The organism is Bifidobacterium sp. LH_417 (assembly GCF_056357035.1).
Genome location: NZ_JBKEVI010000016.1, coordinates 1 through 57671 on the forward strand (window position 1 = coordinate 1; position 57671 = coordinate 57671).

General features: G+C 62.8%; 34 protein-coding genes and 1 rRNA gene. 3 read left to right on the forward strand and 32 right to left on the reverse strand.

Features of this window, described 5'->3' with window-relative positions:
* The 21 genes from AC1AYR_RS09030 to pssD form a co-directional block, all read right to left on the reverse strand.
* A 16S ribosomal RNA gene (locus tag AC1AYR_RS09030) occupies nucleotides 1–356 on the reverse strand; the annotation flags it as partial.
* A 732-nt stretch (nucleotides 357–1088) separates the two neighbouring features.
* Nucleotides 1089–2915 carry a ComEC/Rec2 family competence protein gene (locus AC1AYR_RS09035; RefSeq protein ID WP_034525915.1) on the reverse strand — a complete coding sequence of 609 codons (1827 nt, stop codon included), beginning with the start codon at nucleotides 2913–2915 and terminating at the stop codon, nucleotides 1089–1091.
* Nucleotides 2915–3784, reverse strand: a complete 870-nt coding sequence (locus AC1AYR_RS09040) for a ComEA family DNA-binding protein (protein ID WP_476512379.1) — start codon at nucleotides 3782–3784, stop codon at nucleotides 2915–2917. The genes AC1AYR_RS09035 and AC1AYR_RS09040 overlap by 1 nt, the downstream gene beginning before the upstream one ends.
* Before the next feature lie 161 nt (nucleotides 3785–3945).
* The gene (gene leuS, locus AC1AYR_RS09045) at nucleotides 3946–6888 is read right to left on the reverse strand and encodes a leucine--tRNA ligase (RefSeq protein ID WP_034525913.1); all 2943 of its coding nucleotides are present in this window, start codon (nucleotides 6886–6888) and stop codon (nucleotides 3946–3948) included.
* Nucleotides 6889–6959: 71 nt separating this feature from the next.
* Entirely contained in the window at nucleotides 6960–9215 is a 2256-nt protein-coding gene (gene brxL, locus AC1AYR_RS09050) for a BREX system Lon protease-like protein BrxL (RefSeq protein WP_476512378.1), read from the reverse strand.
* A gap of 61 nt (nucleotides 9216–9276) precedes the next feature.
* Nucleotides 9277–11913 (reverse strand): BREX-1 system phosphatase PglZ type A, encoded by a 2637-nt coding sequence (gene pglZ / locus AC1AYR_RS09055; protein ID WP_476512377.1) that lies wholly within the window; start codon nucleotides 11911–11913, stop codon nucleotides 9277–9279.
* A 96-nt stretch (nucleotides 11914–12009) separates the two neighbouring features.
* Complete coding sequence (locus tag AC1AYR_RS09060) at nucleotides 12010–13578, reverse strand: ATP-binding protein (protein WP_476512376.1); 1569 nt, start codon at nucleotides 13576–13578, stop codon at nucleotides 12010–12012.
* 15 nt (nucleotides 13579–13593) lie between these two features.
* Entirely contained in the window at nucleotides 13594–14409 is an 816-nt protein-coding gene (locus AC1AYR_RS09065) for an SMODS domain-containing nucleotidyltransferase (protein ID WP_476512375.1), read from the reverse strand.
* 3 nt (nucleotides 14410–14412) lie between these two features.
* Entirely contained in the window at nucleotides 14413–14979 is a 567-nt protein-coding gene (locus AC1AYR_RS09070) for an SLATT domain-containing protein (protein WP_476512374.1), read from the reverse strand.
* 5 nt (nucleotides 14980–14984) lie between these two features.
* The gene (gene pglX / locus AC1AYR_RS09075; RefSeq protein WP_476512373.1) at nucleotides 14985–18662 is read right to left on the reverse strand and encodes a BREX-1 system adenine-specific DNA-methyltransferase PglX; all 3678 of its coding nucleotides are present in this window, start codon (nucleotides 18660–18662) and stop codon (nucleotides 14985–14987) included.
* Nucleotides 18663–18782: 120 nt separating this feature from the next.
* On the reverse strand, nucleotides 18783–22475 hold the full coding sequence (brxC, locus tag AC1AYR_RS09080) for a BREX system P-loop protein BrxC (RefSeq protein WP_476512372.1): 3693 nt from the start codon (nucleotides 22473–22475) through the stop codon (nucleotides 18783–18785).
* Entirely contained in the window at nucleotides 22472–23212 is a 741-nt protein-coding gene (locus AC1AYR_RS09085; RefSeq protein WP_476512371.1) for a DUF1788 domain-containing protein, read from the reverse strand. The genes brxC and AC1AYR_RS09085 overlap by 4 nt, the downstream gene beginning before the upstream one ends.
* Before the next feature lie 46 nt (nucleotides 23213–23258).
* Nucleotides 23259–23930, reverse strand: a complete 672-nt coding sequence (locus AC1AYR_RS09090; protein WP_476512370.1) for a DUF1819 family protein — start codon at nucleotides 23928–23930, stop codon at nucleotides 23259–23261.
* Nucleotides 23931–24051: 121 nt separating this feature from the next.
* Nucleotides 24052–24912 (reverse strand): ABC transporter ATP-binding protein, encoded by an 861-nt coding sequence (locus AC1AYR_RS09095; RefSeq protein ID WP_476512369.1) that lies wholly within the window; start codon nucleotides 24910–24912, stop codon nucleotides 24052–24054.
* A 143-nt stretch (nucleotides 24913–25055) separates the two neighbouring features.
* Nucleotides 25056–26306, reverse strand: coding sequence for a glycogen synthase (gene glgA, locus AC1AYR_RS09100; RefSeq protein WP_476512368.1), 1251 nt, complete (start codon nucleotides 26304–26306; stop codon nucleotides 25056–25058).
* A 178-nt stretch (nucleotides 26307–26484) separates the two neighbouring features.
* Nucleotides 26485–26955, reverse strand: a complete 471-nt coding sequence (locus tag AC1AYR_RS09105) for a tripartite tricarboxylate transporter TctB family protein (protein WP_214315352.1) — start codon at nucleotides 26953–26955, stop codon at nucleotides 26485–26487.
* Nucleotides 26956–27104: 149 nt separating this feature from the next.
* Nucleotides 27105–28634 carry an MATE family efflux transporter gene (locus AC1AYR_RS09110; RefSeq protein WP_476512367.1) on the reverse strand — a complete coding sequence of 510 codons (1530 nt, stop codon included), beginning with the start codon at nucleotides 28632–28634 and terminating at the stop codon, nucleotides 27105–27107.
* 69 nt (nucleotides 28635–28703) lie between these two features.
* A complete protein-coding gene (locus tag AC1AYR_RS09115; protein WP_476555164.1) occupies nucleotides 28704–29867 on the reverse strand; it encodes a glycosyltransferase in 1164 nt (387 codons plus the stop codon).
* Nucleotides 29867–31084: a glycosyltransferase gene (locus tag AC1AYR_RS09120; protein WP_214315356.1), complete on the reverse strand. Its 1218-nt coding sequence runs from the start codon at nucleotides 31082–31084 to the stop codon at nucleotides 29867–29869. The genes AC1AYR_RS09115 and AC1AYR_RS09120 overlap by 1 nt, the downstream gene beginning before the upstream one ends.
* Nucleotides 31085–31142: 58 nt before the next feature.
* Entirely contained in the window at nucleotides 31143–31637 is a 495-nt protein-coding gene (locus AC1AYR_RS09125) for a glycosyltransferase (RefSeq protein WP_476512366.1), read from the reverse strand.
* A 10-nt stretch (nucleotides 31638–31647) separates the two neighbouring features.
* A complete protein-coding gene (pssD, locus tag AC1AYR_RS09130; RefSeq protein ID WP_476512365.1) occupies nucleotides 31648–32139 on the reverse strand; it encodes a PssD/Cps14F family polysaccharide biosynthesis glycosyltransferase in 492 nt (163 codons plus the stop codon).
* A 318-nt stretch (nucleotides 32140–32457) separates the two neighbouring features.
* Here pssD and AC1AYR_RS09135 point away from each other — a divergent pair, with 318 nt between their 5' ends.
* Nucleotides 32458–33915: a sugar transferase gene (locus AC1AYR_RS09135; RefSeq protein WP_476512364.1), complete on the forward strand. Its 1458-nt coding sequence runs from the start codon at nucleotides 32458–32460 to the stop codon at nucleotides 33913–33915.
* Nucleotides 33916–33927: 12 nt separating this feature from the next.
* Complete coding sequence (locus AC1AYR_RS09140) at nucleotides 33928–35043, forward strand: LCP family protein (protein ID WP_476512363.1); 1116 nt, start codon at nucleotides 33928–33930, stop codon at nucleotides 35041–35043.
* 15 nt (nucleotides 35044–35058) lie between these two features.
* On the opposite strand, the gene AC1AYR_RS09145 is transcribed toward AC1AYR_RS09140, so the two are convergent.
* The 9 genes from AC1AYR_RS09145 to AC1AYR_RS09185 form a co-directional block, all read right to left on the reverse strand.
* Nucleotides 35059–36216: a glycosyltransferase family 2 protein gene (locus AC1AYR_RS09145; protein WP_476512362.1), complete on the reverse strand. Its 1158-nt coding sequence runs from the start codon at nucleotides 36214–36216 to the stop codon at nucleotides 35059–35061.
* Between the two features lie 68 nt (nucleotides 36217–36284).
* On the reverse strand, nucleotides 36285–37109 hold the full coding sequence (locus AC1AYR_RS09150; protein WP_476512361.1) for a glycosyltransferase family 32 protein: 825 nt from the start codon (nucleotides 37107–37109) through the stop codon (nucleotides 36285–36287).
* 3 nt (nucleotides 37110–37112) lie between these two features.
* Nucleotides 37113–38534, reverse strand: a complete 1422-nt coding sequence (locus tag AC1AYR_RS09155; RefSeq protein WP_476512360.1) for a tyrosine-protein kinase domain-containing protein — start codon at nucleotides 38532–38534, stop codon at nucleotides 37113–37115.
* The gene (locus tag AC1AYR_RS09160) at nucleotides 38531–39718 is read right to left on the reverse strand and encodes a hypothetical protein (protein WP_476512359.1); all 1188 of its coding nucleotides are present in this window, start codon (nucleotides 39716–39718) and stop codon (nucleotides 38531–38533) included. The genes AC1AYR_RS09155 and AC1AYR_RS09160 overlap by 4 nt, the downstream gene beginning before the upstream one ends.
* Nucleotides 39719–40078: 360 nt before the next feature.
* Nucleotides 40079–41617, reverse strand: a complete 1539-nt coding sequence (locus AC1AYR_RS09165) for a glutamate synthase subunit beta (protein ID WP_476512358.1) — start codon at nucleotides 41615–41617, stop codon at nucleotides 40079–40081.
* Between the two features lies 1 nt (nucleotide 41618).
* Nucleotides 41619–46190, reverse strand: a complete 4572-nt coding sequence (gene gltB, locus AC1AYR_RS09170; protein WP_476512357.1) for a glutamate synthase large subunit — start codon at nucleotides 46188–46190, stop codon at nucleotides 41619–41621.
* 280 nt (nucleotides 46191–46470) lie between these two features.
* A complete protein-coding gene (locus AC1AYR_RS09175; protein ID WP_476512356.1) occupies nucleotides 46471–47508 on the reverse strand; it encodes a LacI family DNA-binding transcriptional regulator in 1038 nt (345 codons plus the stop codon).
* 146 nt (nucleotides 47509–47654) lie between these two features.
* Complete coding sequence (locus AC1AYR_RS09180; RefSeq protein WP_476512380.1) at nucleotides 47655–50978, reverse strand: FtsX-like permease family protein; 3324 nt, start codon at nucleotides 50976–50978, stop codon at nucleotides 47655–47657.
* Nucleotides 50979–50980: 2 nt separating this feature from the next.
* On the reverse strand, nucleotides 50981–51682 hold the full coding sequence (locus tag AC1AYR_RS09185) for an ABC transporter ATP-binding protein (protein WP_476512355.1): 702 nt from the start codon (nucleotides 51680–51682) through the stop codon (nucleotides 50981–50983).
* 246 nt (nucleotides 51683–51928) lie between these two features.
* Here AC1AYR_RS09185 and AC1AYR_RS09190 point away from each other — a divergent pair, with 246 nt between their 5' ends.
* Nucleotides 51929–52540, forward strand: coding sequence for a TetR/AcrR family transcriptional regulator (locus tag AC1AYR_RS09190; protein WP_476512354.1), 612 nt, complete (start codon nucleotides 51929–51931; stop codon nucleotides 52538–52540).
* 149 nt (nucleotides 52541–52689) lie between these two features.
* On the opposite strand, the gene AC1AYR_RS09195 is transcribed toward AC1AYR_RS09190, so the two are convergent.
* Entirely contained in the window at nucleotides 52690–54927 is a 2238-nt protein-coding gene (locus AC1AYR_RS09195; RefSeq protein ID WP_476512353.1) for a YhgE/Pip domain-containing protein, read from the reverse strand.
* Complete coding sequence (locus AC1AYR_RS09200) at nucleotides 54927–57518, reverse strand: YhgE/Pip domain-containing protein (protein ID WP_476512352.1); 2592 nt, start codon at nucleotides 57516–57518, stop codon at nucleotides 54927–54929. The genes AC1AYR_RS09195 and AC1AYR_RS09200 overlap by 1 nt, the downstream gene beginning before the upstream one ends.
* Between the last annotated feature and the right edge of the window lie 153 nt (nucleotides 57519–57671).

A 57671-nucleotide genomic window follows, 5' to 3' on the forward strand; every position in this document is an offset into this window, starting at 1 on the left:
CTGCTGCCTCCCGTAGGAGTCTGGGCCGTATCTCAGTCCCAATGTGGCCGGTCGCCCTCTCAGGCCGGCTACCCGTCGAAGCCACGGTGCGCCATCACCACACCGTCAAGCTGATAGGACGCGACCCCATCCCATACCAGTAAAACCCTTTCCCAGAAGACCATGCGATCAACTGGAGCATCCGGCATTACCACCCGTTTCCAGGAGCTATTCCGAAGTACGGGGCAGGTCGGTCACGCATTACTCACCCGTTCGCCACTCTCACCCACCAGCAAGCTGGCAGGATCCCGTTCGACTTGCATGTGTTAAGCACGCCGCCAGCGTTCATCCTGAGCCAGAATCGAACCCTCCACAAAAAACTTGCAAAGAGAACCATAAATGACCCTCATTAAAAACAATTGACGGAACCTCTAATAAGGAAAGAGGTTCGCACAAAAACCCCGACACCCATCAAACCCCCTCGGGTACTCCGGAAAACCGAAGCGGGCATCGGACTGGCAATCATTGACTATAAAGAAGTAAGTAGTACAACACACTCTTGAGTTCTCAAACCACCACACACAGCCAACCCCGGAAACCAACCACAAGAGCGGGAACCAGAAGCCGACCGGCAGCAAGAGATAAACATACACCACCCGGCACCACCACGCAAACCCGCATACGAAAACCACCCCGGAAACGTTGCAAACACAACAATCCACCGGCGTGTCGAAAACAGGCCCAACAAGCCCCACAACCACATCATAACCCCCACCGACACACCACCACACCACCAAAAACCACCAACACACGGCGTGTCACAACAATTCAACCAAACCAACCACCCCATTCACCAACACGACACCCACACGACACCACGCCACACATCCACCCAACCCGACAACCACCCACCGACGCGCTCCGCGCGCCACCTCCCGCCAGCGGGAGGACACAACACACCACACACACGAAACACGCACCACACGAAACCACACACACGAAACACGCCCCCGCCGGCGGGGGCTCCCGGCGAAGCCGGGTGGGGGTGGACCACCACCCACCAGCGACGACCCACCCACCACCGGTGGCAAACACCACAGTCACCATCCTCAGCTCCAAGTGAGCTTGCTAATCATACGATGCGTGTCCTGCCACCAGAGGCGGAGGCGGTTGCGGGGGTTGCTGGTGAACGGGTCGCCGAGCAGCATATGGGCTCCGGACGGAGGCGAAATCCATCGGCACACGAGCCTGATGCCGACGATCGTCGCCGCTTCCAATACGACAATCGCACAAGCACCCGCCACGCCTTCCATCCATGGAATCGTCGCCTGATTCCCGTCCCCCAGACGCATCGCGACCTGTTCCATGATCCGCGTGCCCCATGAGGAAAGCCATGCGCATAGACGCGCCGCATCCATGTTCGCCCATGCGACTGCAAGCCCTGCGAGACCGGTCATCGTGGAGAATGCGACCACGGGTGCGACGAGGATGTTCGCGGGAACCGACCATATCGGCAACTGTGGTTCCATCAGCACTTGAATCGGTAGTGTCGCCACCTGCGCGGCGACGGTCATGGCTATCGCGTCGGCGAGCGCATCGGGCAGCAGCAATGCCATGACGGCGGCCATGGGTCGTGCCATGAGGATGATGCCGAGCACGGCGGCACAGGATAGGGCGAAGCCGAAACTCCATGCCAAGGCGGGGGCCGTCAGCAGCATCACGATCACGGTGACGCATAACGCGCTCAACGCCTGCGAGCGTCGGCCGACGAACAGCGCAGCGGCCGACAACCATCCCATGACCAGTGCGCGGGTGACGCTGTCGCCGGGCGCCATCATCGCCGCCATCAGCGTCGTGGATATGGCGGTCAGGCACGCGACCGCCTGCCGGGGCATAAGCAAGTATGCGCCCACTCTGCGGATCAGCGCGGCGACGATGACGAAATGTCCGCCGGACACGGCCATGAGATGCATGATTCCGGCGCGGCGGAAGCAATCCTCCAGTCGGCTCGCATAGGTTTCATCAATCGGATCGTCTCCCGTCGTCGAATCCTCTGTCGAATCCTCTGCAGAATCCTCTGCCGAATCCGATTCCGGGATTCCCACGTGATCTTGTCCGAGGAATCCCATGGTGAGTCCGGGCACGAGGATCCGTCCGGAATCGTCGAGGCCGTCGGTCGCATGGAAGAAGGCTTCCTGCACGCGTTCACGCCACCGATCGAACAATGGCTGCCGTTCGGTCATGCGTATGCCCGACATGTCCGGCATCGAACCGGAAGCCCCGGCATCGGTCGCCGTGTCGTCATCGTCTCCGGAGACGGTCAGCCAGAGCGGCGTCGCACCGAGTTCCGCTTCCCGCAGTTCCCCGCTCACCCGATAGCCGGCGCCGCGATGCAGTCGTCCGCAATCGGCACCCGACACGAGCAGCCGCACCTGCGCATGTGATCGCGTCGCGACGGCACCATCATCCAGATTGACGAGACGGGTCTCCGCCTGACAGTCGGCGTCTCGCATGGACGATGTTTCGACCGGTTCGATGACGCGCAGTCGTGCGGTGACGCGGACGGGACCGTCGCGCGCGCGGATCGTCGCCGGATCGAACCATACGGCCGATTCCGAGGCCCATGTCGTGACGACGCCCAGCAGAAACGCTCCCACGCACACGACGATCAGCATGCGGCCGACGCCCCGGCGCGCGCATCGTTCCGCCACGATCCATACGAGAAGGACGGCAATCGTCACGACGCATACGGCGATGATCGGAGTCACCGAGCTGCCCTCTCCGCCGAAACCGCCTTCTCCGGAATCGTTTCTTCCGGCGAACAACGCCATGCATCGGGAGAACGCTTCGCGCGCGATCAGACAGGACGCCCACAGGGCGATGGCGACGGGGAGCAGTCGCCGGTCATCGCCGCCACGTTCCAACCGCTCGCTCATCAGACCTTCACCTCCGGCCTGATCTTCTCCAGCGTCTTCGCGCCGATGCCGGGCACGTCGAGCAACTGGTCGACGCTGCTGAACCGTCCGATTGTCGCACGGTGATCGATGATCTTCTGCGCTGTGACCGGACCGATGCCGGGTATGGCGTCGAGCTGCTCCAGCGTGGCCGTGTTCAGGTCGACGCGGGTATCCGTCGGCTGCGACGGCGATTGCCCCGGCGCCGTGCCGGAACCGGTTGCCGCCCCGCCGCCGGACTCCCCCACTGCGCCATCCTCCGTTGAACCGTTCGACGTCGGCCCATCCGTCGTACCGGGACCCGCCGTCGTACCGTTCGATGGCGTACCCCCGCCGTCGTCTTTCTCCGTCGCACCACCGCCGGAAGCGGCCGACGACGTACCGGACGCCGCTTCGATTGCCGCATAGTTCACGGCCTGTCGTATGAGCAGGGTGAGACTCGCGCAGGTGGCCATCACCATGATGAGGATCATCGCCAGCGCCTGCGTGGCACCGAATCTTAACCTCGGTCGGCCATGGCGGGCACGGTCGGCGAAATGCTCGTCCCTGTCAGTTCCGCGCACGCCGGACAGTTCGGAGAGCGCGACTTTCGGCCGCACGTCGTCCGCGACGGGAGGCAGCGGAACCGGCGGCACGGCGAAGTCCGCATGCCCGCCATACGACGGGAACGCATCGTACGCGGTCGACACGTCCGCCGAACCGTATCCGACCACACCTTCGTATCCGACCGCATCACGGTATCCGACGGCATCATCGAAACCGACGGCACCGGCGCCTCCGATGCCGTCGGCATTGCCGTATCCGTCGTATCGGATGCGACCGTTTTCGTTTCCACTATGACGAACGCCCATGCCTCCACTGTGGATGAGGCATGGGCGTCGAGTCCAACGCTCCGGCGAATGTGGATAGAGCCCTCAGAATCCTTCACATTCGCCGCGGCGATTGTCTAATTATTGTGTGCTATCCGTGTCACATGTCACGCGGGACACGCGACGCGGATAACGCGGGCGAATCATTCGGCCGGGACGATCGAGACGATCTTCGGGGCCTTGACGATCACCTTGCGCGGCTCCTTGCCGCCGAGACGGGAGGCGACGGCTTCGAGCGCGAGCTTCTCCAGCTCGGCCGGGTCGATGTCCGGGGAGACCTCGAGCTTGGCGCGCACCTTGCCCTTGATCTGCACGACCGCGGTGACCGTATCCTGACCGACGTACCTGTCGTCGGCGACCGGCCACGGCGCGGCGGACAGGGACTCGGCGTGGCCGAGACGCTGCCACATCTCCTCGCAGATGTGCGGGGCGATCGGCGCGAGCATGAGGATCAGCGGCTCGACGGCGGCGCGCGGCACGGCCTTGAGGGAGGTCAGGTGGTTGTTGAGCACGATGAGCTTGGCGATGGCCGTGTTCGGACGCATGTTCTCCATCTCCACGGTCACCTCGGCGATCGTGTTGTTGAGGAGCTTCAGGGTCTTCATATCCGGCGCGTCCTCGCTCACGTGCGCCTCGCCGGTGGTCTCGTCGACCACGTTGCGCCACAGGCGCTGCAGGAAGCGCATGCCGCCGACCACGTTGCGCGTGTTCCACGGACGGGACTCGTCGAGCGGACCCATGCTCATCTCGTACAGGCGGAACGTGTCCGCGCCGTAGTTCTCGTACATGTAGTCCGGCGTGATGATGTTCTTGAGGCTCTTGCCCATCTTGCCGAACTCGCGGTTCGCGTGCTCGCCGTTCCAGGTGAACGTGGGTTCGCCGTTCTCGTCGGCAGGGCCCTCCACGACCTCGTCGGCCGGCACGTACTGGCCGCGGTCGTCGGTGTAGGCGTACGCCTGGATCATGCCCTGGTTGAACAGCTTGTGGAACGGTTCGGCGGAATCCACGTAGCCGAGGTCGAAGAGGATCTTGTGCCAGAAGCGCGAATACAGCAGGTGGAGCACCGCGTGCTCGACGCCGCCGATGTACAGGTCCACGCCGCCCTCATCACCCGAATACTTGTTGTGGTTCGGACCCATCCAGTAGTCGAACTCGTCCTTCTCGACCATGTGGGCCGTGTCGGTCGGGTCGATGTAGCGCATGTAGTACCAGCAGGAGCCGGCCCAGTTCGGCATCGTGTTCGTGTCACGGTAGTAGGTCTTCACACCGTCGCCCAGATCGAGCTCGACCTTCACCCAGTCCTCGTTGCGGCTCAGCGGCGCCTCGGGGTTGGATTCGGCGTCCATCGGGTCGAAGGTGCGCGGCTGGTAGTCGGGCACGTCCGGCAGGTTGATGGGCAGCGCGGAGTCGGGCAGCAGGTGCGGGGTGCCGTCCTCGCCGTAGACGATCGGGAACGGTTCGCCCCAGTAGCGCTGGCGGGAGAACAGCCAGTCGCGCAGACGGTAGGAGACGGTGCCCTTGCCGACGCCGGCGGATTCCAGCCACGCGTTCACCTTGGCGATGGCGTCGTCGACGCGCAGGCCGTCGAGGGAGAGCGCGTCGCCCTTCGCCTTGGTCGCTTCGACGGAGGAGTTGATGACGATGCCGTCGTGGGAGACGAACGGCGCCTTGCCCTCGTAGTTCGCAAGGTCGTCGCCGGATTCCGGCAGCGGCTTGACGGTGTAGATGACCGGCAGTCCGAACTTGACGGCGAAATCGTAGTCTCGCTGGTCGCCGCCCGGCACGGCCATGATGGCGCCGGTGCCGTAGTCCATGAGCACGTAGTCGGCGGTGAACAGCGGCAGCTTCGCGCCGGTGATCGGGTTGATGGCGTACAGGCCGGTGAACAGGCCGGTCTTCTCGCCGGCCTCGTCGACGCGGTCCTTCGCGGTCTTCGATTCGGCGGCGAGACGGTACGCCTTCACGGCCTCGACCGGAGTGGCGTAGCCGCCCTTCCAATCCTCGGGGGTTTCGGCCGGCCACTCGGCGGGCACGTCCTCAAGCAGGTGATGCTCCGGGGAGACGACGGCGAACGTGGTGCCGAACAGGGTGTCCGGACGCGTGGTGTAGATCTCCATGTCGCGCGTGCCGTTCGGGGTCTCGACCTGGAAGTGCACGGAGGCGCCGTGGCTCTCGCCGATCCAGTTGCGCTGCATGAGCTTGACCTTCTCCGGCCAGTCGATGCCGTCGAGATCCTCGATGAGACGGTGGCCGTACTTGGTGATGCGCATAGACCACTGGCGCAGCTCACGCTGGAAGACCGGGAAGTTGCCGCGCTCGGACTTGCCTTCGGCGGTGACCTCCTCGTTGGCGAGCACGGTGCCCAGACCCGGGCACCAGTTCACCGGGGACTTGGAGATATAGGCGAGGCGGAAGTCGTTGAGGATGTCCTGCTGCTCGGCCTCGGTCAAATCGCCCCACGTCTTGCCGTCCGTCTCGTGGCCCGGAATGGCCTTCTCGCCGTTCTCGAACTTGGCGACGAGCTCGGAGATCGGACGGGCGGAGCCCTTCGTGCCGGACGGGTTCGTGGCGTCCTCGTCGTACCAGGAATCGTAGATGCGCGAGAAAATCCACTGGGTCCAACGCACGTAGCCGGGATCGATGGTCGCGAAGGTGCGGCGGTCGTCGAAGCTCAGACCCATGCGGTGCAGCTGACGCGACATGTTCGCGATGTTCTGCTCGGTGGTAATGCGCGGGTGCTGGCCGGTCTGGACGGCGTACTGCTCGGCGGGCAGGCCGAAGGCGTCGTAGCCCATGGCGTGCAGCACGTTCTCGCCCTTCATGCGGTGGTAGCGGGACACCACGTCGGAGGCGAGGTAGCCGAGCGGGTGGCCCACGTGCAGGCCCTTGCCGGACGGGTAGGGGAACATGTCCATCGCGAAGTAGGAGGGGCGCCCCTCGGCGTTGCGGCCCTTGCCGTCCTTCAGGTCGCCGGAGACGTTGGCGGCCCAGAAGGTGCCCTCCTCATCCCACTTCTTCTGCCATTTGTTTTCGATGTCCTGCGCCAGTGCGGCGTTGTAGCGGAACTTCGGTTCGGTCTCACTCATAACGCACGATAATACACGCGGCTACGCCAATCATGCCGTCCGGTCGCGCATGATGGCACGGCCGGCCGCCGTCAGTCGCCCGTGCGCCTGTAGTCGATGCCGAACTCCTTGACATGGCGCAGCCTCTGCTGCCTGAGTTGGGGATTGAACCAGTTCGCGGCGTCATACCATTGGTAGATGTCCAATCCCCTGCCGAGGGAGACTCGCCATCCGGTGTCGGTGATGACGAAACGGTCGTGGGCGGTCGTGCTGAACTCGTAGGTGAGGATGATGCCCAATTGGCCGTATGCGGTCTGTAACTGGGTGAGATTGTCGTTCTGCTGATCGGCGTACTGACCGTCCTGCTTGGTGATCAGATGCACGTGCACCTCATCACCCCTGTCCGTGTAGTCGTACACGGTTTCGAGGAATTCAGCGAGATTGCGTATCTGATGCGAGGTCCGGATGTACGGATCCTGAAGCGTGATCCGTTGCGCACCGGCCACGTATGCTCCGAACAATCTGTTGTAGCTGACTCCGGTGCGGCCCTCGGCGAAGTCGAGATGCCCCTCCTGCGCCGCCGCGGCGGCACGTTCGATGCGCGACATGGCCGGTTTCGCGGGTTCGTCGGTTCGCCCGGTTCGCCCGGTTCCAGCGGTTCCAGCGGTCCCAGCGGACTTGTCAGAGCCGATGGCGCCGGCGGAACCGACGGCGCCGGAGGAGACCACGGCCGCCGCACGCGCCGCGGTCTCCGTCGTCTCCGGCACGACCGCACGCGCCTCGTCGGCGGGTTCCCCGTCGTCTTCGACGGCGGCTCTCCCCCGCCAGTACAGTTCCGGGTAATCGTCCTCCTCGACCGTGTGCACGGCGATCGGTTCCGCTGCGCCGGCGCGCGTGTACGAGAAGTCGACTTCGGCCATCGTGGAGTCGATGCGGCACAGCTGGTCCTTGACGCGTTTGCGCCCCTCGATGGCGCAACGCAGCAGCGGCTCCATCTCCTCCATCGTCGCCTCGCCGGACGGGTAGATGAGTTTCATCAATCCGGAGAAGGTCTTGCGCACGCCGTCCTTGTCTCGTGTGGAGAGCGTGGGCGAGAGTGTGAAGTACCGTTCGAATCTCAGGCCGTAGTCCACGTCGCGCAGGTTGTGCAGGATTTCGGCGAGATAGTCGACCACGAAGCCGTAGCCGGAGGTGAACATCTCGGATCGGATCTGCTCGAACTCCCAGCCTGGCACGTAGTAGTGGATGCGGTCGAGGAAGGCGGGGTCATGGTATTGGACGGGCAGTTCCTCGAACAGGTCGGTGTTCTTGAGCATGTACGGCACGTTGTGCAACGTGTTGCCGACGAACACCATGCTCGCCTCCGCCTGCATGGTGTTGCGCCCGCGCGAGAACGACTTGTTCGCCATGTAGTTCTTCATGATGTCCACGAGCGCCCGGTCGGCGCGTTTCGTCCTGCCGGCGAACTCGTCGAATGCGACCGTGTCCCAGTAGCCGACGAGACCGATCTGCCCGCTCGAATTGTTGACGAACAGTTTCGCCGCGGTCACCTCGCCACCGGAGATGAGCATGCCGTGCGGCGAGAATTCGGAGTAGATGTGCGATTTGCCGGTGCCCTTGGGGCCGAGTTCGATGAGGTTGTAGTTGCGTTCCACGAACGGGACCATGCGCACCAGATGCAGCAGTTTGGCGCGGGTCGAGAACAACGCCGGATTGAATCCGACCGATTGCATGAGCAGGTCGACCCATTCGTCCGCCGTGAACCGCGAGCGCATCGCGAGGTAGTTCTCCCGGTCGTCGTGGGACATCTGCACGGGCATGAGGCGGTGCAGCCGCCACGGCACCTCCTTGGGATCGCCGGAGTAGGCGTAGACGAGCGTGCACATGCACCAGATGCCGGTAACCATGAGTTTGGGATTGTCCTTGGCGGTCTGCGGGTCGACGACCACCCGGCCGATGCCGAGGTTCTCGAACGTGGCCTCGTATTGGTCGAGTTTCTCGTTGAGCGCCACCTGCACTTTGTCGATGACCTGGTAGCGGCCTTTCTCCCTGATCTTCGACTGGATGAGATTGGCTTCCTCGCGGTGCACGTAGTTGTCCGTGAGGATGGCGCGCACGCGTTCCACGCCGGATCGCACGCTTTCCGCGTCGGTGGTGGTCGCGTATTTGCCGAGCAGGTATTCGAGCACGTATGAGGGGACGAGCGCGTTGCCTTTGACCTGGCCGACCAGGTCCTTGCGTACCGTGTAGCCGGGGAATTCCGCCGTCACCTTGCGGTCGAGGTCGTTCATCTCGGGGGTGCCCACCGTCTTGTCGACCGTTGCGGCCGTCTGCCCGTTGTCCGTCATGCTTTCACCTTACGCCCGTTTCGTTCGTCACCGGACCGTCCGTCGACGGACCGGTCATCCTTCAGAAGTCGAAGCCGTCGTCGATCACGAATCCGCGTTGGAGGCGGTATTCCGCTTTGGCGTCGAGCGGGCGCATCTGCGAGGAGCCTTCGATGCGTTCGCTCAGCCGCAGTTCGATGACGGTGTTGTTGAACCGCTCCGCGTCCGTGGTCAGCAGGAACGTGGCCGGCACGTGGCGTTCGCTCGCTTCCTTGGATGTGGAGGCGAAGGCGAGCGGCACTTCGTTGGAGATGAGCGTGGCACGTCCGTCGCTTTCCACGCCCCATAGTCCGGCGAGCACGGTGCGTGCGGAGATCTTCCCGCCTACGGGTTCGGTCTGCAGGAAGTCGACGGTGATCTGCCCGGTGGTGATGCGGTCGGCGTTCTGCAGGATCCTGAATTCCACTCGTCGGGCGTCACCGGCGGCGGAGCGTCCCTTGTTGATGTGCAGGACTGGTACGACGATCTCCGGCAGCGCCGCGCCGCCATGCACGTACCGCACGCCGTCGCCTTGGCGACGCAGCCGGTGGATGCCGTTGGGCACCTGGATGGTCACATGTTCGTTCTGCGGGTCGTCGAGGCCGGCTTGGGCGGCGGTGAACGTCGTGAACGCGGGTTTGGGCGTGAGGGCGGCTCCGATGACGAAGCGTCGGCTGGTGACCCAGATCGTGTCGCCGGAGGGTTGTTCGCTGAGCCATTCGCCGTCCGTCACGTCGTGGTCCTGGTAGAGGAATCCGTGGTCGGCGGTGACGATCATGTTGGTCACGTTCGCGCTGGCGAGGCGTTTGACGATGGCGTCGAGTTCGTCGATCGCCCGGTCGCATGCGGCGAACACGTTCGATTCGTTCGTCGCCTTGTCGCCCGTCGCGTCGATGACGTTGTGGTAGACGTAGAGCACGTTGCAGGATTTGACCAGTTCGCGGTATTCGTCCCGTTTCATGTCGAGCAGGGTTTCCGCTTTCACTGCGGCGCCGCCCACCTTCGCAAGGATCGCGGCACGCGCGGAGCTTCCCTTGGTGGGCCGTCCGTCCGCCTGCACGCAGTAGTGGTCGGCGGGGTCCAACGCCAGTGCGGCGTGCGGCAGCAGCGCGGCCATGCCGAGTTGCGTGTATGAGGGCAGTACGCCCAGCTGCGCCTTCATCGTGGCGGTCCAGCGGCTTTGCGCCGTGATCCGTTCGTGGAATTCCTCGGCGACCTCGTAGCGCAACGCATCGGAGATGATGACGGCGATCTTTTTGCCGGAGTCGGTCACCTTCTTCACGTTGCGCGCGTAGAAGTCGGATTGCGCGGGTACCTCGTCGATGGACCAATCGGCCATCGTATTGACCTGCGCCTGCCATGCGACGCCAAGATCGTTCTGGTAGCGGGCGTATTCCCGTTCCAGATCCTCGGCGGTCGGCCGGCCTTGGAACGGTCGGCCGCCGGTCTTCCATGCGGCGATGAACCGGCGGTAGTATCCGTCGACCTGGTGGAGTCGCTCCGTGTAGAGGCGGAAGCCTTCCTGCGCGGATGTGATGGATTCCACGAGCGGATGCGCTTCCCGGATGCGTGCGCGAAGCGCGCTGGCGGCGGCGATGATGGCGTAGTCCTTGGCGAAGTCGTCGTACCACAGGCCGTACCGGCGTGAGGCGACGATGCGTTGCACGTCGTCGTCGGTGATGCCGTCGTTGCCCAACGCCTCGTACAGCAGTTCCCTGATCTGCGCGTCGACCTCGCGGAAGATCCCGTGCGACGCGAGCTCGTCCAGTCGCATGCCGGTGATCTCGGAGTCGAGCGCCAGATCGGCGAACACGTGTCCAGACAGGTCGCGGATGACCGGCGCGAAGCGCGGGTCGTTATGCCACATGTCGAAGTCGCGGCGGATGTTCGCGTAATGGTCGGCGCTGTGGTCGTCGTCGCGGAATCCTCGCCATGCCAGCCGGAACAGCCAGATCGCGAAATCCTTGACGGTGGGATTCGCCAGTTCGTGCGCGGTGTCGAAGTGGTAGATGCCGCGGGTGCCGTTCCAGTGGTAGTCGCCTAGTCCCATTGCGGTGATGCGTTCGATGCCGCTCGTGTCGTCGCGCGCGTATTGCGCGAGCAGTTCGCGCCATATGGCTTGCAGGCTGTGTTCTCCTGCCGGCAGGTGCAGGAGCACGGCGATCATCTTCGCTTGGAGGAAGCGTGCGTCGTCGTCCGGCCGCAGGCGTTGCGCCAGTGCGTTGACGAGCCGGTCGTGTTCGAAGAACGGTTTGGTCCGGCGCATGATGGTGAGCCATGCGTCGCGCGTTTCGGCGGACGCGTCGCGCGGGAAGAGTTCGTTGACGATCATCGTCAGCCTGTCCGCGGTGAATGCGGGGCCGTAGGCGAGTTCGAGGTCCAGTAGCCAGTTGTCCTCGTCCTTGGGCAGTTTGCCGGTGAGGTATACGAGGAATTTCGTGGTGGGCTGTTCGATGAGCATACGGTATTTCACCGCGAACGGATTGCGCGCCAGCCGCACGACCTCGACGTCGCGCATTGTCTCGTCGGCCGCGTCGGGGCCTGCGATGCCGTCCAGCAGGTCTGTGAATTCGCCGTGTTCGTCATGCCAGAACACGATGCGTCCCGGGCTATGCGCGGACCCGTCAAACACCGAGAATCGTGCCGCCAGCAGTCGGCTGATCTGCGTTTCACCGCTCATGCGGGTTCCTTTCCTCTCTCATCTCAGGTGTCGGGCATGGACGACACTTCATCTTCTTTTACCTGAATGCGTCGAGTATAGTCGACACCTTCAGGGCTACGACTGTTCGCCGGCCGTGGTCGTATCGGCCAGAACATACCGCGTGGATCGTGCCGCTCCGACGCGGCGCAGCAGACCGCGGTTCACCATACCGGTGAGTATTTTTTGCGTCTGACGTTCCTTCAGGTCCAATAGCCCGCTGACCATGATGGAGGTGATTTCACTATTATCCTGCGCGTAACGGATGACCTGACGTTCATCTTCGGTCAATTCGATAGTATCGCGCACTTTCCCGTCAGTATCCCGCACTCCAGACGCGGTATCCCGCACTGAATTAGCAGTATCCCGCACTCCAGACCCGGTATCGCGCATTTTTTCACCAGTATCCCGCACTGAATCAGCAGTATCCCGCACTATTTCACGAGTATCCGGCACTTCCGATTCGCCATTCACCGTCACGCCGTCACGCCGGCGATAGATGTTGATGCGCAGGTCGGTGTCGCCGCCAAGGAATTCCGGCTCAGGCAAGCCGGCGTCACGCACTTCTTCGATGATGCGCGGAATGCCACTGCCCCAGTGTTCGATGAGCCGCATGTAGGAGAACGCCGTCGCCAAGGCTTCGTTGCGGATCTTCGAGTAGCCTTCCTTCATACGTTCGAGCGTCTGCCCCATCGGGAGACGACCGGGCGAGGTGATCTCCAACCGGTCGTCGTAGATGGCGACATGGATGCTGGAATGGTCGATGTAGCTGCGGTGTACGACGGCGTTGACGATGAGTTCGCGGATCGCGTCGGGCGGAATTTCGTACACGTCCTGGCGGTATACGCCCTCGAACCGCGCTCCCATATGGATGTTGCGCAGTACGTATTGGTATGCCTGTTCGACGAGTTCCCATGGTGTGCCGGTGAATTCACGGCGGTCCACGAACACGGCTTTGGTGGAGCCTTTGAACACGCCGCATTGGACGACGGAACGCACCGGCCCGTTGATGCCGTTCAGGATCGCGTAGGCGTTCGTCGGTTTCAGCGCACCGTCGCGTTCGGTCAGCACGCCCCATGCGAGAAGCTGCCTGGCGGTCACCGGCTTCACCTCGTCCAACCCATGCTTCGCATTGGATTTGGCGACCGTTGTCATCGCATCGCACAGTCCGGCGATATCATCGTCGGTCGCATCCAGTTCAAGGCATACGGTCTGGTCGAAGCTGCGGTTGCTGCCTTCGAACAACAGTTCCTTGATGGTCGCCGCATCGGCCTGTCTTGTGGTGCCGGCGACGCGCACGAACGTGCCCTGATCGCGGCCCAGCGACTTGATGAAGTACGGGCGTTGTGCGCCGGGAAGAATCTCCGCGATGATCACTGTTTTACCGTCGATGTCGCGCATCGAGATGTCCGGGATGATCAACGGCTCGCAGCTGTCCGCGATGGCGTTGGAGATGGCGTCCATGATGGTAAACACCTGATCATCCGGCACACCGACCACGTTGAGCGTCTGGTCCTCGATGCCGAATACGATGCGCCCGCCCTCGCCGTTGGCGAACGCCACCGCCGTCTTCACATACTTGATGCTCCGATCCGGCAACGCCACCTTATACTCGACGTTCTTCGATTCACCTATATCGATCCGCATATGACCACCAACTGTTTATTTACCAGCCATGTAGCGCAGAACTTTGCCCAGACACTCATTGCTTTTCTGCGCATTAACGGAATCTCCGCTTCCGGGAGCTTGCAAGCAATCGGGATCAAACTGGACATAGTTTTCCCAATAGTCAAGCAGTTTTTCTTCATATGTACCTCTGGGCGCAGAAGATGTTTCTCCAGGATCACACCATTTCCATCCGCCTATAGCAGAATAAACAAAACTATCAATCACAATGCCAGAAAGATGATAGCTGATGAAAGAAGCATCGCGAATAACTCGCATATGCTTGCACGTATCAATAAGCAGTCCATTAGAAGAGCGGTCGCGTTGTTTTATGGCTTCTTGCTCGGCTTTAGGATTGCTTGAAAGCCAGCGTCCTCCTTGATTTGAGTCGGGATAGTCATATGTTGTATTGCCAAGCCGATCTGTAGAGACAAAAGCCGGCAATACCTCAAATCTCATCCCGTCAGAGAAGTTAATCTTTACGACTTGCCCATCCGCCCGTAAATCACTTGAAGAATAAGAGCATTCTATTGCATCTTTAACTGCTTGCAATAGTCGAGATTGTCCATTAATTCGATAGGAATCGTAACGCTCATATTCCGCACGCGAAAGAATTACCATGATATCAATATCACTTGTATCAACCGCGGTTCCACGACCATAAGATCCAACGTACATGCTATTTTGTGTCTCACTGTTCAAGTCATTAAATTCTCGATTTACTGCCTTAGTGACAGTTTTATATCTTTTAGAGATAAGACTGCGAGTTTTCGCTGAAATAATTCCGGAATGCTTCCTAACTAAATTTTCCATTCATTAACTCCTTTTCCGAAGAGATATCGGTAAGCCACTATCAATCTCTTCATCCGATATATCATCATCTTTGCTTTCTCGCAAAGCCTTCCCTGCCCGACGAACGGCACAATCTGCAGTTTGAGGAGAAGAAGCATTTATTTGATTGACATCCTTTATGATAGATGCAAAATCTTCTCTCAATTCAGAGTATTCCTTGCCTCTTAGCTGTATCTCAAGCAATAAAAGCACGATACGGTCCTTTGCAGCAAGATATTTGACCGCGCTTTCTCTATGGCTCTGAATGAGTTTCTCGAAATCGAACTGCTTAACGACGGTAACAAGAACTGTCAAGACACACGACACTAGTGCTGAGACAAGTTTAATCCAATACTCGTTATTAAATAACAAGGTTATAAGTCCCGCAGACATGACGGCAGATAAGCCTATCTGAGCAGCAGAAAAAAGCTTCGCCACAGCAAGATAGATATCTGCTTGCTTCTCTTGTATCTTGTGCGACCACATTACTCGACCGAAAACGTTTCTTACACAATCTTCCAATACATCATATTCTGATAGTTTTTCAGTCATCGATCTCACTCCCCCAATGAATGGGCGGGCCAGGTCCAGGATTGGACGGTGGCGCGTTTTTTTTCGATGGCGGGGATGGTGCGCAGGGCCGCGCCCATGCGCAGATAGTTGACGAGGACGCCGTCATCGAGGTCGATGGAGAGGTTGCGGGTGGCGAGCGGGTAGAGGGTGTCGCGCTCGTAGTCGGCGCACTCCTTGACAGCGGTGCGCAGTTTCTCGCCCTTGCGTACTTCGGCCGGCTTGCCGGAGGCGATCAGGCTTTCGGATTGGGCGTCGAGCTTGGCGACGAACTCGCGCAGGTACTTGAGCACCGTGTTCGTGGTGGCTGGCGTGTACCGGTGGAGGTAGACGAGCGCGCGGAACGTGCCCTTCTTGTCGGTGCGGCTGGAGTACATCCAGTAGATCGGACGGTTCTTGTACATGCGCACATGGTCGTCGTAGAAGTCGACGGCGAAATACTTGCGCAGGCTCTTGCCAAGCACCTGTTCGATGTACGCGATGTTCTCGTTCAGATGCCGTTCGCCGCATGCCACGGCGAGGAAATCGCGGAAGCGTGCGGCCATGTCGTCCTCGAACCATTCCTCGTCGGTGATGGGGATGACGTTGTCCGCATCCGGCTCGAACGAGGGGTTCGGTACCTGCGCATGGTAGTCGTCGAGGATTTCGCCTTGGGAGGCGAGGATCAGCCCCGGTTTGTCAAAACTGTAACGCCCGAACATGCAACCGACCGCATAGGAGATGATCTCCTTGACGATGTCGACCGCCATGTTCGCATCGCGTTCGACCGGACTGGCCTTCGGGTACGCGAACGCCGGGTTACGCTTCAATGACACGCGTTCGATCGGCACATCGCACGGGACTTCATCGCGCACACCGTAGGCGTCCGCGACGAGTTCGTTGTTCCTGATTTCGCGTTGACGCTGTTCTTCGGCGATCCGCTTGCAGCGTTCGATATACGCGGGAATGCTTACGACAAGCGAGGCATCTCGACTGTTCTCCAGAATCTCCAACCCACGGAAATCCCACGAGGTTTCATAGGAGTTCCAGTCGAATTGGGAAGCATTAACCAAAGAATTATGCAGCGAATTGCAATAATTTTCGAAATCATCAGTAAGCATAAATGGCAAAGAACGTAGCTGACCAGCTTCAAAAGAAATAGTCGGGGACAAGGCTTTCAAAAGCTCATGAGCAACAGAAGAATTCAGATAACAATGCAGCCCTCTCAAATGACTCAGGGATCTGACACAAACCGCGGAACCAGTGAAGGCAAACTGTCCCGCATGGAACCGGAAGGATACGTTATCCGATGCAACATAACTACAGGCAATAGACTTTGAAAAGGTCATTTCCGTATTTCGTGGTGTAGCAAATGGAAAAGTAAGTAACTTCGTTCCATTACTAGTCCAATCAACGATGAACTCGTTATTGCCATACCATTTCCTGAAATCACCACCTTTATCACACGGAACCCATTTCCCTATTTGCTTTTCATCCCATTTTGTACGGCTAAAATCAATCTCATTAAATGAGCATTCAAACCAATACCGAAGAAAGATGTTATTATCCCCGGTGGTGAACCCCTTAGCGACATTTGCAATGTCGCTCAGGGGTTCACCACCGACCCCCTTAGCGATTTTTATGAAAGAGTTCATTAGCGACAAAGGAAGCCAGTATACAATCACATTACCAGGCATCTGAAAGAACATTCTTTGATCTATCAGATATCCCTCATTGGAATCGATATTATCAATGCACTCACGAAGATAACAACTCTGCTTAGAATCACCATGAATATCAACTAAACGATAAAATCTACCTTTATGGTTTCTTTCTCCATTCTCAAGAACAAACGCAACGGTTGATACAATTTCACCGCCAATGCTGTCAAAAGCACCAGATCCCAAGTGAATCAATGAATCAAAAGTTGTATCGGCAAGCAGTTTCTTTCTTAATTCGAGGAACGCGGACAGGAACATCCACCCCTGCATGGTTATCATGCCGATTAATGCACTGTTCTTGGCTAGTACAGTGTTGCGCAGTATGAATGCAGAAAATAAATCAGTCCTACCATCAGGGTAGACACTCTTAACAAAATCTTTCAGCACGCGCCCCATATTTTTTGAACTTAAATATGGCGGGTTAGCGACCACTACAGCGTATTTGCGGGCGAGGTAGGCGGTCTGGGTGAGTACTTGGTCGCCGCGTTCGATGAGATGCTCGTCGAACAGCATCGTCGTATCCGCGTGGGTCACGTTGTCGGACAATGCGGCCAGTTCGATATCCGGCTGGATCAGCGAACCGTACACGTCGGCGTTCCGGTAGGTGTTCCACGTATCGGCGTCGAAGGTGACATCGTACAGCTCGTTGAGCTCGTCCACCTCCTCATCGGTGAAGGATTCGGGCGTGATGCGCTGGACGTTCGGCTGCACCTGCTTGCCCCTGCGGAAGAAACGACGGTAGCGGCCGCGCGCCTTCATCGTCAACGCGAATGCGGCCAAGTTGGCGGCGCGCTCGTCGATCTCCATGCCGTAGAGGTTGTGCTCCAGAATCAGCGCGGGAATCTCGTTGGCAGAGTAGCCGGCCTCATCGTAGATGTCGTAGAGCAGGTCGAACGCGTAGGTGAGCATATGGCCGGAGCCGCATGCGGGGTCGCAAACGGTGAGGTCTTCGGGGGTGGCGATGTGGAGTACCCCCTCTGTCAGCTTCGCTGACACCTCCCCCTGAGAGGGGGAGGATGAAGAAACACTCAGCTTAGACACCTCCCCCTGAGAGGGGGAGGAAGAAGAGGAATCCTTCTGCTGCGCATCCTCCGGCTCGATGTAGTATTCCCACGTTGTGTGGAGCTGGGATTCGGGGTGGCTTTGCGTCCACAGGCGCCCGACGGTGTTCTGCACGAGGTACTGCACGATCCAGTCGGGGGTGAACAGCTGGGTGGCGGCGGGGATTTCGGCGGCACCGGCCTTGCGCGACTTCTTGAAACCGGCCATGACCTCGTCCTTGCGGTCGGCGATGTAGAACTGGTACAGCCAGCCGATGATCTCCACATTGCCTTGGCCCTCGTCGCCCACGCAATCGGCCACGGTCATCGTCTCCACGGCCTTGCGCAGCACCGAATCGGAGGCAAGCAGGTCGGCGGGCATGAGAATCCCGTCGGCGGCACCGGCCTTGTCGAACATGAACGGCAGGAACCGGTTCCAATAATCGCAGTAGGCGCGCAGCAACAGTCCGTAAGCCTCGCCCTGCGGGTCCTTGCTGGGTTTCGAACCGTCCAACAGCCCGGTGATCGTAGGCACCAACCTGGTCTTCGCGCCCACGTTCACGTCGAACACGTCCGGATCGAACTCGCCGCGACGGGCCGCGGACAGCACGGCCGGCAGCGCATCCGGATTATCCGCATCCTCGCCGGACACCACATGCGTGCCGGTGAACTCGTTCGCATCCATGTACCGCAAGGCGATGATTCTGTTGAACCACCGGTAGGCGTGACGTTCCGCGGTCCTGGCGCGGCCCTCCTCGCCGCCGCCGTTGCCCCTGATCTCCTCCTCGAGCTTCGCGAACGCGCGCGGATCGTCCACGCGGGCCGCCGAATCCGGCATCATCGCCGCATCCAACTTCGCCCGCACCGCCTTCATCAGTGCCACGCGAGCCTCGGCCGCGAACCCCTGCAACTTGCTCGTGTTCATACTTTCCCCTTATCGCTTCCAATTCCGGATTCTCAGGAGTCTCCGAGATACAACCAATTTGCAATATCAGCGGTTGTGGTGTGGATGTACAACGGATTGCACATCCACACCGCAGCCGGGTCACAGTACAATACGTTTCCCTTCGTGGATGGCAACCATGAGCTCACGACGGTACGCGTCGAGGAACTCGTCCACGTCATGCTCCGTACTCAGTATCGGCTTCGGCCGGGGCGGCGTGACGCGGATGTTGCGGTCGACCGGCTCGACGTCTCCCCCATTCGTGGGAACCGTTCCGGTCTGGAGTCTTCGCCCGTCGGACGCCACCGGCGACACCGTGGCGTGCCTGGGCGCGGATGCGGTCGACACGTCGGCGGGAGCATCCGTCACCTCCTTCGCCGCATCCAACCGGTTGACCAACGTCAGATACAGGTCGCCGCGCACGGTATCCGCGGTCTGACGGATATCGGCGATGTATTTCGCCGACTCGATCCTTGCGGCCGCATCATCCAGCGAGCGCAGCGCCTGCCGTTGCGCGTCCTCGCGGGCGGCATGGTAGGAGTCGAGGCCGGTGATCGATTCGCGTACGGTTCCGACGTCGTCCAACGCACGCTCGCGCTCCGCGGCCACCAGGTCGGTCAGGTGACGCTGGAGTTCGGCCAACTGGGTTTTGAACAGGTTGACCCGGTTGCCTTGGAACAGTTTCGGGTCGTTCGCCGTGGCGAGCACCGTGTCCCGTTCCCGCTGCACCTCCGCGGAGGCGAGCGTGAAGTTCGAATCGTTGGTCTTGATCCATTCCAGCCCGTCGGACAGTATGCCGCGCTGCGCTCCGTTGAGCACTTTGCGGATCGGGTCAATCACGTCCTCCTTGTCGTCAAGCAACGCATCCGTATTATTGCTCTCGCTTCCGGAGGGGAAGGTTTCGAGAATCCACTCGTCGGGTTTCGCGGCGACGGTCTTGAGCCGCTTCAACGGTTCGTCGAGCGCCGCCACGAAACCGAACCTGCCGTTGGCGGCCTGCAGCTTCTCGATCGCATACGCTTCACCAATCAATCCGTTTTTGACGCGTTCGGCCATCTCCTCGGCGTCCTTGGGCAGGCTGTCGCCGGTCATGCCAAGGTATTCATTGGCGAATTCGCGCAGTTCACGCAGCTTGCCGGCATCGTAGCGTTTCGGCACCTCCACGCGTATGCTTTCGGTCTTCTTCTGATTGGTCAGATAGGCGACCACGTCGGTGCGGGGTATCCGGTTGCCGTCGAGAACCAGCCGAATCCGTTCGTGGCCGTACAGATGGCATAGGCAGGCGAGCGTCACAGGCAGCGGCCAGCCGTACGGTTCGGCCTCGTAATGCCTGACGATGTCCTTCACGGTGGGTGTGAGGTTGAGGCGGCTCTGACCGGTCACATAGTCGGCCACATCCTGCGCCGGCAGATCCAGACGGTCGGCGGAATCGGTGCCGGCAAGCTTTTGGGCGTCGCGAGGCGGGTTGGTGTTGGCGAGCACCGTGGGCAGATCCCGTTCGGTGTACGCGAGCCCCTCCACCAACCGGAAGTTGGTGTACAGGCGGCCGATCAGCGTCTGCATCGCCTCCGCGACGATGCTCGCCACGTCCTCGTTCGCCTTCGCGTCCAACGTGGTGCCGTTGTAGGCGATGACCGCCGAACACAACGCTTTGGACACCTCCGCCTTCAGTTCCCGCTGCATGATCTCAAGATTGCTGCGCTTGTCGTCGATGATGCGCTTGCGCGCCCCCTGCTCGTTGGCATGCAATCGCAGATACTTCTCGGTCTGTTCGAACGTGGTCAGATCGCGCATGAGCGAGGAATCGGCGTCGTCAAGAATCATGCGGAGTTCACCGCGTTCGCCGGACGAACGCAAGATCTTCGCGTCCAACGGCATGACGACCATCGGGGTGACGATATGCAGCGTGATCGGCTGGGTCTGCCCCTGCGCCACACTGTCGATGGTCAGACCATAACGGAATCTCGTTCCGGCCCGTCCCTGACCGTATTCCACGGCCAACGGCCGGCCGAGAATATCACCGACAGTATCGTTCAACCGGCCGCGAATCTGCCGATCATCGATGTCGGTGTTCTTGATCTCGCTTTCGACCGCCTGTTCGTCGTTGGTCAGGTACTCGTATACGTCGCCGGTGCGGTGCACGTAGTTCTGCCGTTCCAGCACGTCCAGCGTCTCATGGATGCGCCGCTCCATCTCGGGCAGATCCACTCCGAACCGACCGAGCGTAAGAATACGCAGGTTGCGTATGTTGGCTTTGAACCCCTCGACGTGCTTGACCAACAGCAGCGCCTTGAGCAGGGGCAGGGCCAGCGGCCGAACATCGGGGTCGAGTTCGCGTTCCGCCTCGTAGATGCGATGATTCACCGAACTTTGGATGGTGCCGGAGATACCGTCATACAGGTCACTGAACGGTATCAGGCCTCCGACCGTATCGGTCTTGTGCTCCGCCAGCGCACTGCTGACGGTGGCCAGCAGCGAACGCTCGCCGACCGAACGGTGCTGGCCCTCGAAGAAGTCGGCACGGCTCATGCCGCGCATCGCATCCTGGAACAGCGTGAACTGGTAGTTGACGAACGGGTAGGTGGCGATGAAGTCCTCTTCAGTACCGAACGCGGCGCTCTTGTACTGGCGCACGCCCCCCTCGCCCTGGAACGTGAACAGGGCGTCGAGTTCGTCGTGATGGCTTCGCCACAGCCGTTCGACGGCCTGCTCGCCCTGCTCGTTCTTGGTGAGCAGTCGCTTCTGGATGACCTCGATCGCGTCGGCGCTGGACAGTTTGAGATTGACGGCGAACCGACCCTTGATCTTCGTGAAATCAAGTCCCTGACTGACCGAACGGTCGCCGATGACGGCGTCAATGTCCTCCTGCGAGGTGACGATCACCCATGCCCGGCCGTGTGTGCGGGAAAACAGTTCCTCCGTCACCGTCTGCAGGTTGAGCATGCGATTGACGTCCGTTCCGACGAACTGACCAATCTCGTCCACCAGGAACACCAAGCGATGACCGGCGCCCTGATGCTGCAGCCAGTCGTTCACGTCGTCGGCGAAATCGGCGATGCTCGGATTGTACTGTTTCTGATAATCCTTGAGGATACCACGAACCTCTTCACCGGTCGTGGCGGCGAGCGCCCTGTCGATCTTCGCACCGGAGAATGCCGCCTGGACGCGACCCCGGCTCCACGGCTTGCCGGAGATAATCTCGAACTGACGCTCGAACTCCTCCAACTGACCGTCGTTGTCAAGATCGCGTTCCAGTTTCGCCACATACCTGTTGGCGCCGAAATACCCTCTGGCTTCGTCGAACACGCGGATGAACGTGTCGATCAACGCGGTCTTGCCGCCGCTCTGCGCCTTGCTGTCGATGTTGAACAGCAGCGAGGTGGCGGGAATACGGCTGTTGACGTCCAGCAGTCCCTCGAGCTCATGGTTCCCCGCCTCGCGGGCCTTGGCCTTCATGATGTCGATGACCCGGGAGCGGTCGATCGACTCATGCCGCGGGTCACGCCCGTCATGCGGATCGCGCGGGACATCGCCCAGGATATGGGACAGCATCTTCAGCAGGTGCGATTTGCCGGAGCCGAAGAAACCCGAGATCCAGACACCGTTCGTATAGTCGGCGGACGGATCGTTATACACGTCGAGGAAGCGTTCGAGATTGGTCTGGATCTCATTGGTCAGCACATACTCGTTCACCTCGTCGACGAGATGGCTGTCGTCGCCCGCCTTGATCACCCCGTCGACTTTGTCTTCGATGTCCTTGGCGAAGATGCTCTTGAACTGCGGCGAATCGCTCATGCGTCGGCTCCTTCCCTGATCGCGGCGTTGAGGCTGAAGGCACGGTAATAGTTGTTGGCGTCAAGACGATTGAACAGTCTCATCACCGACACCGTGGACGCCGTCTTCTCATAGGTCCCCGGGAAGAACAGCACCACGGGGGTCCTTTCATCGATGACGTCCTGGACCATGTTGAGCAGCGCGTGCGCGCGAATGTACGGATAGACCTGCCCCACGCCGGTGAAGAACACGATGTCCGCCTCGCCGTCGGCCCGCGCCTGCCGGTAGCGTGCGGCGAGCGCATCCTTCAGATCGTCGTTGTCGGGGCCGAGCATGCCGGCGAGCGCCTGATAGAAGTCGTCATCCTCCAGCGCGGGCCACGGGGGCTCTTCCTCACCGTCCCGCGCGTCGTCGTCGGGATCGCCATGCATGTCGGGCTCCTGTTCGATGGCGGAGTCGAGCACGTCATCGTCCTTCATGATGCGCATGGCCAGCTCGTACAGGTCGATGACCAGCACGGCCGGAGCGGAATCGTCCGGACCGGTCGGATCCATGCCCTGCAGACGGTTCACCAGTATCGGGACGCGACGTTCGACTTCCAGTTCGCATTCCGGCGGATAGGCGTAGATGTAGTTCGCCGGCTCGCCGCCGGTGTCTTCGCCGGTGCGGAACCGTCGGGGGCGCATATACCGGTACAACAGGTCGAACTGCTGTTCGATGTTGGCTGGCGGACGCCGCGCAGAATCGCCGAATGCCATCGCTTCCCTTGTCTCCTCTCGCCGGATGTCGCCGTGGACGGATGCTCTAGCGTTCCCTCATCGGGAAGAACATGAATGATTCCGGCCTGTTGCCTAGGATACCGGTCACGGTCCCGCTCAGCAGCGAAGGGCGCAGCGTGTCATCGGTCTTGTCGACCAATCCGGCCTCGTTCATGGCCTGGAACAGGTTCGACCGTAGCTTGTTCGCCGTCGCCCGGCTGAGCGCCTCCAATTCGGGATGCCACATCGCCTTGGCGAGGATGAACCGGTCGTAGTCGTCGCGGGTCACGGTCGGCATGCCCATCAGGTAGCGGTCGCGCAGCACTTCGCGGGCGAACTCGCCCACGAGAGCGTAGTAGCGACACATCGCCACCCACATCAGCGCCTGACGGTCGTCCGGCAACGTGTCGGCGTCGGCCAGACAGCGCAGTTCCGTTCCGGTGAGCGTGCTGAGCCGTTTGATCACCTCGCTGACCATGCGCGCGCCCGCGGCCTGCGTGCGCACGACGAGCACGTTCTCGTCGATGGCGCGACGCCGGACCCGCACGGCCCGCTCCCCCAGTTCGCCGTCCGATTCGCGCATGCCGGCAAGAACATCATCGTCCACGAGCAGCGCGGCGATGATATGCCCCTGCGGGGCGAGCAGGCCGCCGACCGTGAACGACAGACGATAACGCTGCCCGCTCTGCATGACCTCACTACCGTATGAACCTGGCATTCACCGCTCCTCGCGTCCTGCTGCACCCCATGTGACAAGAATATTCCAGACTACGCTTCGGGTGGGATATGCCGCCGTCACTGATGATGTGCCGTGCGCTGCCGCCGGCTGCCGGTCACCGTCACACCGCGTAGGCGGCCCAGCGGTTGTGGGAGTGCTCCACCTCGATGGGCATGCCGAACAGGTCGGACAGGCGCTCGTCGGTCAGGCCCTGCTCGAGCGGACCGGTGTAGACGATGGTGCCGGCACCGGGATTGCCCATCGAGTCGACGCCGTTCTCGGTGGCGTCCTCGGCGGGAATCGGCTTCCTGCCCATGATGGCGATGTGGTCGAATCCGGCGGGAATCTCCTCCAGACGGTGCGTGACGAGCACGACCGCACGATCGGAGTTCTCCTCGCCGATGCGGCTCAGCGTGCGCATCACCTGTTCGCGGCCGCCCAGGTCGAGACCGGTGGTCGGCTCGTCCATGATGAGCAGCTCCGGGTCGCCCATGAGCGCTCTCGCGATGAGCACGCGCGTGCGCTCGCCCTCCGACAGTCTCCACATCTCCTTGCCTTCGAGATAGCTCACGCGGAAATCGCGCAGCAGCCCGCGGGCACGTTCGTATTCCGTCTCGGTGTATGTGTCTCGCCAACGGCCGGTCACGGCGGAGAGTCCCGTCACGACCGCGTCGAGCGGATCCTCGAATTCGGGGAACTGACGTCCCAGATCGGCGGAGGCGAGGCCGATGCGCGTGCGCAGCTTGAACACGTCGTATTTGCCGAGCTGGTGGCCGAGGATGAACACGCGGCCGCAGGACGGGAACGTGCGTGTGGCGAGCATGCCGACGGCGGTGGATTTGCCGATGCCGTTCGGCCCGAACAGCACCCACCGCTCCCCTGCGCGAATCGTCAGGTTCACATCGGTGATGATGACGCGGCGGTTGCGGCGGAATTCGACGTTTTCGAGCTGGAGTACGACGTTGTCGGAGGAATGGGACATGGATCTAAGCTCCTTGTATACGGTTCGCCCCCGCAGGCGGGGGCTGTCGACACGAGTCGGCCGGGGCGGCATCGGGGAGTATGCCACCCCCAGTCACGCTTCGCATGACAGCCCCCGTCGGCGGGGGCGTTCCAGGGTTCGGCTTACTTGTTCTGCTCGGCGAGGACGTCCTCGTAGACCTTGACGGTCGCGTCGGCGATGGACTCCCAGCTGAACACGTCGCGGGCGCGCGCGTAGCCGGCCTCGCCCATCTTCTTCGCGAGCTCCGGGTCGGCCATGACCTTGTTGATCGCGTCGGCCATGTCGTGCACGAACTTGTCCGGGTTGGTGGGCGTGCCTGTGCCGTCGCGCAGCTGGTCGATTGGCACGAGGTAGCCGGTCTCGCCGTCGACGACGACCTCGGGGATGCCGCCGGTGGCGGAGGCGACGACCGGCAGGCCGCACGCCATGGCCTCGAGGTTGACGATGCCGAGCGGCTCGTAGATGGACGGGCAGATGAACGCGTCGCAGCCGTGTTCCAGCGCGGAGAGCTCGTTCTTCGGAAGCATCTCCTCGATCCAGATGATGTTGCCGCGCTTCTCGTCGAGCTCGGCGAAGGAGTTCTTGACTTCCTCCATGATCTCCGGGGTATCGGGAGCGCCGGCGCACAGCACGACCTGGACGCCCGGATCGACGAAGTGCAGCGCCTTGAGCAGGTACGGCAGGCCCTTCTGACGGGTGATACGGCCGACGAACAGCAAGGTGGGCTTGCTGCGGTCGATGTGGTAGCGGTCGAAGACGCCCCAGCCCGGATCGTCGTCCGCCGGGGTGGCGAATTCGGACATGGTGATGCCGTTGTACACGACGACGACCTTGTCCGGGTCGAGGTTCGGGTAGGCGGTGAGAATGTCGTTGCGCATGCCGCCGGACACGGCGATGACGCGGTCCGCATGCTCGTAGGCGTCCTTCTCGGCCCAGGAGCTCAGGTTGTAGCCGCCGCCGAGCTGTTCGCGCTTCCACGGGCGGAACGGTTCGAGCGAGTGGGCGGTGATGACCAGCGGGGTGCCGTGCAGCATCTTGGCCATGTAGCCGGCGAGGCAGGCGTACCAGGTGTGCGCGTGGATGATGTCGGCGTCCACGTCGTTGGCGATCTGCAGGTCCACGCCGAAGGTCTTCAACGCGCCGTTGGCATCCTTGAGTTCGGCCGGGGTGTCGTAGCCGACGACCTTGAGGGAGCCCTTCGCCTCCGCCGCGTTCGGGATGGCGGGGACGTCGGCTTCGGTACGCGGGCCGTCGAACGCGCGCACGGTCACGTCGATGCGTTCGGCGAGGACCTTGGACAGCTGTTCGGCGTGGACGCCTGCGCCGCCGTAGACGTGCGGCGGGTATTCGCGGGTCAGAATGTCAACCTTCATTGGTTTCCTACCTCTCTTTCCGGACGGAAATTCAAGCAATACCCACTCTACGGCACGACATACGGAAAAACGCACAACCTTCGTCGTGCGTTTTCCGTGATTTGCGTGCGGGGTGCGTCACGTGGGCGACGCGACGCCGGTTCCGCCGGTTTTCCGTTTCCGTCGATCTCCGATTCCGTCAGACGGCGGTGCCGTTGGAGTCGAGGTTGGGGTTGTGCTTCGAATCGCCGGCGGTGAAGAACAGGCTCACCACGCCCACGATGAACACCGCGGACACGGTGGCGATGAGCCAGATGGGGCGCGCCGCGCTCGGCAGCCACATCACCACGAAGAACGCGATGATGGCGAGCGTGATGAGCGTCCAGCTGCCCACGCGGAACCATTGGCGCACCGAATGCGGCGCCTTGAACGCCTTGGGATCCTTGTAGTTCGGGTTCGTGGTCAGCGTGGTGTCGGTCTCCGCGATGCTGCCGCCGCTCGGCTTCCACGGGCCGAGGGATTCGCCCTCCTGCAGCCTGCGGGAACGCTCCTGCAGCTGGTATTCGTCGATCATGCCGGCACGGCCACGCCCGCGCGTGGAGTCGTACTGGGAGGGGATACCCCTGCGCGTCGCCTTCGCCTTGGCGCGACGTTCCGCTCGATTCGGCATTGGAACCACTCCTTCATCGTTCTGTCGATGCCGTCCCGGCCGTATCCGGGATGACTGCCCAATGGCACTGCGTGCTACTTTACCCCAGCATCGGCCCGCATCATGCAAGGAACTCCGCATTCGGGAACGATGTCCGTCACCTTGCACCGTCAGACGGCGCGCCCCATCTTCGCGCGGATCAACGCGAACACGTTCCGTCGTTCCTCTCGATTCAGGACAATGAACAGGCACGCCGCCCCGGCCACCGTCGCGCAGACGGCGGCGGAGACGACCAGCGTGACCCAACTATCCACGGGCAGCAGCGCCTTGTACAGCACGCACACCGCAATCATGGGAACCATGCACAGGTAGGTCTTGCCGATGGCGACGGCGAGTTCGCGACGCCCGATGTCGATGCATTTCGTGGCATACCAGGGCATGATGACGGCGTTCTTGATGATGTCGATCACGCCCTGCACGACGATGATCGTCCAGATGCCCCATGAGGTGGTCGCCGCCAACGCCAGCACCGCCACCACGTTGAGGATGCCGCTCGCCAGGAACACCAATGCGGGCACCTTGAGACGGTTGGTGATGATGAACACGTTGTTGAGCAGCACGGACGTGCAGGACGGCATCATCACGACCAGCGACAGCGCGGCCATGTCCTGCAGGAACCCGGCGTCCTGCCCCGGCACCCAGATCTCGAAGAAGTTCGTGCCGAACACCAGCAGGTAGCCGATGGGCAGCATGTAGAGCAGCCCGGTCATCTTGATGGACATCAGCAGGAACGCGTTCATCTCCCGGTATCGCCGTTTGGCGTAGTACTGCATCGCCTGCGGCGCGAAGATCGAGGCGAGCAGGACGATGATGTTCAGGATGAAGTTCGGCATGGTCTTGGCGACCGAATACTCGCCCGTCACCCGCGCACCGACCAGCAGGTTCGCGAGATAGATGCCCAACGCGCACAACAGCACGTAGCTGAGTTCGTTGACGGAGTTCCATGCTCCACCGGCGACCAGTTCCCGTACCGCCTTGCCGCTGAACCGCGCCTTGCGCAGTCCGAGCTCCGGCGTCATTCTTCTTGTGTAATACAGGTTGGCGATGCAGTTGTAGACGGCGACCACCAGCATCGTGGCCGTCACGTAGTAGATCTTCGGGTCGAGCGCCACGAACAGCACCACCAGGAGTCCGGCGCGGATGGCATTGCCTTCGATGTTGCGCAGGGCGCTTTTGTCCAGACAGTTCCGCACGTAGTACACGCATCCGAACACCGATAGCACCAGGCTGAGTTCGGTGGCCAGCACCGAGAACAGGAACGTCAGCTGCACGTCGTGGATCAGATTCGCAGGCACGTCCATCAGCAGCTGGGGGAAGCATGAGAACAACGCTCCGGGGACCGCCAGTGCCACGGCCAGGATGGAATCGGCGACCAGCACAGAGGCGAAGTACACGTTGGCCTTATGGAAGTCGCCGCGGTTGTATTCCAGGCTGATGAAGCGGCTGGCCACGGAGTTCAATGCCGCCGTGAAGATCCCCGAATACCCCACGATGCTGTTCACCAATGGGATGAAGCCGTAGGCGGTGATGCCGAGCGTGTGGATGATGTACGGGGTCAGCACGAAGTTGACGCCGACCTGCACGGCGAAGGCCAGGCTGGTGGCGGCGGCGTTGACCGCGAGCCTTCTCTTGTTATCCATGACGGCCTTTCCTCAGACAACCATCCACCGCTCCCGGCATGGAATACCGGAACACGGCGATGATATCAATCATCGTGCCCGCGCATGCTCAAGATAGAACCGCTCCACCTCCCGGGCGACGTCGGCCACGTCGAAACCGGCCGCGCGCAGCTGCCCCGAATGGTCGGCCCGCGGCGTCGAGGCGATCATGTCGTGCAATTCGTCCGCCCATGCCTCGGCCCCGTCGTCCAGGTCCCGGAAACGGACGAGCCCGACGGTGTCCGCGGTGGTGGTCATGTTCGTAGAGGCGAGACAGGGCAGTCCCGAGCATTGCGCCTCCTGCAGCACGATGGGGAATCCCTCGTGCAGGGAAGGCAGCACGAACGCGTCCATGGCCTGATAATAGGGTGCGACGTCCCTATGGTCACCGCCGAGCATTCTAACCCGATTGGAAAGACCACGCTCGGCCGCGTGACATACGATTCGCTCATGCAACGGTCCGTCACCGACGATTGTCAACAGGGAATCCGGATGCTTGCGATGGTATTCCGCGAACACATCAACGAGGAAGAGCGGGCTCTTTTCTTCTCTCAATCGTCCGCAATACCCGATCACCGTGGTGTCCGCACCTATGTCCAGCTCCGCGCGCACCTTCTCGCGCGCCGACGCATCGAATGCGAAATGCGCCGTATCGATGCCGTTCCTGATCCACCGATAGGGCTTGCCTGAAAACATGAACTGCGCGGCCATGTCCGAACAGGCAAAGAAATCGGTAACGGAGGTATTGATGTCATGGCGAGCAAATATCGTGTGCGCAACGGCTTCGAACCGCTGCTTCAGCGGACGGTCGGGGGAGTAATTGAGCGTACCGCTATTATGCGAATGCAGGATGCGCAGCGGTATGCCTGCCTGTTTCGCAACGGCCAGTGGCGTTGCATAGGGAACATTCGCATGGACATGAACCCCGATGATTTCAGGGTGTGCCCGATAGAAACCGGGCAAGGTCTGCCGCGCGCCGAATGGCCCTGAACGAGTCACCCGGTAGATATGGCCGCCTAAGGAGAGGATTTCATCTTCGAAAGCCAGTGCCGGGGCCTCACGGTCGGCAAGAAAGTCGAATTGGATCTTCTCCCTATCGATATGCCGATAGAGGTTCATGATGAACGTCTCCGTACCTCCGAAAACCGGTGACATACCCCACTGCAGAATCCGTATCGGCGATGCGGTCCGATGACAATCAGCCCTCGCCATCATCAGGCATCCTTTCCCTCAAGAAAAGCGTAGAAGGGATCGGGCCAGTGCGTCTGCCCGGAATTCTCCTCCTGCAATGCACGCCGCATATCGTGCCGCATCTCCGGGTCCGCTTGCAGCCGTGCGATCGCCGACGCGATGGACTTCGCATCCGACTCGCACAGGAATCCCGTCACCCCATCCCTAATCTGCTCGCGGAACGCCGGGATGTCGGTCGCCACCACCGGGGTGCCGAGGATTCTCGCCTCCTGCACCGCCAGTCCGAACCCTTCACTGCGCGAGGTCTGGACATAGCAGTCGGCGTTCGCCACATACGGATATGGGTTGTCAACCGAACCGCACAGCGTCATGCATCCCTCCAGACGCGCATTGGCGATCATACGGCCGAGATGACTGCGCCGACTTCCATCGCCGAATACCAGCCATCGAAACGGCACGCCCATCTTGTGCAACTCCGCGGCCGTCCTGATGGCGAGTGCCACGTTCTTCTCCGGGGATAGGCGGGCGAGCGTCACGATGGTGATGCCGTCGAAGTCCACGCCAATCCCACGAGGAGACGCAACCTGCTCCAGAGCCTTTTTGCGGATGGCCTTAACGTCAATCGGGGTGTACAGGACCGACGTTCTGGTGGAGAACTCCGGATATCGGGAGTCCATCACCTGCTTTACGGATTGCGAGACACAGAAAATACGGTCGAACCGATGCAGGTACGGATGGCTTTCGGGCATCCATCCGAATTCGGCATCATGCACCCAAGTCGCTTTTCTCAGAGCGGGAATCGCTGCGGCTATGGCGGTTTCAACGCAACCATACCCCTGAAAGTCCAATACGACGTCGAATGTTGTTTCGGGAAGACCGGCAAAATGCCGAACAACATAGTCATACGATACATTCAAATTCCTTGTATCGCCGAACAGCCGGAGCATCCTCCGAGCCAGCGACGACAGTCTACCTGTTCTCAGGCGAATCGTCTTCGCGCCCAGATGCACGTAAATCGGATAATTCCCAATGAAACGGGCCGCCAGTCCATGTATACGGGGACGGACCACACGCACGCTCTTGGGGATGAGCTCGTGAATAACATCCTCACGTCCCTGCCCGATCACCGTGACGTCATATCCTCTACCCTCAAGAAGCCTGAGGACGCGGCCCGCCGCAACTTCGACGCCTCCCCTGTTGTCGCACCGCACGCACACCGCGACGCGCAATGGCTCACTCATGTTTCAACACTCCTCTTCCGCGTGACGGCAGACCATTCATTCAATCGTTCGCCAACGGTTAGCTCTCGGCGAGCAACCCGTCCATCTCGCGGGCGAACCGTTCGCAGAACCTCTCGTTCTCCGAAGGCAGGTGACCCGCGCCTTCCGCCGTCATCCTCCGGCTCCGTTCGATGCCGTCCAACAGGTCCGCGATATCGTCTACGACGACGATGTCGCCGAACCGCCGTTCGACCATCATGGCGAATTCGGCCTGATGGTCATTGACGTGCTCGCCATACTCCTGTCTTCTCGGCACCACCACCGGCACCGTGCCGGCGTCCAACGCCTGCAGAAAACTGGACGGCCCGCCGTGCGTGATGCAGACGTCGGCCTTCTGGAACATGCGCCGCATCTCCTCGTTGTCCAGGAAGGACGTCCACCGGCAATGCTCGGGCTTGTACGTCGCATAACCGGTCTGGATGAACACGTCCTCGTCGATCTTCCCGGCCCCCTTCAATTCGTCGACGGCCCGAATCAGCCGGTCGAACGGCTGCTCATGAGTTCCAACAGTCACGAACATCATGTCAGAACACACTCCCTGCGTAGATGCTGCCTGGATACACAGCCGTCATTTCGGGCCATTGCACGAAGATGCGGTCGGCCACGGGACGGACCAGCCGTCCGGTCAATGTCGGCTTGTCGACGCGGTCGAAAATCTCGATGAACGCGGTTCTCATGCCGAGCAGTTTGCCCACGTAGAAGAACGGCACCGCGACCGCCGCACCGGTGGAGACGATCAGTGCGGGACGTTCCCGCCGGAGCACCTTCCATGCCAGCCATGTGTTTCGCAGCAGGTTCGGGATGTTCCGGTTGGTCGGGTAGAAGCAGTGGTAGATGCGTTCACCCTTCAGCAGACTGTTCGCATCGGGTTTGTCGAACGTCACCCAGAAGCGCTGCCTGCCGCCCCACCACGGCTTGAGCCTGTGCAGCTGCGCAAGATGCCCTCCGCTCGAACAGACCAGACATATCTTGGCCTCCGGATACTCCACTTCGAATCTCCTCTCGATGCCGTCCATCGCTACGAAACAACGTAGGGCGTCCACCTATCGGGCAGTGTATCAGTTACCCCCCCCCCCCCCCCCCCCCCCCCCCCCCCCGACGCAGTCGACGTCCACCTATGTGCCGCAATGCCCGGCACCATAAGAAAGAAAACCGTTTTCACAACGTTTGTCCCGACATTACAAGCTTCAGGCAAAACACCATCGTGGGTACCAGTTCCCCCTTATAGCTATGAAACGAGTATCATCGATTGAGACGAGAGAAGGCACACACCACCTCTGCGTGAGGAAGAAACATGCAGGGTACGTAATGTGCCCGTCGCAGCAGGAGGAGTCATGCCGGCACAGCCAGCCGAGCCACAGCGGGATTGGACTGTGGCGGCCGCCGTATCCAGCACGTTCGATGCGATATGGACCGCCTGCTGCGCGTACGGCGTGCTTATGGCGGCAACCACCTTAAACCCGGCCATGCGTTCTCTCTCCATCCCGTATGCAGCCATCGTCCATCCACTGATGTGGGCGCTGGCGTGGACGGCGGGCGCGTGGGAAAGCCACCTGTATTGCCGGCATGTCATCGGTCGGCGGGCCTCGACCCGGCATGCACTGGCCGTCACCGCCGCCCGCTGCCTGATTGCGATATGGGTGATCGGACACGTGCTGTCCTCAGGAATCCCGCCGCTGCTGGATCTGGCAATCGCCGTCCTCGCCCTGACCGGCTGCGCGGCAGCGCATGGCATCATGCGGTTGGCCATCGCCCGCGGTTCCCGTCGCCGCCGGTTCACACGCAGGGCTCTGATCATCGGCACCCCCGGTTCGATTCGTGGCACCATCGCCCGGATTGACGCCGATGCCAAGTCGGGTTGCATGCCGGCGTCCGTCTGCATCGTACGTCCGAGGGACTGCCGCGGCGTCGCCGATGCCGCCGAAGACGATACCGTCGTGACGCTGCCCGTCGTGACGACGGACGCCGCCCGACGTGCCGATTACACGCCCGATTGCGACCTTGCGGTTCTGGCACCCGACCTGCAGCCGACAGACCCGGACGTGCAGGGCCTGCTCGTCCGCTTGGAGGCCAACGATTTGGACGTCGTCTGTCTGTCTGCTTCGGCCATGTTCGCGCATCACATCGCCAAGACGGACAATCTGGACCCCTGCGGCAATCTGACGCTCCGGCTCCCCCAATACGAACTGCCACGCCGCGCGGCCAAACGCCTGTTCGACATCGTCGTCGCCACGATCTGCCTCATTCCTGCGGCGCTCATCATCGGCGTGACCTCCCTCTTCATCCGTCACGAGGACCACGGCCCGGTCTTCTTCCGGCAGCAACGCGTCGGGCTCAGGGGACGCACGTTCGACATGCTCAAACTGCGCAGCATGCGCATGGATGCCGAAATGCTCAAACCCACGCTCCGGCAGAACGCATATGAGACCAACACGGCCTTGTTCAAGCTGAAAAACGATCCACGTCTGACGCGGACGGGACGCATCATCCGGCGCCTGTCCATCGACGAGCTGCCGCAATTGTGGAACGTGCTCAAGGGCGACATGAGCATCGTAGGCCCCCGCCCGCCGCTGCCGGACGAATTCGCCTCCTACGACGACCGGTACGCGCTTCGCATGCTCGTCAAACCGGGACTCACTGGGCTATGGCAGGTGTCCGGGCGCAGCGACCTCGATTTCAAGACCAGCGCCGACCTAGACGTGGCGTACGTGCAGAACCACAGTCTCCTCGGAGACCTGTCGATCCTGCTGCGCACGGCATGGTCCGTCATCGGCGGCAAAGGCGCATACTGAGGGAGGCGGATCATGGACAACGACATCATCGACGACGAATCGCAGGACGACGACGCGACGCCCAGACACGCGGCGGCACGGCGACGCTCGCGGAAACGGACCATCATACTCGTAGTCGCGGCGTTCCTGACCATTCTCGTCATCATTCCCGTAAGCCTCGCCGTCGGGTTCATGACGTATCTGAACACGACGATGAGCGTGTCTGACGAAACGCGCGCCGCCCTGTCGCAGCCCGGCAACACCACGGACGACGCGTCGCAACCGTTCTACAGTCTGCTGGTCGGCACCGACCGCCGGACCGAAACGGAGAACGGGCGCAGCGACACGATGGTCCTCGCCCGGGTCGATCCGGAAGGCGAAGGACGCATCGACCTCATCTCCATCCCCCGCGACATGATGATCGACCTCGACGGGCATACGGCCAAACTCAACGCCGCATACTCGATCGGCGGATCGGCCAAAATCATCAAGGAGGTCCGCGCTTTCACCGGCGTACCGATCACGCATTACGCCGAAGTCGACTTCGACAAACTCGTCGAGGTCATCGACCTGCTGGGCGGCGTCACCGTGGACGTACCGGAATCTTTCCAGGAGGGCAACAGCGGGGTCAGCCTCAATGCCGGAGAGCAGACCCTGACCGGAGAGCAGGCGCTCGGCTTCGCACGCGAACGCTATAACGTCTCCGGAGGCGACTACAGCCGCATGCAGGCGCAGCGGCTGATCCTCACCGCCGTCATCCGCCAGTCGCTCGATATGCCGGCCGACAAGCTGCTGAACATCATCCGCACCATGGCGCAGGGCGTGAACACGGACATGTCGGTCGCGGACATCGCGGCATTGGCCAACCGGTTCCGCGGCAAGTCGCCGGCCATCGGCAGCGCGTCGACGCCCAGCTACGCGTTCATGGACCATGGCGTCAGCTACGTCGGCGTCGCATACGACGAATGGCGGACCATGATGCAGCGCGTCGACGCGGGACTCGGTCCGAAGGACGACGGACAGACCATACCGGAACGACAGCTCGAGAACGAACAGCTGGGCAGCGCCGCGAACGCCACCAGCCCGCGCGACTACCGGCAGCTGATGGAACAATCCCTGAACAGCGGCAGCATCGCCGGCGACGAATAGGCAGAAGACGGCGCTTTATGCCTGCTCCGGCCATATGCAGTCATGGGTCCAGCTGAACAGACGGTACCGTCCATAATCATGGTCACGCAACGCACGGAGAAGGTCGGCATAATACCCATCCACATCCCGCAACACCGCATCGGGGAAAAACTCCTCCAACAAGGCGATCTCGTACCGGAACACCGCGATTTGAATCCGTCGGTCGAAGCCAATGGTACGGGTGAAGTTGCGCACCACCTGCATGAGGAACAAACCGAGCAGACGGGATGAACCGAAATCGGCATGCAATGTCCGCAGATCCCGCAGGCATTGGTTGGTGACGTACACAGTATCGAGGCTTTTCACTGACCGAAAATACGTGTGCGAGATGGATGCCGTATTGACGCGATACCGGTACACCGTCCGGGGGATGCAGTGCATGCTCTCCGCCAACGTGCAGACGATGAACGCAATCATGGTGTCCTCGAACCAATACCCCTCGGGGAATTGGAGGTCGGTGAACAGATCGGCCCTATAGAGCTTCCCGCAAGGATATCCGTTCGGCTCCGTGGAGACCGTGTCCCCACCCACACGCGTTGCACCGGCGAATCGTTCCAGATTCCCCTGCACGATATCCGCACGGGATTGCGCTGCGGCGTCAAGCAAAGCATCGACCGCCCCAGGGGCCAGCTCGTCATCGGAATCAAGGAAGGTGATGTACCGCGCGTCAAGATGCCGAAGCCCGGCGTTCCTGGCACCGGAGAACCCCTTGTTCTCCTGGGTGATGACACGTATACGGCCTGGGTGGTCCAGTTCGAGGGAGCTGGCGATGTCTCCCGTCGCATCCGTGGAACCGTCGTCGACGATGTCGATGCGATATGAGTACTTGGTCCGTTGGTCCAGCACCGATTCGACGCATGCACGCAACGTCGCTTCGGCGTTGTATGCGGGCACGATGATCTGCAGGTCGAGGTCCGATTCCGTGTCACGGATGGCGGGCTGCTCACGAATGGCCGAAGTCCGCGGATCCACGCTCAGCGTCTCCAGCTTCTTCGAGCTCTCATGCAACGGCGGAATCGGCAGGATTCGCGAGATGCGCGGCATCATCCACCGGTAGATCGCACCGTTCAGATGGGTCGCCATGGCCGCTTTCCGCAGCAGTTTCCTCACCATCATGCCCGCGCCCAAACGCATCTTCCGTCTCCTTCCCGTCCCCTGCCGACGATGTCCTCGCAATCGGACAGTGTCGCGCCCCGACAACACTACTTCCGCAACCGTCCCGCAAACCAGACGCGGACACGGCCCAACGCCGCGCCCACACCGTCGCGTCGGACGGCACGCGTGAACACGGACGCATGGTACAGCAGTACACCGAACCTGCCGAACCGTCTTCGCAACGCCTGCTTGGACGCGTAGTCGCGTTTTTCCTCGTCCGTTTTCCACGACGCCGCGAAATGGTGGATGGACACGGTCCTGTCGGTCATGTGAAGCTCCCCCGTCTCCGGGTCCATCGGCGACATGACCTCCGCCGGAAGCACCATGCAGTCCGCATCGTCGAGGACGCCTGCGGCCCCACGGTATCCGACCTTCCGCATGCCGCGCGTATTGCGGACCGGGCATGCGGTGAGGTCATACGCGCCCGTTGCAGTGAGGAATCGGGCGTCCCGGTATTCCTCCAGCATGGCCCTGACCGCGGGATGATGGGGCGTCGCGGCGAATCCCACGCCCGTGTTGACGCGCCCGGGACGTTCCTCGCAGACCACACACGTCATACCCGCCAACAACTGTTCCAACGGCGCCACCACCTCGACATCCGTGTCCAGGTACACGCCGCCCTCATGCTCGATGACCCACAGACGCACGTAATCGGACACGAACGCCCACCGCCCGGCCTCGTACGCCTCACGCACGTACGGCACCTGCGACACGTCGAAGTTCGATTCATCCCATCGACGAATCTCGAAATCGGGGCAGTACCACCGCCAGCTGGCGATGCACGCCTCCGCCTCCTCGGGCAGCGGACCATGTCCGAACCAGCAGTAGTGGATGACCTTGGGGATCGTGGTCCCTTTCGCATCGGCGGTCATGGCCTACTTCTTCCTGCCGGCGCTTCTCCTGCCGGTCTTCTTCCGCTTGTCCGCGTTGTGATAGTAGTTGCCGTAATAGTGTCCCTGACGGTCGTGCCGTTCGGCGTAGTTCAGCACCGCGCCCAACGGCTTGACATCGGCCATCTCGAGCCCTTCGAGGGCTTCCGGCAGCTCCCTGCGGTCCTCCACGCCAAGCCCGACGAGCATGATCACATTCCCCTGCCCGCGCGCCAGCAATGCGGCGTCATTGCCCACCATGAGCGGGCAGGTGTCGACGATCACGTCATCGTAGAGGGACGCGACATGCTTGAGCAGGCTGCGCATACCATCGGAGTCGATGAGCATGTTCGGGTTCTCGGTCCTGCGGCCGGCCGGCAGCACGCTGTAGTTGGCTTTCCAATACTGCTGCACCGCGTCCTCGAACGAGGCCTGCGCGGTGAGCACGTGCGCGAGGCCCAGCGACCCCGTGATACCCAGACGGTCGGCGACGGACGGATGCCGCAGATCCGCGTCGATGAGCAGCACGCGGCGACCGGCCTCCGCACAGGCGGCGGCGAGGTTGACGCTGAACGTCGTCTTCCCCTCCCCCGCCTGCACGGAAGTGACGACGAGCACGTTCCCCTTGTTGTCCGCCGACGCCGGCTTGGAGAACAGCAGGTTCGTGCGGATGCGGCGGATCTCGTCGGCCTCCATGCCACCGGGCCTGCCGATCACCGCGGCGGCATCGCCCGCATACCCCGGGCCCTTGGCGAGCTCGCCGAAGATCGGCATGTCCGGTACAAGGGCGGCGAAGTCCTTGCGGTCGTGGATGCGCACGTCGAGCAGCGAACGCAGGACGACCGCCGTGACCGCAAGCACGACGCCCGCGAGCATGCCCACCACACCGTATTTGACATGATTCGGTTTGGACGGTTTCGACGGCGGCAACGCCTCGTCCACGACGCTCAGGTTGATCGGGGACACGGCGTCGGTCTGGTCCCCATGCTCGTACAGACCGGAGGACACCTGATGCTGCAGCGACTGCGCGACGGCGTTGGCGAGTTCGGCGGACCGTTGCGCATTCCCGTCGGTGACGGTGATCGTCAGCAGCATCGTCCCCTCGGGGCGCTGCACGTCGATGCGCTCGCCCAGGGAAGCGACCGTGTCGTCGAGACCATACCGGTTGATGACCGGCTTGAGCACGGCATTGGTCTTGACCAGATCCGGATAGCTGTCGATCTGGCTTGCGATGTAGCTGGCACCGTTGGTCAGGTCGGACGTCCCCTCCGACGACCCCTGATACATGGCGAACAGCTTCGCGGTGGCGGCGTACATCGGCGTCTGCGAGAACGACAATCCCACCGCGCCGACGGTCACGACGAGCGGGATTACGATCGCCATGACCAGATGGCGACGCAACGCATGCAGGAATGTAAGCACCGTCATATCAGACACCTTTCCTCCGAATCGGAACAACCTTGCACGTCTTGCACGTTCTGCACGTCCTGGGCGCCGTGGGAGCCCCGGATCAGGGGCAGCAACGCGAACAGCGCGGGATTCGTCACCGCGCTCGGCAGGAAGCTCTCGCTCATCGCATACACGAACACGACGAACAGCAGGAACGTCATGTCCGTACGCCGCTGCCGGCCGTACCGCAGCAGCATCAGCCAGATGGCCCCGAACAGGAGCACGCTCAGGGCCAACCCCTGACGGACCGCCATGTACACGACGCTGTTGTCGAACGCCACGTCCCGCACCGGACTGGACTGGCCGAACAAGCTGACGCCGTAGTTCGCCAACCACCAGTGGTCGTTGCGGATGCGGCCGGTCATCAGATGGTCGAGCGTGCCCAGCCAGCCCGAAGCCCCCCGATACAGGTAGCCGGTGCCCAGAAAGAAGAGCACGCACGCCGGCACGACGAAATGCGCGCACCGGTCGAAGACCGCCGCGAACCACGGCCAATACCGCAACAGGCCGGCAAGCAGCAGCATGCCCGACGTGACGGCCAATCCGGTGATGCTGCGCGTGAACACAAGATACAGCCCGGCATTGCCCATGAACATCAGCGACAGCGACGGCAGTGAGGAAGCCCGACGCCACAACACGCAGCTCAGGGCGAGCACCATGAAGAAGCACAGGTGGACGATGTTCGTCGAACCGCCGTTGATGCCGATACGGGTGACGAACCCACCCGCGGCGGCGGAATAATGGGTGGTGCGGGTGATGTCGAACACCCCGACCCAACCGAACAGGGCCAGCACGGCCAACCCCACGCCCTTGGCGAGGCACGCGCACAGCAGAACCAGGCGGATCTCCATGTCCCATGCCGCCAGAATCAGCAACACCGAAAGCAACACCGTGAACTCGCCGGTCAGCATCATGTTCAGCAGCGCCACACCGATCAGCAGCAACGCGACAACGATGTCACGGACACCATACGCCCGGCATATCATGGCGTTGGCCAGCAGGACGCAGCCCAATGCGGTGATGAGAACATACGCTTCGTCGCCGCTGTTGTACCCCAACGCCTGTCCCAGACATTGGACCGCGAAGACGATGATGAGGAACGCGTCAGACAGCCGCATGGACAACGCCGCGGCGCGGGAGCGATCCGTCATCAGCCGCGACATGCCACTTCCTCCCGCGCCAATCACAAACCACCGACACTACGTTGTCATTGTCGCCCACGCTCCAGACATGGGGGCAACCCCTACCCGCCATCCACCCCCGGTCGCGCGATGGACGATGCGGACGCCGGCGGACGCGAAACGGACGCCGGCGCAGGCGAAGACGAAAGCCAGGAACAGGCGAAAGGCGAGGTCGGTGTCCGGGCATACGAAAACGGTGCCGCGACCATGGTCACGACACCGTTCATCGACGTAACGGCGACCCCGTCGGGAAACGTCGCCTCGCCATCACCAGTCGGCGAGGCGACGCAACACGCCCGACGGGAATCGCTCCCCTATCGGCCGAAACCCTCAGGCCGAACCTCAGCGGGGCAACATCATCGGACGCTGCGAGGCCGTGATCGGCGCGGGCAGCTCGCTGGTGTGCTCGCTGGACAGGTATTCGTCCACGGCGGCCGCGCAGGAGCGGCCCTCCGCGATGGCCCACACCACGAGGCTCTGGCCTCGGCCGGCGTCGCCGCACACGAACACGCCGTCCTGCGAGGTGGCGAACTTGTCGTCGCGGGCGATGTTGCCGCGCTGGTCGAGCTCGACGGGCAGCTGGTCGACGATGGTCGTGGTGTCCGGGTGGAGGAAGCCCACGGAGATGAGCACCAGGTCGGCGGGCAGCACGCGTTCGGTGCCGGGCTGGCGGGTGAACGGGCCGTTCTCGCCGGGCGCGACGGAGACGACCTTGAGACCGGTCACGTGGCCGTGCTCGTCCGCCACGAAGCCTTCCGCGGTGGTGGAGTTCTCGATGTGGACGCGGCTCTGCTCCTCGTCGGAGCCGATGAAGTTCACCGAATCCGTGGAGTACAGGTATTCGCCGCCTTCGGCCATCGACGTGGTCTTCTGGTAGAGGCGTGCGAAGGTCGGCCACGGCTGGTTGTCGGGACGTTCGGTCGGTTCCTTCGGCATGATCTGCAGCACGGTGACGTCCTTCGCACCCTGGCGGATGGACGTGCCGAGACAGTCGGAGCCGGTGTCGCCGCCGCCGATCACGATGACGTGCTTGTCCTTGGCGGTGATGTCGTGCTCGAGCGGCGCGCCGTAGATGCGCCGGGTCGCGTCGGGCAGGAACTCCATTGCGAAGTGGATGCCGTCGAGTTCACGGCCGGGGATTTTCATGTCGCGCGGCACGCGGGAGCCGATGGCGACGACGACCGCGTCGTACCGGTCGCGCAGGTCGTCCCAGCTGATGTCCTTGCCGATCTCCACGCCGGTCTCGAAGCGGGTGCCTTCGGCCTCCATCTGCTTGATGCGGCGGTCGATGAGCGTCTTCTCGAGCTTGAAGTTCGGGATGCCGTAGCGCATGAGGCCGCCGAGCGCGTCGTCCTTCTCGTAGACAACGACGGTGTGGCCGGCGCGCGTGAGCTGCTGCGCGGCGGCGAGGCCGGCGGGACCGGAGCCGACGACGGCGACGGTCTGATCGGTGAGGCGCTGGGGCGGCATCGGCTTGACGATGCCCAGCTCCCACGCCTGGTCGATGATGGTGACCTCGTCGTTCTTGATCATGGTCGGCGGCTGGTGGATGCCGAGCACGCACGCGGATTCGCACAATGCCGGGCAGATGCGGCCGGTGAACTCCGGGAAGTTGGAGGTCAGGCTCAGACGCTGGTAGGCGTCCTCCCACTGCTCCTGGCGAACCAGGTCGTTCCATTCGGGGATGAGGTTGCCCAGCGGGCAGCCGGTCATGCAGAACGGGGTGCCGCAGTCCATGCAGCGGGCCGCCTGTTCGGTGGTCCACGACTGCAGGCCGGATTCGGCATGCACGTCGAACCAGTCCTTGATGCGCTGCTCGACCGGACGTTCGGCCAGCTCGCGGCGGGTGCGGACTTTCAGGAATCCTCTCGGGTCGCCCATGTCAGCGCGCTCCTTCCATGACGTGCTCGTACACCTGTTCCCAAGCGCCGGGCGTGTTGAAATCGATGTGGTTGGCTTCCGCCTCCTCCATGGCCTTCGTCATGGCGACGAACTGCTTGGGGACGACGTGAGTGAAGCGCTTGGCGGTCTCGTCCCAATCCGCCAGCAGGGATGCGGCGAATTCGGAGCCGGTCTCCTCGGCGTGCTTCTTGACGAGGCCCTTGACGAGGTCGGAGGTTTCGGCGTCGAGCGGCTCGAAGAGCAGCGCGCCGGATTCCACGGCCTCCGGGTTGACCTGCTTCATGTCGAGGTCGAGCACGTACGTGTTGCCTCCGGAGAAGCCGGCGCCGAAGTTGCGGCCGGTCGGGCCGAGCACCACGACGGTGCCGCCGGTCATGTACTCGCAGCCGTGGTCGCCCACGCCCTCGACGACGAACGTGGCGCCGGAGTTGCGCACGGCGAAGCGTTCGCCCGCCTTGCCGGCGACGAACATCTCGCCGGAGGTGGCGCCGAAGCCGGTGACGTTGCCGGCGATGACGTCCTCATGCGGGTCGAAGGTCACGCCGTCCTCGGGACGCACGATGAGGCGTCCGCCGGACAGGCCCTTGCCGGCGTAGTCGTTGACCTCGCCGTACACGCGGATGGTCTCGCCGCGCGGGATGAACGCGCCGATGGACTGGCCGCCGGAGCCGTGCAGGGTCATGTCGATGGTGTCGTCGGGCAGGCCCTTGGCACCATAGCGGCGCGTGATCTCGTAGCCGACCATCGTGCCGACCGTGCGGTTGACGTTGCGGATCGGCATATCGATGCGCACGGGCTCCTGGTGTTCGAGCGCCGGCTGAGCGAGTTCGATGAACCGGTTGTCGAGCGCCTTCTCCAGCTCGTGGTTCTGGCTCTCCGTGTTGTGCAGGATGGTGCCCGGCACGGGACCGGCCTGCTTGAGCACGTTGCTCAGGTCGATGCCATCGGACTTCCAGCGCTTGATGGCCTCGTCCTGGTCGAGGCATTCGACGTGGCCGACGGCCTCCTCGAGCGTGCGGAAGCCGAGTTCGGCGAGGATCTCGCGGACCTCTTCGGCGATGAACATGAAGAAGTTGACCACATGCTCGGGCTTGCCGCGGAAGCGGGCGCGAAGCTCCGGATCCTGGGTGGCGATGCCCTGCGGGCACGTGTTCTTCTGGCAGGCGCGCATCATGACGCAGCCTTCGACGATCAGCGCCGCGGTGGCGAAGCCGAATTCCTCGGCGCCGAGCAGGGCGGCGATGACGACGTCGCGGCCGGTCTTGAGCTCGCCGTCGCACTGGACGACGATGCGGGAGCGCAGGCCGTTGAGAATCAGCGTCTGCTGCGTTTCGGACAGGCCGATCTCCCACGGGGTGCCCGCATGGCGGATCGCGTTGAGCGGGGCCGCGCCGGTGCCGCCGTCGTAGCCGGAGATGAGCACCACGTCGGCATGGCACTTGGCCACGCCCGCGGCGATGGTGCCGACGCCGAACTCGGAGACGAGCTTGACGTGGACGCGGGCCTTCGGGTTCGCCATCTTCGCATCGTTGATCAGCTGCTTGAGATCCTCGATGGAGTAGATGTCGTGGTGAGGCGGCGGGGAGATGAGCTCGACGCCCGGGGTGGCGTGGCGGACCTTGGCAATCCACGGCGGGACCTTGGCTCCCGGCAGGTGGCCTCCTTCGCCCGGCTTGGCGCCCTGGGCGAGCTTGATCTGCAGGTCGGTGGCGTGGACCAGGTAGTCGGAGGTTACGCCGAAGCGCGCGGACGCGATCTGCTTGATGCGGCTGTAGCGCTGCGGATCCTCGATGCGGTCGTCGGATTCGCCGCCCTCGCCGGAGTTGGAGCGCGCGCCGATCGTGTTCATGGCGATGGCGAGCGTCTCGTGCGCCTCCTGGGAGATGGAGCCGTAGCTCATCGCGCCGGTGGAGAACCGCTTGACGATCTCGCTGGCCGGCTCGACCTCGGAGATGTCGATCGGCTTGCGTGTGTTGTTGAACTTCATGAGGCCGCGCAGCGTCATGAGCCTGTTGGAGGTGTCGTCGATGTGGTGCGAATACTTCTTGAACATGCCGTAGTCGCCGCGCTGGGTGGACTGCTGCAGCAGGAAGATGGCCTCCGGGTCGTTGAGGTGGTCCTCGCCGGTGCGACGCCACTTGTAGAGGCCGCCGGTGCGCAGGTTGCGGTGCGGGGACGCGGTCCACTGGTTCGGGTAGGCGACGCGATGGCGGGAGGCGACCTCCTCGGCGATCTCGTCGAGGCCGACGCCGCCCACGCGGGTGGTGGTGCCGGTGAAGTATTCGTCGACGACCTGCTGGCTCAGGCCCACGGCCTCGAACAGCTGGGCTCCGCGGTAGCTCATGATGGTGGAGACGCCCATCTTGGCCATGATCTTGAGCACGCCGATGGACAGCGCCTTGGTGAGGTTCTTCACGGCGGTGGCGGGATCGACCTTCACGTAGCCTTCGCGCGACAGGTTCTCGACGGATTCGAACGCCAGGTACGGGTTCACGCAGGCGGCGCCGTAGGCGATGAGCAGGGCGACGTGGTGGATCTCGCGCACGTCGCCGGCCTCGACCGCCAGGGAGACCTGGGTGCGGGTGTGGCGGCGCAGCAGATGGTGCTGCACGGCGGAGGTGAGCAGCAGCGACGGAATCGGGCCCCACGTGTGGTTGGAGTCACGGTCGGACAGCACGATGAAGTTGCTGCCGTTGTCGATGGCCTCGTCGATCTCGGCGAAGATCTCGTCCAGACGCTGCTGGAGGGCTTCGCCGCCGCCGGCCACCTGGTACAGGCCGCGGACCACGTAGGGGCGGTAGTAGCCGCCGAAGATGCGTGCCTTGTCGAGACGCTTGAGCTGGGCCATCTCGTCGGAGTTGATGACGGGCAGCGGGATGAGGATCTTCTTCGCATGCAGCTCGGAGTCAGCAAGCAGGTTCGGCTCGGGGCCGATCGCGGATTCGAGGCAGGTGACGGTCTCCTCGCGCTCCCAGTCGAGCGGCGGGTTGGTGACCTGGGCGAACTTCTGGTTGAAGTAGTCGAACAGCATGCGCGGGCGCTTGGAGAGCGCGGGCAGCGGGGTGTCGTTGCCCATGGAGCCGAGCGGCTCCTTGCCGGTGTTGGCCATCGGCGTGAGGACGATCTTCAGGTCCTCCTCGGTGTAGCCGAAGGCGCGCTGGCGGCGCTGCACGGACTGGCCGGAGTGGTTGACGTGCTCGCGGGCGGGCAGGTCGCTCATCTCCACGGAGTTGCCCTCCACCCACTTGCGGTACGGGTGCTGGGCGGCGAGGGACTTCTTGATCTCCTCGTCCGGGATGATGCGGCCTTCCGCCGTGTCCACGAGGAACATCTTGCCGGGCTCGAGACGGCCCTTGGAGACGATGTGCTCCTGCTCCATCTCGGGCAGGACGCCCGCCTCGGAAGCGAGCACAAGGTAGCCGTCGTCGGTGAGCTGCCAGCGGCCGGGACGGAATCCGTTGCGGTCGAGCAGCGCACCGACCTGGGTGCCGTCGGTGAAGACGATGTCGGCCGGGCCGTCCCACGGTTCGATGAGCGTGTTGTTGTACTCGTAGAAGGCGCGCACGTCCGGGTCGAGGTCGGGGTTCTTCTCCCATGCCGGCGGCAGCATCATGCAGATGGCGTGCGGCAGGGAACGGCCGGCGAGGTGCAGCAGTTCGAGACACTCGTCGAAGGTGCCGGAATCCGAGTAGCCGGGCGTGGTGATCGGCAGCAGCGGTTCGAACTCGCCGAGCAATTCGGAGCTCAGTCGACCCTCACGGGCGGACAGCCAGTTGCGGTTGCCCTGGATGGTGTTGATCTCGCCGTTGTGGGCGAGCAGGCGGAACGGCTGGGCGAGCGGCCAGCTCGGGAACGTGTTCGTGGAGAAGCGGGAGTGGACGATGGCCACGGTGGCCTTCATGCGCTCGTCGACGAGATCCGGGAAGAAATGGGTCAGCTGCATGGTGGTCAGCATGCCCTTGTACGTGATGGTGCGCGCGGACAGGGAGGCGAAGTACACGCCCACCTCGTGTTCGACGCGCTTGCGGATGCGGAACGTCCTGCGGTCGAGCTCGATGCCGGCAAGGCCGCCTTCAGGGTCGGCCAGGACGAGCGTCTTGAAGCCGGGCATGGCAGCGAGAGCCTGCAGGCCGAGGCCGTCCGGGTTGGTGGGCACGACGCGCCACGCTAGGACCTCAAGGCCCTCCTCGCGGGCGATCTTCGCGATAGCCTGCTCCTGCTGGCCGGAGGTCTCGATGTCGCGGTCGAGGAACGCGATGCCGGCGGCGTAGTGGCCTGCGGCGGGCAGTTCGGCGGGCACGGTGGCGCGCATGAACTCGTCCGGCATGCTCATCAGGATGCCGGCGCCGTCACCCGTGTTCTCCTCGGCACCGACCGCGCCGCGGTGGTCGAGGTTGACCAGCACCTCGATGGCGTCCTTGACAATCTTGTGCTCGGGGCGCTTGTTGAGCGTGGTGACCATGCCCACACCGCAGGCGTCATGCTCGTTGGAGGGGTCGTACATTCCATCCGGAGCGTGGACCGTGAGATCAAGCGGGGCTTTGAATGTCACCGAAATCACCTCAATTGGTATCGGGCGCGCGGAAGCGTGCCACTTGGGTCAGTTGCTGTTGACAGCGTAGCGTCGCACTATGTCCTTCGCGTTTCGCTGTCCATATACCGAGTTGCGGAAAAAGTCAATACCCAATTTTAGCCGTTTTCGTGACGGCGTCGCGCACAGGCGGGTTGACGGTGTGTCACCACCGCACCCCCGGCGCACCGTCACAGAAAACCGTCACAGAAAACCGTCACAGAAACCGTCACCGAAACCGTCACAGGAACCAGAAACGCCGTCAGCGCCACGGCACGTATACGCTTTCGGAGGCGCGCAATGCAGGCTGCCCCTCGACAACCTCGACGCGGGGATCGGGCGGCTCGACGCCGTCGCGCTTGGCCTTCACCTGCTCGTAGAGCATGCGGAAAGCGCGCTGCCCCATCTCAAGGTAGTTCTGGCCGTAGCTGGTCAACGCAGGCGACCACATGGAGGCGAAGTTGCGGTCATCGAAGCCGACGACGCTCACATCGTCCGGCACCTGACGCTCCTTCTCCCTCAACCCGCGAATCACGGCGACGGCGGTCTCGTCGTCGCCGGCGAAGACCGCGGTCACGTCGTCGCGCTCCCCCAACGCACGCCCGGCCGCGACGGCCTCCTCCAGATCGCGCGACACGACGATCGGTTCATGGATGGCGACGCCGCGCTCCTCGAGCGCGTCACGCCAGCCGTCGGTACGGGTGTTGTCGGTAGGACCTTTCGGGCGGGTCACGTGGAAGACGGTCTCGTGCCCCATGTCAAGCAGGTGCATGGTCATCCACCGTCCGGCCTCGCGCTCCGCATTGACGATCTGGCGGTCGGCATCACCGAATCCGCCGCCGACGACGACCAGCGGCAGGTCCTTCGGCAGGTAATCGAGCGCCTTGATGCCGGCACGGTCGTACTGGTAGACGATGGCGCCGGCGGGACGCACGGACAGACCCATCCTGACCCGAGCCTCGACCGAATCCATGTCGGACTCGTCCAAGGAGACGATGTTCATGAGGAACCGGCACGCACGTGCCGCCCGCTCGACCCCGTGGTTGGTCTCGGAGGTGGAGAACGCCTCCGGATTGGCGGCGAAGACCACCACCGTGTCCATTTCCCGGTTGGACAGGGCGCGGGCCACGACGCTCGGTTCGTAACCGAGCTCCTCGATGGCCTTGGCGATGCGCGCCCGTTTCTCCTCGGACACCTTCACGGTGCCGTTGAGGTAGCGGGATACGGTGGGCGCGGAGACGCCGGCGAGTCTGGCGACGTCCTTGATCACCGGACGGGAATGCCCCGTGCTTCTCGCCATGCGCGTCTCCTCCCGTCGTCGTCCTGTCTGCCCTTCAATCCAACGCACTAGTTAAAAGGGCGAACCGGACATAGGAACGAACCGGCAGGCCCGGGAGGGGCGTCCGTCCGCCCCGTCCATCGGCTCGCGGGCACCCCTTCCGGGCTTCACTCCACCGACTTGAGCGCGGCGAGCATGTCCACGTCGCGAAGCCTCACGTAGACGACCACGCCGAGCACGGCGAGCACCACGGCGATGAGCGCGGCAGGCGCGACGAACGCCGGCCAGCCGAGCGCGGGGTCGAACATGACCTCGTCCGGCGGCACCTCGGTGATGATGTACCGGTGGAGCCCGGCACCGATTCCGTACCCGGCGAGGATTCCGATCACGGAGAGCACGATGGTCTCCCGGTAGATGTACATGGTCGTCTCGTTCGAATGGAATCCGAGCACCTTGACGGTGGACAGTTCGCGGATGCGTTCGGACACGTTGAGGTTGGTGAGGTTGTACAGGATCACCACGGCCAGGAGCGCGGCCACGAGGATCAGCACCTCCATGATCTGGTCGAGCGAGTCGACGATCGTGGCCACCTGGTTCTTCGCGGTGATGTTCTGCACCACTCCCCTGACGCCGTCGTTCCTCATGAACGAGGCGCCCACGCGTCCGGCGTTCGCCGTATCCGGGTTCTTGAGCCGGACCATGTACGCGTTCGCCGTCCAGTCCTCGCCGAACACGCGTTCGTAGCCCCCGGAGGACATGAACATGAAGTGCCCGATGTACATCTCGGTCACGCCGTCCACGCGCACCGTGCGCTTCGAGCCCGTGGAATCGGTGACGCTCACCGTGTCACCCTCCTTCACGCCGAGCATCGAGGCCATGCGCTCGGAGATGACGGCCCCGCGGTCGGTGAGTATCTGCGGCTCGTGCCCGGAGCGCGAACGCAACGTCATGTATCGGCCGAAGTTGTAGGCGTCGTCGGTGACGATCACCGTGACATCCTGCTTGTCGCCCTGACTGCCACCTTCCGTCGTGGCCTCCTCGTAGCGAATCGGCGTGGAGGAGGCGACGGCGTCACGCTTCATCATCCGTTTCACGGAGGCTCGCTGTTCGTCGTTGTTGTCGCTTTTCTCGGCGACGATGAGATCGTAATGGACGATTTCGCCGAACTGGCGTTCGCTGATCTGCCCGATCGACCCCTGCACGCCGAGACCTGCGGTGAGCAGGGCGACCGCACCGGCCACGCCGAGGATCGTCATCAGCCCGCGCGACTTGTAACGGAACAGGTTGCGCGCGGTCACCTTGCGCGTGAAGCTCAGACGATTCCATACCGGTGTGAACCGTTCGAGCAGGATCTTCGATCCCTTGGCCGGCGGTTTGGGCAGGAGCAGCGCGGCCGGCTTCTCCCTAAGCTCGCGCGATGCCGCCAGCGTGGCGGGCACGACGGCGCTCGCCCAGGCGAGCAGGAACGCGATCGCCGTGATGCCGGGGTGGAACGCCAGCGCGATGCGCGGCATCGTGAATCCGTCGGAGTAGGCGTGGTCGACGATGAGCGGCAGCAGCGTATGGCCGGCCGCGACGCCGATGACGGTACCCAGCGTGGAGGCGAGGAAGCCGTAGCAGGTGAATTTCTTCAGGATGTCCGCGTTCCCGTAGCCGAGTGCCTTCAATGTGCCGGAGTTGACGCGTTCCTCATCGACCATGCGCCCCATCGTGGTGAAGGTGACGAGCGCCGCCACGAGATAGAGGAACACGGGGAAGATCAGGGCGAGTTTCTCGACGATGCCCGCGATGATCTCGTAGACGCGATAGCCTTCCGAGGTCAGTCCTTCGCGTCGCCCGTCGATCGAATAGGCGGGTACTTCGAGCGTATCGACCTTCTCGCGGGCGAGCGCGATGTTGCGTTCTGCTTCGGCTATCTTGCGCTCGGCGGCGGGTTTGGCGGCGTTGAATTCGGCGAGTTTCGCGTCGTATTCTTCCTGCGCCTTCTCAAGGGCGCGTTGGCCCTCGACGAGTTGGGAGACGCCGCCTTGCGCGTCTGTTCCGGACGCGCCGCGGCCGGTCAGGGTCGAGACGGCCGCACCGAGCTCGCCTTGTTTGGCGGCAAGCTGGGTGCGCGCGTCGGCGATGGCGGCGGCGTTGTCCTGATAGTCCTGCGAGCCCTGTTCGAGCTGCGACGCCCCGTCGTTCCACTGTGCGAGCGCGTCGTTGTAGGCGGCGAGCTTCGCGTTATATTGCGAGGCGGCATCGTTGTAGGCGGCGAGCGCCTGGTCGTATCGCGTTTGGGCGCTGTCGTATGCGCCGCCGGTCAATCCGCTTTCCTCCCATTGCGCGAGGAGCGTGCCGATCTTGTCGAGCACGGATTTGGCCGCGTCGAGCTGGGTGCGCGCCTGGTCGAGCTGGGTCTTCGCCTGGACGAGTTGGGTCCATGACTCGTCGAGTCGGCCCTGCCCTTGGGTGAGTTGTTGCGCGCCGGCGGCGAGCGCGGTCTGTGCGGCGTCGAGTTGGGAGTCGGCGGAGGCTATCTGCGCGGTTGCTCCGGCGAGTTCGGCGACGGCGGCGGATGCCTGGTCAGCGGCTTGGATGGTCCCGTCGGCCAGTTGGTCTTTGCCGTTTTCGATCTGGGTTTTCGCGTCGTCGAGTTGTTGTTGCGCGTCGATGAGCTGCTGTTTGGCGTCGTCGACCTTGCGTTGGGCCTTGTCGATCTGCGCGCGTCGGTCTTCGCGGATGGAGGCGGCACGCGCGTCGGGCTGGTTGGCGAGTCGCTTGGTCAGCGTGGTCTTGTGCGCGTTGACGCGGTCGCGGTAGTCGGCGGTCCAGTAGTCGACGTCTTGTGTGTCGTGGAAGGTGACGCGGCCGATCATCGTCACGTCGGAGTCGAACACGGTTGTCGTGACGACCGCGTAGCCGTCGAGTTCGCCGGTGCCGGCGGTGGATTGTCCCATGTTGAGGTTGGAGACGGTGTCGCTGGCGTCGACGAATCCGACGACGGTGAAGTCGTTGCGTGTAAGCACGGTGTCGCCGGCGATGTCGGGTCGTTCCTTGAGTCTGATGGTGCTGCCGACCGCGTAGGTGTCGCGTTCGGCACGGTCGAGCGCGATTTCGTTCGCGTGTTCGGGCATGCGTCCTTCGACCACCTCGTAGGTGGAGACCGATTCCGGTTTCGAGTAGACGCGTATGCTGTGGTCGGAGTTGCGGATGGTCACGTCTTTGAAGTAACCGAATTCGGCTTTGTCGACGCCGTCGGTCGCGCGGATGATCCGTTCGTCGTCCTTGCTCAGGCCGTAGTCGCTGATCACGGTGACGTCGGCGAGATTATGCCGTCCGTAGAAGTCGGTGCCGGTGATCTTCATGTCGGGTCCGGTGACGAACAGTCCGACGAGGGCGAACGATCCCAAGGCCATGAGGCTCACGATGGAGAGGAACCGACCTTTGGATTTGGCGAGGGTGATGCGGATGTCCTTCCACAGCATGCGCTTGCGGATTCTGCTCATGGTCACCACTCCAGATTCTCGATGTCCATCGGGTGTTCGTTGGTCTCGATGGATTTGACGCGGGCGTCGTGCATGTGGATGACACGGTCGGCGATGGGCGCGATGGCCGAGTTGTGGGTGACGATGACGACGGTGGCGCCTTTGAGGCGGCTCTGGTCCTGAAGGATTTGCAGCACCTGTTTGCCGGTGTTGTAGTCGAGCGCTCCGGTCGGCTCGTCGCACAGGAGGATCTTCGGGTTCTTGGCGACGGCACGCGCGATGGCGACGCGTTGCTGTTCGCCGCCGGACAGTTGCGCCGGGAAGTTGTCGATGCGGTGTTCGAGGCCGACGTCGATGAGCGCCTGCACCGGGTCCTGCGCGTCATGCACGATTTCGGAGGCGAGTTCCACGTTCTCGCGTGCGGTGAGGTTGGCGACGAGGTTGTAGAACTGGAACACGAAGCCGATGTCGTGGCGACGGTAGTCGGTGAGCTGGTGCGCGGTGTAGTTCGAGATGTCCTTGCCGTCGATGATCACCTGCCCTTCGGAGTTGGTGTCCATGCCGCCGAGGATGTTGAGCACGGTGGATTTGCCGGCGCCGGACGCTCCGAGGATGATGGCGAGTTCGCCTTTCTCGATGCCGAAGCTCACGTCGTTGTTGGCCGTGATCGTCGTGTCGCCCATGTGGTACCGCTTGAAGCTGTGGATCATCTCGATGTACGCCATCGTCGTGTTCACCTTCCGCAATAGACAACATGTTGATTTAACTATTTGCGATTGTATGGGCGGATTGCCGGGCCGGTCAATGAACAGCTTTCCCGATTCCGTCTATATTGAACGGTTTCCGGCGAATCGTTGATTCCTGCATTAAACGGACAACACGTTGATACAATGGGTGGATGGCGACATCATGCGGCGCACGGACGCCGCAATGACGTCGGAAACGGGAAACGGCACGACGGGGAGCTACCGATGACGGGCAAACGCAACACCAAGACCGAGGCGAAGATCAAGTCCGCCTTCACCACACTGATGCGCGACAAGGGGTTCGACGCGATGACCGTGAGCGACATCGCCCGCACCGCCGGCATCAACCGCGGCACCTTCTACATGCACTACCTCGACAAGTTCGACCTGAAGCAGCAGCTCATCGACGACACGATCGACGACCTGACCGCCATTCTCCTGACCAACGCCGACGCCGACGGCACCGTCACGACGCGAGCCGGCAAGCCCATCTGCGACGTCTTCCAGGCGAAGTCGATCTCCGAGGCGCTGGTGTACATCAAACGGGACTACGAGTTCTTCAACGTGGTCTCCCAATCCGGCAACGACATGCAGCTCTACGACCGGCTCAAGAAGGTCCTGAAGCAGCTGATCGTCATACAGGCGACACGCTCCGGCGCCGAACCGCAGAACATGTACAGGGGCATTCCCGCGGACTACGCGATGGAAATCCTCGTCTCCGCCGTCGCCTCGATCGTCTGGCTGTGGATCCGACGCGGATGCAAGGAGAGCCCGGAGGAGATCTGCCGGATCATCGAGATCAACAAGACCACGGCCCCGGTGGACATCCTCTGGTAGCCGGAAGCCCACCGGGCTTCCTTGGTGCCCTCGCCTCCGACCCCAGCAATGACGAACCCGCCTACGGCGGGCTTAACATCACCCTCACTCGGCTTCCGCCTCGCTCAGGCTGAGGACAGTCGGAAGTCCACCGGGCTTCCTTGGTGTCCTCAGCCCATCACCCCCGTGCTGGCGACGAGTTCGTTGGTACGGTTCATGAGGCGGCTGATCGGAGTGTAGAGGGGGATGCCGATGAGCAGGGCCACGACGAGGTAGATGCCCAGACGCCCCATCTGCTCCCAGTACACGTTCCCGTAGAAGCCGCCGATCGTCTCGCGCAGGGCGGCGATCGCATGCGAGAACGGCAAGTACGGGTGGATGTCGCGGAAGCCCTTGGCGAGCATCTGCACCGGGAACGTGCCGCCGATGCCGGCGATCTGCGCGATCATCAGCGCGGTGCTGACCGCCTTGCCGATGTTGCCGAACACCGCGCCCAGCGTGTAGATGAACACGCTGCACACGAACGCCGTCCACCACAGGCACAGCATGAACCGCCACGGATCGACGGTCTGCACGCGCAGGTAGAGGAGGTCGCCGAGTCCCAGAATCGTCGACTGCACGAACGCGAACGCGCCGAACGTCATGCCGCGGCCCAGGTAGCACTGCCATCCCCTGATGCCGGGGATCGAGGCCCGCATGCGCTCGGAGACCTGCACGTTCATGATGAGGCCGAGGAAGGTGATGCCCACCCAGATCGCCATCAGCGTGTAGAAGGGCGCCATCGCGGAGCCGTTGTTGGACACGGCGTACAACGCCCTGCGGTTCATCGAGACCGGCGAGACGAGCGCCGTGGCGAGCGTCTCGGCCGGCTGGGAGAACAGCTCGCGCACCGCCTGCACGCCTCCGGACGCCAGCGCCGCGTCGATGTCGTCGGCGAGCGCGGTGAGCTTGGATGACTGGACCTGCAGTTTGGTCTTCACGTCGTCGAGGTCGTCCGCGGCGGCGGTGATGCCGGAGGCGGCGTTCGATGACCCGCTGCCGGCGCCGTCCGCGCCGTTCGTGCCGGCACTCCCGACCGTCCCGGTCGCGTCGGCGAGCAGCGACCGGGCCGTGGCGGTGAGTTCGACGGTCCGGCGCCCGGTCTCCTTGGCGGAGGCGCCGAGTCCGTCGAGTGACGTGGAGACGTCCTGCCTGTAGGAGCGTCGGAGTTCCCGGATGGAGGCCGCCATGCCCCCGGCTTCGGCCGCGATGGCCTCGGCGTCCTTCCGTGCGGTCGTCGCGCCGGATTCGAGGGAGTCGGCGGCCTTGTTGAGTTTCGTGTCGTGCCGTTCGAGTTTGGCAATCGTGCGGTCCACGTCCCTGACGGCCGCGTCGATGGCGTGTTTCGCCGTGTCGGTGCCTGCGTCGTTGCGCAGGGCGGTGAGCGCGTCGCGGTATCCGGTGAGTGCGTCGATCGTCGGACGCACTTTGTCGGTGGAGATCGCGCGCAGTCGCGCGGCGGTCTCCTCCGCGTTCGAGGCGGGTTCGGACACCGCGTCGGAGACGTCCCCGCCGACCGTGTCGAAGGCGTCGGCGAGCGTGCCGAGTCCGGTTTCGATGCCTGTATCGGCTTTGTCGAGGGCGTTGGCGGCCTCGTCGAGTTTCGCGGACAGGTCCTTCGACGAGGAGCCGTCCGAGGCGAGGGTGTCGCCGGCGCCGTCCATCGATGCGGCGGCCGTCGTCAGCATCGATGCGGCGGACCGCGTCAGGTTCGCGTAGTCGCCGGCCAGTGAGCCGGTCGAGTCGAGGTCGTCGGCCGTTCTCCTCAGGTTGGCGGACAGTGCGGCGATCCGTCCTTCGCCACCGCCGTCGTCCAGATACGAGGCCACGGATTCGATGCCGCCGAACGCGGCCTTCGCCACCGTGGAGGTGAGCATCTCGTTGATCTGCAGGCGCACCGACGCGGCGCCCTGGTTCGTGATCGTGGGGGCGATCGGGCTCAGTTTCGGGTTGGAGTAGTAGACGATGCTCGCCTTGCGCGGTTCGCTGGAGAACAGGGTGAACAGGTCGTCGCTGAAGTCGGCGGGGATGACGATCGCGGCGTAGTATTCGCCGCCGCGCACGCCCCGGCGGGCCTCGTCCGCGTCCACGAACGTCCAGTCGAGGTCGTCGTTGGCGCGCAGCGTGTTGACGACCTGGTCGCCGATGCTGACCTTCGCCGGCAGCATGTCGCCCCGGTATCCCCTGTCCTCGTTGGCGACGGCGACCTTGAGACCGCTGGTTGCGTCGTACGGGTCCCAACTGCCGTAGATGTTGAACCACGCGTAGAACGAGGGGATGATGATCAGGCCTATGGCGATGATGAGCGTGACGACCCCTTTGCGGACATGGTCCATGTCCCTGAGGAACACGGTGAGCACGTTGCGCATCAGCGGTTCTCCTTTCCGGTGTTCGCGATTTCCGTTCGCGCGGTCTTCGTCGGCGTCATCTCCGCCGCCGTGGTCTCCGTCTCCGCGCCGACTCCCAGATCCCGCAGCGCGGCCATGAGCGGGGCGAACAGGTCGCGCTCCCCCATCTCGCTCTGCCGCACGCGTTTGGGCAGGTTCCAATGCAGGTATTCCATGATGATGAGCGCGACGTCGATGACGAGCACGCCGATGAGCCATGCGACGAGGAATGCGAGTCGTCGTCCGGTGATCCACATGATGGCGAGGAGCAGGACCGGGATGGCCCACACCAGGTGGAAGCCGACGCGCACCAGCGTCGGGTAGAGGCGTTCGAACCGTTCCGCCCTGCGCCGCAGTCCCGCGCCCCATGTGCGGTCGTCCATCATCCTGCGCATCGTCGCCATCAGACCGTTGTCGGCGCCGACGATCTCCTGATGGCGCACGTTCATCAGATCGCTGTCGGCGAGTTGGCGGGTGAACAGCGCGTTCAGATCGGCCAGATGGGGACGGGCCATCATCGCGACCAACAGCGCTCCGACCGCGAACAGCGAGACCTGTCCGAGATAGCGCCAGTAGTCGCCACCGTTGAGGCCGCCGATCGCCTCGCGCAATGCGGGCACGCCGTAGGAGAACGGCAGCCATGGGTGGATCACCTGATAGAAGCGCGACATCATCTCGACCGGGTACATGCCGCCGGCGCCGGGCACCTGGAGGATGACGCCGATCACGCTCAACGCCATGCCGAGGTGGCGGAACATCATCACCAGCGAGTAGACGAACGAGATGTAGGTCATCGAGCATACGACTGTGCCGAACAGGTACGCGGCGGGCGAGACGCATTGGATGCCGATGGCGAGGTCGCCCGCGGCGATCACCACGCCCTGCAGCATGGCGACGGGCATGAACAGCAGCCATCGGCCGAGGAACGCCTGCTTGGCGGTCAGCCCGTCGACGCCGTCGGAATCGGCGTCGTGACGGAACAGGGTGAGCACGACGAACGAGCCCACCCAGCAGGCGACGTTCGTGAAGAACGGCGCGACGGACGAACCGTAGTTCTCCATCGGGAAATATTCGCGGGTCTTCAATTCCACGGGTGAGGAGAGGAATCCGGAGACGGAGTCGGCGTCAAGGCCGGCCGCGCCGCGGACCGCCGTCCACGCCTCGCTGGATTCGAGCAGCGCGAAGTCGGCCTGCGTGCGTTCGATCCGTTCGTCGACGCCGTCCAGTGCGGAGACGGTGCGGCCGGTCACGTCGGAGGCCATGGCGAGGGTCGCGTCCATCTGCGTGATGCCGTCGGAGATTCGCTCGATCTGGTTCGAGACGGAGCCGGTCGCGCCGGACAGGCCGACGAGTTTCGCCGAGATCGCGTCCAGTCCGCCGTTCGCCTTGGCCGTGGCGTCATCGAGTTTCGCGGACAGGCCGTCGACCCGGTTCCGCGTTTCATCGAGCGAGGCGGAGATCTGCTCGCCGTTCGCCGCGAGATCCGACGGCAGACGGTCGTTGAGCCGACGCAGGTCGTCGATCTGGCCGGAGAGCTCCTGCTGTTTGGTTGTGAGCTGTCCCAGCACATCGCTGTCGGCGAGCTGCGGATCGGATTCGAGGATGGCGATGGCGTCGCCCAGGGAATCGTTGGCCGATTCCAGCGGGTCCAGCGCGGCGTCGACCTTGCCGGCCGTCTGCGCCGCGGTGCCGTCGATGGAGCCGACGAGGGTGTTCACGCGGCCGCTCAGCGAGCCGAATCCGGTCCGTCCTTGGCCAATCGCCGCGCCGGCCTGGGTGCCGAAGGCGTTCAACCCGTCGCGCACGTCCCCGACCGACGAGGCCGTGGTCCCGAGGCTCGACGACAGTCCGGTCGCCTGCGTCGACAGGGAGGCGAGGCTTGTCGAGACCCGTTGCAACGTGTCGCGAGAGGAGTCGATGCCCCGACTGGCTTCGGTGAGTTTGGTTTTGGCCTGTTTCACCTTGGTCCGCGTGGCGTCCAGTTGTCCGGAGAGCGTGGCGGAGGCGCTTTGCATGCCCGTGTCGGCGTTCGCGGCGGCCTTGGCGAGCTCGCCGGTCATCGCGTCGCTCACCGTGGAGACGAACGCGGCGTTGATCTGCTGTTCGATGGCGTTCGCCCCGGATTCGGCGACGCGGGGCGAAAGGGAATTGACCTTCTCGTTGACGTAGAAGTCGAGTTCCGATCTGCCGGGCGTGCCGTGGACGATGGAGGTCAGGTCGCGGCTGAAGTCCGACGGGATGACGATGGCCGCGTAGTACTCCCCCGATTCGACGCCGGCGATGGCGCGCGAGTCGTCCACGAACCGCCATCCCAGATCCTTGTTCGTCCTGAGGGAGGCGACGGTCTGCGCGCCGATGTCGATCGACCGGCCGTTGACCGAGGCGCCCCTGTCGTTGTTCGCCACGGCGATCGGCACGTCGCCGGTCAGCGAGTACGGGTCGAGGTTCGCGGCGACGTTGAGCCACGCGTACAGTCCCGGCATGATCGAGGACGCCACCAGCAGCAGCACCGCGAACGGCACCGCGAGGATCCGTCGCGAGTCCCGCACGAACACCTTCCATACATTGCGCATTGATGCCCCATCCCCATCCATAATCATCACGGTGTCTATTTAACGAGCGTCATTATGGAGGATGGACGGCTTCGACGCAATGAACAATTCGGGTGAAACTGTCGTTTCGGCAACTCTGTCCGGCCACCGCCGATAGCACGACTCCACGCACAA

Excerpts from the sequence above, each read along its gene's own strand:
- AC1AYR_RS09035 (WP_034525915.1), bottom strand. The coding sequence starts at position 2,915 with ATGAGCGAGCGGTTGGAACGTGGCGGCGATGACCGGCGACTGCTCCCC.
- AC1AYR_RS09040 (WP_476512379.1), bottom strand. The coding sequence starts at position 3,784 with ATGGGCGTTCGTCATAGTGGAAACGAAAACGGTCGCATCCGATACGAC.
- leuS (WP_034525913.1), bottom strand. The coding sequence starts at position 6,888 with ATGAGTGAGACCGAACCGAAGTTCCGCTACAACGCCGCACTGGCGCAG.
- brxL (WP_476512378.1), bottom strand. The coding sequence starts at position 9,215 with ATGACGGACAACGGGCAGACGGCCGCAACGGTCGACAAGACGGTGGGC.
- pglZ (WP_476512377.1), bottom strand. The coding sequence starts at position 11,913 with ATGAGCGGTGAAACGCAGATCAGCCGACTGCTGGCGGCACGATTCTCG.
- AC1AYR_RS09060 (WP_476512376.1), bottom strand. The coding sequence starts at position 13,578 with ATGCGGATCGATATAGGTGAATCGAAGAACGTCGAGTATAAGGTGGCG.
- AC1AYR_RS09065 (WP_476512375.1), bottom strand. The coding sequence starts at position 14,409 with ATGGAAAATTTAGTTAGGAAGCATTCCGGAATTATTTCAGCGAAAACT.
- AC1AYR_RS09070 (WP_476512374.1), bottom strand. The coding sequence starts at position 14,979 with ATGACTGAAAAACTATCAGAATATGATGTATTGGAAGATTGTGTAAGA.
- pglX (WP_476512373.1), bottom strand. The coding sequence starts at position 18,662 with ATGAACACGAGCAAGTTGCAGGGGTTCGCGGCCGAGGCTCGCGTGGCA.
- brxC (WP_476512372.1), bottom strand. The coding sequence starts at position 22,475 with ATGAGCGATTCGCCGCAGTTCAAGAGCATCTTCGCCAAGGACATCGAA.
- AC1AYR_RS09085 (WP_476512371.1), bottom strand. The coding sequence starts at position 23,212 with ATGGCATTCGGCGATTCTGCGCGGCGTCCGCCAGCCAACATCGAACAG.
- AC1AYR_RS09090 (WP_476512370.1), bottom strand. The coding sequence starts at position 23,930 with ATGCCAGGTTCATACGGTAGTGAGGTCATGCAGAGCGGGCAGCGTTAT.
- AC1AYR_RS09095 (WP_476512369.1), bottom strand. The coding sequence starts at position 24,912 with ATGTCCCATTCCTCCGACAACGTCGTACTCCAGCTCGAAAACGTCGAA.
- glgA (WP_476512368.1), bottom strand. The coding sequence starts at position 26,306 with ATGAAGGTTGACATTCTGACCCGCGAATACCCGCCGCACGTCTACGGC.
- AC1AYR_RS09105 (WP_214315352.1), bottom strand. The coding sequence starts at position 26,955 with ATGCCGAATCGAGCGGAACGTCGCGCCAAGGCGAAGGCGACGCGCAGG.
- AC1AYR_RS09110 (WP_476512367.1), bottom strand. The coding sequence starts at position 28,634 with ATGGATAACAAGAGAAGGCTCGCGGTCAACGCCGCCGCCACCAGCCTG.
- AC1AYR_RS09115 (WP_476555164.1), bottom strand. The coding sequence starts at position 29,867 with ATGATGGCGAGGGCTGATTGTCATCGGACCGCATCGCCGATACGGATT.
- AC1AYR_RS09120 (WP_214315356.1), bottom strand. The coding sequence starts at position 31,084 with ATGAGTGAGCCATTGCGCGTCGCGGTGTGCGTGCGGTGCGACAACAGG.
- pssD (WP_476512365.1), bottom strand. The coding sequence starts at position 32,139 with ATGGACGGCATCGAGAGGAGATTCGAAGTGGAGTATCCGGAGGCCAAG.
- AC1AYR_RS09135 (WP_476512364.1), top strand. The coding sequence starts at position 32,458 with ATGCCGGCACAGCCAGCCGAGCCACAGCGGGATTGGACTGTGGCGGCC.
- AC1AYR_RS09140 (WP_476512363.1), top strand. The coding sequence starts at position 33,928 with ATGGACAACGACATCATCGACGACGAATCGCAGGACGACGACGCGACG.
- AC1AYR_RS09145 (WP_476512362.1), bottom strand. The coding sequence starts at position 36,216 with ATGCGTTTGGGCGCGGGCATGATGGTGAGGAAACTGCTGCGGAAAGCG.
- AC1AYR_RS09150 (WP_476512361.1), bottom strand. The coding sequence starts at position 37,109 with ATGACCGCCGATGCGAAAGGGACCACGATCCCCAAGGTCATCCACTAC.
- AC1AYR_RS09155 (WP_476512360.1), bottom strand. The coding sequence starts at position 38,534 with ATGACGGTGCTTACATTCCTGCATGCGTTGCGTCGCCATCTGGTCATG.
- AC1AYR_RS09160 (WP_476512359.1), bottom strand. The coding sequence starts at position 39,718 with ATGTCGCGGCTGATGACGGATCGCTCCCGCGCCGCGGCGTTGTCCATG.
- AC1AYR_RS09165 (WP_476512358.1), bottom strand. The coding sequence starts at position 41,617 with ATGGGCGACCCGAGAGGATTCCTGAAAGTCCGCACCCGCCGCGAGCTG.
- AC1AYR_RS09175 (WP_476512356.1), bottom strand. The coding sequence starts at position 47,508 with ATGGCGAGAAGCACGGGGCATTCCCGTCCGGTGATCAAGGACGTCGCC.
- AC1AYR_RS09180 (WP_476512380.1), bottom strand. The coding sequence starts at position 50,978 with ATGAGCAGAATCCGCAAGCGCATGCTGTGGAAGGACATCCGCATCACC.
- AC1AYR_RS09185 (WP_476512355.1), bottom strand. The coding sequence starts at position 51,682 with ATGGCGTACATCGAGATGATCCACAGCTTCAAGCGGTACCACATGGGC.
- AC1AYR_RS09190 (WP_476512354.1), top strand. The coding sequence starts at position 51,929 with ATGACGGGCAAACGCAACACCAAGACCGAGGCGAAGATCAAGTCCGCC.
- AC1AYR_RS09195 (WP_476512353.1), bottom strand. The coding sequence starts at position 54,927 with ATGCGCAACGTGCTCACCGTGTTCCTCAGGGACATGGACCATGTCCGC.
- AC1AYR_RS09200 (WP_476512352.1), bottom strand. The coding sequence starts at position 57,518 with ATGCGCAATGTATGGAAGGTGTTCGTGCGGGACTCGCGACGGATCCTC.